The sequence below is a fragment of the Paenibacillus sp. YAE3 genome (assembly GCF_057546105.1).
Map to the genome: position 1 here is coordinate 1 of NZ_BAAIYF010000015.1, position 57,671 is coordinate 57,671.

Consider the following 57,671-nt stretch of genomic DNA (forward strand, 5'->3'; position numbering starts at 1 on the left):
GAGTTGCAAGCGTCTTGCCGCCTGCTTTATGCTCAATAGTTACCTCGTATTTATCCGTCGGTTTTTCAATTTCCGTATAGTTAAACGTAATCGTGACGTTGTGGTCAGGCATGATTCCCGTTACAACGCCGCCGTCAACCGCCAAGCCGCTGTCTGGGCTTACGGTAGCTCCGGCAAACTGATAGCCTTCAAACTCCTGACTCGCAAACGTTACCTCGGCTCCTTGAGCATAAGATTCCGTTTGGATTTCAAGCGTTTTGCCGCCTGCTTTATGCTCGATGGTTACCTCGTATTTATCCGCCGGTTTTTCAATTTCCGTATAGTTAAACGTAATGGTGATGTTGTGGTCAGGCATGATTCCCGTTACAACGCCGCCGTCAACCGCCAAGCCGCTGTCTGGGCTTACGGTAGCCCCGGCAAACTGATAGCCTTCAAACTCCTGACTCGCAAACGTTACCTCGGCTCCTTGAGCATAAGATTCCGTTTGGATTTCAAGCGTCTTGCCGCCCGCTTTATGCTCAATGGTTACCTCGTATTTATCCGTCGGTTTTTCAATTTCCGTATAGTTAAACGTAACGGTGATGTTGTGGTCAGGCATGATTCCCGTTACAACGCCACCGTCAACCGCCAAGCCGCTGTCTGGGCTTACGGTAGCCCCGGCAAACTGATAGCCTTCAAACTCCTGACTCGCAAACGTTACCTCGGCTCCTTGAGCATAAGATTCCGTTTGGATTTCAAGCGTCTTGCCGCCCGCTTTATGCTCAATGGTTACCTCGTATTTATCCGTCGGTTTTTCAATTTCCGTATAGTTAAACGTAACGGTGATGTTGTGGTCAGGCATGATTCCCGTTACAACGCCACCGTCAACCGCCAAGCCGCTGTCTGGGCTTACGGTAGCCCCGGCAAACTGGTAACCTTCGAACTCCTGACTCGCGAACGTTACCTCGTCTCCTTGAGCATATGATTCCGTGTGAGTTGCAAGCGTTGTGTCGCCCGCTTTATGCTCGATGGTCACTTGGTTCTTAATCGCTTCAAAGTTGATTGTAATCGTGACATCTCTATTGGGCATTATTCCTGTAACATTGCCATCCGTTACTGTGAAATCGCTGCTTTCCGTCTCGAAGTTTTTGAATGAATATTCCGGGAATGATTTCACCGGATGATTCACATTCGCACCTGGAATTACAGGTAACGACTCGGTATCAAGCGTTGTCTCACCTGCTTTGTAAACAATGTTTACGGCATGTGGCGCCTGCGTGTACCCGAACCAAATATCCTCCGATGGTTTGTTCGCATTCAGTGTAACTTTGATTGGTTGGGTTCCTTCCTTGGCTGCAAAACCGGATTGCGTTGGAGGCGATACAGTGTACTCCGTATTGAATTTTAACGCCGTGCTGCCGTTGTCCTCAAAGAGCAACGGGCTTTTTCCAACGACTGCGGCGTGTTCCCGGTCTGTTATGCTGCCGTCGTTATTAATCGGATCGCCTTGAGCATTAACCAGATAAGAATGGATCTTAATCGAACCTACTCCAGTATTTACAGTTGGAACATCGAATTCTTTGGTTCTTTGAACATGGTTCGCGTCGATGTATTCCAGCGTCGTTGTTCCATTTGTCGGGTAAAGCTTACCCGCTTCCGGACCTTTCGATTTAAGCTTAACTTTATAGGTTAGCGTTGCAGCCTCGCCTTCCGTGATGTTCCCGACATCCCAAATAAATTTCTTCGAGGTTGCATCCCAAGTCATTTCGCCTTGCGATATCGTATAGTCTACATCTCGAACAGGCTGGTTGCCGCTCTTTATCATTAAGTCGAACATATCTCCCATCGGATCGAAGACTTTAGCGTTCGTTGCAGCATAAGCGATCTGACCCACCAGCCCCGTATAAATCCTATTCAAATCATTTTCATTGGCATCGAAGTAGCCTTCATTGTTTACCTTTTTCAAAACATACTGGGCATTCTTATCCTTGCCTACATCAAGACCAATAGAATAAATGCGCATATTTTCATCTTTCGCAAACTTTGCCTCAGAGATGGTACCTTGTCCGTGGTTTGTTACACGGGTGCCGAATAACCACCAGTCCCCTATCCAATACCTGATATTATAATCCCCTCCGGAACCCAGAATGTTGTCGTAATTAAACTTTGTAATATAAAAACTTGGATCTCCGGAATTATTCTTTGTTACCTCTGTTCCTTCAAAACTGTACGTCGGCATACCATCGCTTAGAAGAATGATAACTTTTTTTTTCGCATGGCTTTTTTCCAGAAGCAAGCGAGCTTGACGAAGCCCGTCCTGAATGTTGGTACCACCATCTGCATTTATACTATTAATCGCTTTCGTTAGTGCATCCTTGCTGTCGCTTCCATGAAAAGTGGAGTCTACTGTTGCGCTCTTGGCAAACGAAACGACCGCGATCCTTGATGGCGAGCCATCAATTAGCAAATTGTCGATAAACTTTTTTGCCGCATTTTTTGCTTTCTGGATCTTTCCCCCGCTTTTATCGTTCTCGACAGGAGCCATACTCCCCGATCGGTCAATGACCAGGACAACGTCAGCGCCGCCAGTCTGAGTATTCTTACCTTCGACCTTTAATGTAATCTCCCATTCATCACTGACATTGGTCGCCTTTGCGGTTTTCGACAGATGAACAGCTCCGGGGTTAGGCCAATTCAATTCTGGCGGCATCGGCGCAGCAGAACCCACAGGTAACGTCCCTGGAAAAAATCCAACCAGCACGGTCACGACCAACACCCATGTGAATACGTTTCGCAATGTGCGTTTCATCTCGTCCTCCTTATTCCTTTGAATTGTTCCCGAAAAGCAAAAAGTCCGGCTGCATTAACGGATTGTTAATTGCAGCCGGACGATCATAAGTCATAAGGACTCTTAGACTCCAAGGCTTTGCGACCTAATCTTTCGACTAGTGTGCCAAATATAAGATTGTCGTTATTGCAGCAATGCCTAACGCGAAAATCCATTGCATCGATCTTTCGGATGTTAGGCCGTGGGAACCATTGACAAATATAAACCAAAATAAAATTGGCTGTCAATACCCATCATGTGAAATCTTTGGAATTTTCTTTAAACGTGATCCAGATCCCCGTCTTATCGTCCGATGGTTTGAAACGCGGGTAGCGGATGCACTCCGGATCGTCTTGTTCCAGGGCCAGCAGCCACTTGGCGTAGCTTTCCAAGCCTTCCGCAGCGACCTGGCGCAGCATCTTCTCTTCCGGATTTCCGGTTTCGTCATCCTGAAGCGGCCAAGGTTCCGGGTAAAAAAGCCCGTCCGTCACCAGCAGCAGTCCCGCCAAGCCGATCCGGTTGATTTTGCCGTATTCCAAAAAATCTTCCGCTTCCGGCAATCCGTTGATCACGGAGTAACCTTCAAGAGTGTTCATTTTCTCTTTATTTTGAAGCAGCCGGGGTTTGACCCTTTCCCACAATTCGGCTTTCGTACGTATGCCCTCTTCGATGCCCTGCTTCCAAACCGCCAGGGACGCTTCGCCGATCTGAGCGACCTGATCCCGCGTGAGGGTCCGAATCGAACCGTCCCGGTATAAGGCGATCACCATGCAATCCCCCGCCTGAACGTATTCGATGTGATGTTCATGAATGCGAATGGCAGCCATGGCGGCCGTCCACAGTTCGCTTTTGCGATCCGTCCGGATGCCGCTTGCCCGCATTTCCTCGCCCAACTTGAGGTTGGCTTCTTTGGCAAACGTTTCGAGACTGCGGGTTTCGTCTGCGGGGAGCCGCTCGAAATGCCGTTTGATCAGCTGCGAAGCCAGTCTGCCCCCGGTTTCGCCATGCGGTCCCCGGTAGGGGATCAGCGACGTCGCCCCGTCGACCACGCCAAAAATCCTTGCGTCCGGATGCCATATGACGGCGTCTTCATTCCACTCTCCTACGCCTTGAATCGAGATATGCCGAATGTCCATGGGAAATCCCTCCATCGTGTTGGTTCACTGACCGACTCTACAGCGAATCGAGCAATTTTCGGGTCTCTGCGAATCTGTTTCGTTATAGCCAATCGTCTCCGGACAAATCCGGTTAGACGAAGTTTGCAAAAAGACACCGGTACATGTCATGCCGATGCCTTTTTATACGGGTTGATTAGCGCGAGATCGAAGTCAAAATATCATTTTGGAAAAAGAGGTAATCGTCCGATCCGTAGCTATGCTCATACACCCACATATCGGTCGTTCCCCACGAATAGATATCCCGGCTGTTGTGGCTGTACGGCCCCCAAGAGAGATACACCATGTCCGCGGTCATGCCGATGCTGATCGTTCTGTTTTTAATTTTATTCCAAATCTCTTGCGAAAAATGGTATGTCGAATAAGGACTGGTCGTCAAAAACGACGAAGCGAACTCATACTCGGGCAAATTCGCTTTCAGCGTTCGGCCTTTATAAAAAAAGTAAACGTTAACGTACGAATCCAGCAAGGAATCCCTCTCGACGTTGGTGATTTTGACGGCAGCCAAATGCTCAACTTGCTCGTTTACGAGGTTGCCATATAGATCGTAAATCAGGCCGGGATCGAACAGCCATGCCGTCTTCCCGATATACTTGGCGTACGATTCGTACAGATCGTTGATCCCGACGTGAATGCGCACGTTTTGGAGGCTCACCGTAACCGTTTTGACGAAACGATCCCCGTAGTCCCGGTCGCCGTATTCAACGGACGTCTTCCCTTTCGTTGCGTCTTTGACCATTTGCAGCGGCACCATGAGCTTCCCGTTGATATTCTGCGCAGGCACGGCGTAGGAAGTCCCAACACCATTCACTTTGGCGTATTTGGAGTTTAGCTTTGATTGAACGGTCGTCCCTTTGTAAGAAATTTCGATTTCGTTTGTTTTGCTTACGGACAGCTGTCCCCCAGCAGCCTTCAGAAACTCGGCGGCCGGAATGAGGGAGCTTCCCTTCAAAATGACTCCTTGCCCTTGAAGCGTCCGTTCCTGAACGGCTTCGGCCTGTGCTGACGCACCGGCAAAAACAAACACCGTCAGCAGCGCCATCATGCTTAGAAAAATTCTTTTCAACCTTGATTCCCCCTATGTATGTTCCTGTGCGTATGCCCATTCAACGTACCACCTTTTTCAAAAGAGGTCCATCCAATTAATCCCATACGCGCTTTTTCGGGGGCCGTGCTTTGCAATCTCCCTGGTGATTCAGATTTTATTCAGAAGCATGTTGTACGCTTAAGGTAACGCAGACTTTCCCGGAAGGCAACAGAGCGTCAGACCGCCATAAACCGAACACAAACAAGTTTCCGATTGCGGAAGTCGGAAGGGCTTGTTGTGATTCGGAAGCATTCAAATGTCATCGCCTCGGCAGTGCTTCTCCCATCTCCCTCGGAATCATGTTTTTCCGCCGGAAAACCGACAGCAGCAGCCCTGCAGCGGCAAAATCGAAGACTTGCATCATACTGCTGTACCCTATGAAAGGCAGCACCTCGCTGACAATCGGGACGATGCCGAAGGACATGAGAATCGGCCAGAACATCCGGATGGCGAAGAGGCTCATGAATCCGGCGACGATTCTTCTTGCATATTCGTCATGGATGCGGTCCCTCATTTTCCAGACCCGGACCATAAACCAGAACGCCAGCCCAGCGATGAGGATGCCGAATCCCCAACCGAAACAATAAATCAGATAAGGGAACAAGGAGTCGGCGTACACATAAGGGAGCGTATCCAGCCGAGCGGCAAATCCATGCCCGAACCAGCCCGCCGAAAGAATCGCCGCCTTGGTTTGAAACAACTGATGGCTGCCCTCCCCCGCCGGATATAGAAACGCATGAAGACGATGGTATAATTGGCTGGCTCGGGTAAGGGCGAAAATGTATAAAGACAGCAGCGGAAGGGCCAGCAACAAAAATTGGGTGCCGCTCTTTTTTGTTTTCCAAGTCAGCAAGAAAAAAGCAGCGAGATAGATTAGGCCGTAAAACCAGGAAGATCCTAAGGAAAACAACACAACGGGAAACACTCCCCTGCCGACCAGCTGAACAAGGTGCTCCGCTCCGCGCCAATCCTTAGCCGGCTTCATACCCGCCAGCCCCAAGACGAGTATCGGAAGCGAAACGGCCATGATATTGACGCCAAACGGTCCAAACGCGAGAAACACTTTCCTTCCGTTGAGGTCGATCCCTGCACAAAGGGTAAGCAACATCAGAAGTAACATGCCGTAAAACAGCACGGCCGAATGCTTTTGTAGTTTGCGGTAATCGATAAAGTAGAAAACCATCAGGAAGGCCATGCCCATAAGAGTAAACAGCACTTTATTTTCGACAAGCCTCGTGCCGAATTTCGGGTACATTCCCGATTTGCTGGGCGGCAAACACTCCGAAAATGCCCAAAAGCGCCATCGCCGCTATAATAACAAACATCTTCCATTCCACGGCAGGCTTATGAGCCTGGTGTAGGTTGCGCCCAATCGCATCCGGGTCCCCCATCTGGCGGACCGCCTTCGCGGCAGCCTCTTCCTCGGGCATCCCTTCCTCAAGCAAAAGCTCCATTCGTTCCGCCACGTGGGATGTAAGCTCCTCGCGGATATCCGCATGCAGCTCCTTGGCGCGAACGTGTCTGCATACCCGGTTCAAAAATGCGGCAACGACCGCAAATTGTTCAAGCTGGTTCACGATGTTCCCTCCCCTATAACCCGATCCACCGCGGTCCGGAATTGTACCCACTCTTGCGTTTTTTCTTTCAGTTGGCCTCTGCCCCGGTCGGTAATGCGGTAATACTTGCGTTTGCGCCCGTCGTGCGTGCTCCAATAGGCATCCAGCCAACCTTCGGCCTCCAGGGAATGCAGGATGGGGTATAACGTTCCTTCCTTCATCGAAAATACCCCCTCCGAGCTTCGCTCGATCTCTTTGATCAGTTCGTAGCCGTACATTTCCTTCTTGTTCAACAACGTGAGCACTAAAATAGCGGTGCTGCCTTTAAGCAGCTCTTTATTGACTGCCATCCGACGATCTCCTTATACCTAGATTTACGATATATCGAATTACTATGTATATGAATATATGTAAATAAACCATGAAATGCAAGAAGAATTCCTAAATAAGCGATCTTCAATAAGCCCCCTATATAAAGGAAGGTTTTCGAAAATTGTATAGGTTTTGTATAGGTCCGGTTGTTAAACAATTTTTAAGGCATATTGCAGAAATTCAAAATTTATTGACGCAGCTGCTTGGGCAAAAGCGGATGAGGCGCAATTGATCGAAGCCGGAATTCTTCAAGGCAACGGGCCTGAAGTTCTGAGTCCGAAAGCGCCAATGACGCGTGCCGGAGTCACCGCGCTGATTGCCAGAATGCTGAAAACAACCGACATGATCGATAAATAATCGGCACTGCAAAAAACAACCATTGACCGGCTTTTCGGCAATGGTTGTTTTAATATCAGGATGTTTCAGCGTCTCCGATTCCGCGGTTCAGACCAAGTTCAGAAAATATTCAGACGGTTCTTGTATAATTCATTTGTTTACTCACTCTACTTGAATATACGCTCGTACGATAAATGGCAAACCCGCTTGAAAAACGGGGACGCAAAGCTACAGGGGCTAACGGTTTTGCCAGAGCAGCAAATGCCAATGCCAGCCAGCTGCCGAATACGACGGGAATCTCCGTCCTATTTAGCATGCCTGCTGCTTGACGGAGGTTTTTTCTTTTCCTGCATAACCGCAAGGAAGGCAATACGAATAAAGGTGGAATCAGGATGAGGGCTTTACTAGTCGACGATGAGCCATTAGCTCTGGAATATCTTAAAAAGAAACTTGAATACGATATCGGTGGCGTTAACGTCGTGGGCTTATGTTCAAATCCTTATCAGGTGGTTGGAGTTGCGGTCAAACAGCGACCCGACGTCGTCTTTCTCGACATCCATATGCCTGAAATGAACGGACTTGAGCTCGGCGAACAATTGCAGGCTGCCGTTCCGCACACTGAAATCGTCTTCGTGACGGGCTACGACCAATATGCCGTACGCGCTTTTGAGCTTTATGCGCTGGACTATATTATGAAACCTGTGCGCTTGGACCGCTTGCGCCTGACCGTTCAGCGTTTGCGCGAAAGGCTTCAGGAAGATCCCGAAGCGTCCGGCAATGCGAAAACGCCGCTTTTCCTGTGCTTCAATCAGCTTCGGGTCCAGCTTCCCGGGATGGAGCCGCAAACGTTGAAGTGGCGCACGAACAAAGCGCAGGAGCTGTTCGCTTATTTGCTTCACCACCGCGAGCGTACGGTCGATCGCGGCACGTTAATCGAGCTTTTATGGCCCGATTTTGAAGTGTCCCGGGCGACCCAGCAGCTGTACACGACAATCTATCATATCCGCCAAACCCTGTCCAAGGCCGGTCTGACGATGATCCGCATCATCAAAGGAGAACTTGAAGCCGGATACCGGCTCACCATCGGGGGAGCCCGAGTGGACGTCGAGGAATGGGAGCATCGGCTTAAGCGGTTAGAAACTATAGACCTCACGAACGCGGAGGAACACGAGCAGGTCCTGGATCAGTTCGAAGGGAATTATCTGGGGGAATACGAGTACCTGTGGGCCGAATACGAACGGGAACGAATCCGGCTCTTGTGGCTGCAGCACGCGGAGAACCTGGCCCGGTTTTATATGGACCGCGGGAAAACGAAAGCAGCGATTCACGTGAATCTGCGCATTCAGCGGCAGCTGCCCGACCGGGAAGAAACGTATCTGACCCTAATGACGCTTTACGACAGCCTGGGCGACACAAGCGGCGTCGAAGAGCAGTACTGGCTCCTTGCCACCAGAATGCGGGAGCTGGAGCTTGCTTTCCCTCCGAGAATCTTGGCGTGGTATGAACAATGGAAACAGCAGACGCGCTGATTGCGGCAATCCCCCGAACGTAACGTTCGGGGGCGGATTTCAAGCTGTTTTTCGTTTACAGCCGCGGATCGATCTCCCGTTCCTGGCCGACCTCGAACAGCAGATTGGCGGCGATTTCCTGATAGGCCTGATGCTGAGGGGAAATCTCCCCGAATTTGACTTCCAGCATCCGCACGCCAAGCCGATGTTCGTTCAAGGATGTCCGCAGCTTGCGCATAATGCTTTTTTGCTTCATCAGCTTGCGGTATTTGTGCGGGAACCGGTAATCGTAGCCGTATACGATCGTCAAATAGTCGGGATTGCGCACCTTCATGTAGGGTACCGTCCGGCCATTCCACGTCTCCGGCTTGATGACGACTCCTTCCATATGCTTTTCCGTGGTCAGCTTGCCAAAGTAGCTTTCGGCCCGGGCGTCGCTATCCGGATCGGACAAATCCAGCGTGATCGCTTCATCCTCCGAAAGGAAACGGTACATCTCCGAGGTGCTCCATGCCGGCAATTCCTCCCGCCCATCGTCGTATACGATTTTCAACACGGCAAACGGCTTATACTCCATTTCCGCATCTTCCGCATACAGCTCCAGCTGCTTCTTATAGACTTCGTACGCCCGGACATGTTCGGCAAGCGGCACGCTGCTCTCCCGGACGTCATGAAGGTGCTTATAGGTTTGATAAACGCTGGCGCCGTATTTTTCGCTTAAGACGATTTTGGCGGTATGGTATTGGTCCTGCTCGAACCCGCTGGCATCGTATTGTTCCGTCAGCTGTTGCAAAGCCGGCTCGAATCCGTTATGCCGCAAAAACGCCAGCTCCGTTTCCAGCGCTTTTTCGATCGGCTTGAACTGGCGTTCGATCAGCCCTTCTCCGAGCGCCTTCCACGGCAGCAATTCCCCGTCGAGCAGCAGCATGGCGATCCCGTGTTGCTTCATATATCCGCCGAGCCGGTCCAGAAGTTTCCGATAAATCTCCGTCAAGTCCGCCTGCTTCACCTTATAGCCGTTCCGGCTGACGGCAAAACATTGCTCCGGTTCCTGATGCAAATAGACGTTGCAGCGGGAGCCCATATATTTCGGCTGCAAAACAACCTGCCGGACGCCGTGTTCGCGGAAGTAATCCAGCCCTTTTTTCAGCGACTCCAGCTCGTTTCTTTCTGGATCCTTGTCCGCTGGGGACATCGTGCCGGAGATAAAGTTAATGCGATGGCGCGAACAGTAGTGAAGTCTGCGAATTTCTTCCTCGCCCAAATCCTGCACGGAAACCTTGCGCTCTTCCCGGAACAATACCGGCAGTTCTTCCGCCATCGCGGCCGTGCGCGATGAATGCGACTTCATGAACGGCTTGAACGTGATTATGACAGACGTCAGTCCATTTCCATGGACGGCCCCGGTATCGATATGGATTTTGTTTCGGATGCGGAAAGCGCATTTCGCGGCGATATGGCCGAAAATATGGTACGGATGCTTCCCGACCGCTTCCTCCTGCAAAAACGACAGCTGCCCTTCCAGCGGCGCTTCGCGATCGATCCGCAGATTTCGCTGATGGCGGACGGCATTTGCGTCCAGCTTGCCGATATATTTCTTTTTGCACGGGGCATGGGTCACGTAATAGGATGGGCCGTTCATGCCAAGAAAGCGGTAAAACGGCTTCGCCCTCGATACCAGGCACTCGAATTTGTCCCAAAGTTCCGGATCGGCCCGCAGCGTCCCGGCGGAATCGAAATACGTGCAAAGCAGCTCCGGATCCGCGCCGCTAATTTCGCCCCGCACATATTTGTACACGAAATTTTCGTGGTTCCCCATCACAAACAGGAAATGCTCCCGGTTATCATGCAAAAATTCCACGATTTCCTTCGTTTTTTTCCCTTTGTCGATCCAGTCACCGGCCAAGATGATTTTCGCGTCCCGCACCCGGTCCCCGGCGATCAGCTTGCCTGCCTCGATCCGGTACCCGTAGCTCAGCAGCAGCCCCTGCAGTTCATCCACGCGTTCATGGACGTCGCCGACGATGATATACTGCTGCTTTTGCGGCAGCACCGTGTCCAGATAGGCGTCAAGATCCTCGATCACCACGCTGTATTCCGGATTCCGTAGGCCCACCTCCGGCCGGTAAAAATCCTTCGCGCGCACTTTATGGATTTGGTCGTACCCCTCGCGGGCAAGCGCTCCGAGCACCTCCTTTTTCAGGCGGTTGATATGGTTCGTGATGAGCCGCTTCGAACGTTCCGAGGCGTAATAATCCTCCCGTTTCCGGTAATCGAACACGATGACTTCCAGATGGTAATGGTTGCGGCGGGCAATATCCTTGACCTTGGCGCGGAAATCCTCGGCCAGCCCGGTCGTATCGACGACGACGAACTCCGCGTTGACGGGAAACGTCGTCACCATGTTCAGCTTCTCGAACAACAGGTGAAACGCCTGCTCGCTTGCCTCCAGCATCACCTGGTCGTATTTATCGTAGTCATGCCCGAGCACCTCCTGCCGGATTTGGTCGGAAGACAGGTATTGAATATTCGCTTTGATGTTTTTATCCGCGTCTTCAAACCGCAGTCCCGGCATGAGGACTTCCTTGGCAAAGGTCGTTTTGCCGCATTCCGTCGAACCGACGAGCATGAAGATCGTATGCATTTTCGTCCGGATTTCCATGATTCATTAAACCTCCTTTTTCTTCAGGATGGCCCCCTGCGTCGTGCGGATGCCGTCCACCTCGTCCCCGATGTCCACGAATTCGCATGAAAGGCCCGCGTCCCTGATTACATCAAGCAGCCACAGCCGGAACGCCTCCCGCCCCATCTCCCATTTGTGGTCGTCGTGGCGGAAACCCGCAAGTCCGTAAAACCGGTTAAAGTCCTTGTTCGGCGTCGTGATTACAAAATGGCCGAAATCGACCTCTAGCCCAATTTGGCGGATCAGCTCCCCCGCCTCCCCTTCGCTCATGTGCTCGATCACTTCGGTCAAAATGACGTCCACCCGCTCGCCGCTGTATTCCGCGAGGAAATGGCCGATCGATCCAAAAGCCGCAATGTTGGCGATCTGCTTCGATTCCGCTCTGCGCGTCATTTTGTAAAGCGCCTCTTCGTCGACGTCGACCGCATAATACGTCCCGTCGATTTTGCCGGCGAACGGAAGAGCGTAAAAACCTTCGCCGCAGCCCACATCCAGAATGGATTTGTCGAAAGGCAGCACGCCCCCGATGAAATTCCGCCGCTGCAGCGCCGTCCCCCCGTACGCAAATTGAATGCTGTAGCGGTCCGTTTTTTCGAGCTCGGCTTTGTATCGGCCGAACCGTTCCTTGGACGACAAAAAGTTGCGAACGAACAGGCTCCGGATGTAAAACGGCGCGTCGATGACGTGCATGCTCCGGATGTACTTCTCCAGCACCTTTTCGGAGATATCGATGTATTCGTTGCCGAACATGGACAGGAACAAACATAATACGCTGACCACATGCAGAAGCTGATACAGGCTTTTTTGCGTCGTGACGGTTAACGAATAGCTTTTATGCGCCAGATGGTCGGTCGTAAACGTAAATTCCGGAAGATGTTTCGCAAAAAAATCGATATAACGCGTCAACTCGATATGGATCATCGGAATGTAAAAGGTATGTTCATAGCCTTCCGCATCCCGTTCGTCTTGCGTTTTCAGCGGGGCCGAAAAAAATTCCCCGATTGCGTTCAGCGGAAATAAAGGCGTATGATAGCGCGAAACGTTAAGATATTCGAAAGTCTCCTGCTGGTGCTGTTTATAGGAAATTTCATTGTCCGCGTCCTTGAAATAAACGTTATACGTGCTTTCGTCGGTATACCAGCCGTACGCGATTCCCTGACGGATGCTCCGCAGCATCATGCCGGAACCCGGATTTTTTTTGATGAGATACGAAAATTGCGGGTTGGTCGATTTCACTTGAACAATTGCCATCGGTAACTCCCTCCTGTGCTGTTATCATCGCGTATTTCCGGCCGCGCGAACATGGCGGAAGTATTACGACAGGAAAAAAGTTTGGCATTTTCCCCATCTCCATCCACTGATACAATGAAAGGAGCATTTTTTACGGAAGAAGGGAAAAACGGATGGCCAAAGAAAGCTTCGACAAAGAGATCCAGTTTCTGCGCATGCTCGTGCTGACGAGCGGGGCTTACAACAGGCAGCAGTTTGCCAAACGGCTCGGCATCTCCGTCAACACCTTCGACAAAACGCTCCGCCGATTAAAAGACATCGTGCATGCCACGTACCAACAGCTGCCGGAGGAGCAGGGCAAAGAGTTCGCCGAAGCGATCAGATACCGGTACGACGATTCGGCCGACCCGATGCTGCTGTTCCTGTTCCGGGCCAAGTCGCTTAAAGAGTCCGAAAGCCGGCGGTTGTCGCTGGTTCTCGCGGCGCTGAACGGCCGGCCGATGACCGCGTCGGAGCTGCTCGACTGCTGCATGGCCGATCTCCCCGCGGACCTTTCGTTACCGGACGAAAAAACGATACGCAAAGACTTGAAATACTTGGAGGAAGTCGGCGTCGTTCGAAGGGAAAACGGGGCAAGGCCTTATATATACCGCATCCGGAACGAACTGATCCATGAGCTGACGGATGAGGAGCTTCTCGATTTATACGATTTCGTGGACGTGATGGCCAATACGCAAATCCCATCCGTACAAGGATATTTGCTGCGCGACGGGCTCAAAAAACATCTCGTACGCAGCGGCGCGGAAAAAGAGGCGGTCGAACCCTTTTTGTACAAATACCATTACCATTCGCGAATCCTGGACGAAGCCCATTTGTTCGCCATTCTGGATGCGATCTGGGGCCGGCGCAAAATGAAGTTTTTGTACTTCTCGCCCAAATCGGACAAAAGCTACGGCTCGCAAAACACGAACCCGCTGTTCGAGCGCGAATCCCAAGGGAAACTGGAGACGACGCTGCCGCTGAAGGTGGTGTATGACCACCAATACGGAAGATGGTATGTGCTTGGTTACGGACGGGAAGGCATCCGAAAATACCGGATGGAAGGCATGACGCAGGTCGAAACCGGGGAGCCCGCGGCGCAGGCATGGTTCGAGGAAAAGCAGGCGGAGCTGATGGACCGGATTCGCTACAGCTGGCTGATCGACACGGGGCGGCCGGTGACGGTGCGGGCCAGATTTTTTAGTCCCGGCGGGTCGGAGCCGAATTTCATTAAAGAGCGTGTGCTCTTGCAAGGGCAGTGGGGAGAAATCGTCGAGGAACGCGAAGACTCCTTCATCTATGAGATCACGGTGAACGGCACGCAGGAAATCAAACCTTGGCTGCGGAGCTTCGGGTCGAGCTGCGAGGTGCTGGAGCCTGTGCAGCTGCGCCGGGAGTTGATCGCGGAATGGAAGGAGATTCGGGCCTACTATGAATCCGTTTGAAAAGATTTTTAACTACCAGATCATCTCCCGCCTGGACGATGCCGGCACGTTCATGGCAACCGCCCACGAGCGGGCCTGGCTCAAAACGGCGCTGGCGCATCCCGCAGCGGCCCAAGCGTTTACGGCCGGAACGTTGGCCAAACTGGAATCGATGTTGGATCCGGATGATTCCTTCGATCCCCATCCTCATCTGATCGAAAAAGCCCGCAGCCGGGAAAAGCAAGTCTACCATCCCCTGCTGGGGAAAATCCGCCGCCTGATCCTGAACCGCCATGGCATTCGGCTGTCGTACAGCGTCCGGGGCGATCGGATCTTTTCCGATCAATTGGGCGTGCCCTACAAGCTGGAGTATTCGATGGTCAAACGGGAATGGTATTTGCTGTGGCACCGCGTTCGGCATCACGCGCTCATGAAAACGAAACTGGACAAAATCTTGTTCATCGCCGAAGCGGACATCTCGCACGAACGAGTCGATCGGATGCTGGAACGGACCCGCCTTACCCTTGAGTCGCGCAAAACGCAGGTCCTTATCGAAATTCTTCCTATGTATAACCGCGAACTGTCCCGCATTTTATACGCATTTTCCTGTTTTGAGAAGGAAGTCGCCTATGACGCGGACCGGAACCTATATACCGTCAAGGTATGCCTCCTGGGGGAAGAAATCGAATATCTGCTTTCCAAGCTACGTTTTTTGGGAAAACGGGTCAGAGTTTTGGAAGGGGATTACGTCAAAAAGCGGATGGTGGAAGCTTCGACGAAGGCGCTGGAGCGGTATGGGAAAGCAAGTGAGAGAGAAGAAGTTTAAGTAGCAAAATATTGAAAGATAGGGGGAGCTAATACGTGTCCAAAGCAGAGAAACGTTTACGCGAGATTGAAAGCCAACTTGATGGGGCGATGTATAATTTGCCGATTTATAATATCAACAGAGATACAGCACTGCAATTAGTTGCTTCACTATATGAATCTTTAGAATTATCACTCCAATTGCAAGTGATACGAAGTCAAGATAACCCAGAGACGTTATCCGAAGCAGAAAAAAAATCAGAAGGTTTAAAAGGTGCTTTTGCCACAGCCATTCAGCATATAAATAAATTCTGCCCTGAAACCGAAGGGGAGGATGGGGCAGGGCAGCCCGCAATAGATCAATGTATTGAACTACTGAATACTTCTAGCCTATACCAATATGTGGAGGTTAATTATAAAGGGATCCGCCCCGGGATACTATCCCCCTCTCTCGAAGAAGACTCACCTGATCAGATTACGATTGCTTTTCGTCCCGTTGACGATAAAATCCAACGTTATGAAATCATGAATGAGATACTGATCGAGGAAAACTCGAGGTTATATCAAGATAGAATGTCAGCCATTAAACAAGCACTACATAGAAAGTATCCTAAACTAATGAACTGGCGTATGAAAGATGCATACTATTCAGCTATTGCGAATAGCCAAACAGACTTGTTATTTCATTTTCCAGATGAAATGGATTTGGCTGGATATAAAGTTAAGGATATCAAGCACGTATGGAGCAAACTTTTGTATAAAGCCTATATGGCATCACACGCCGCTCGTAAGGATTGTCTGCCGATCTTGGACAAGATCGGTGTTTTGCCGGAGCATATGCTGCCAAATCTTCTATACTTTATTCATGTTGACGAGTTCGATGGCGTAGACCGGCACGTTGTGGAGGCAATACTTGATGATCTTACTTTCGGCACCATGAAAGGCAAACAGAAGTATGGAAGTTTAATGACAGAACCCATTATTCAATTGACTGATGGAGCGCGATTCGTAAGTCCGACATTCATTAGCCATAATCTAGCAGGAAGAAATATAAATGCGACACTCAACCGAATATACGCTGGGACGGTAGATAAAGATACCGTGTCAAAAGAGGCCTATTTCGTGCATGAATTAGAAGAAGTATTAAAGCTGTTTCCTGCACTGAAGAGAGGCGGCCCAACTCAACTTCCCGGAGAGCTGCCGGATGTTGATTATGCAATTTACGATCCGATTTCCAAAACAATAGCAGCTCTAGAAATGAAATGGATTACAGAACCTGTTACAGCTCAGGAAATTGTATCTCGTGACGAAGATTTATACAAAGGACTCCATGTTCAAATACCTAATTATGAAGCGGGAATTACAGCAAATCTTCAATCTTTCATGAAGAAGACCTTTGGTGAAATCGATCCCGTCGATCATATCGATTATTTTGTATTAACAAAGATTTCGATTGGAAGCGGGAAAATCAACGACGGTTCCAACCGGATTATAAACATTCGCATGCTAAAAAAAGCGCTGTTCGATCATGGAGGCAATCTTTATGAAGCGACCCAATCCCTTAGGACGGGAGCTTATCTTCCTCAAGAACATGTTCATTATAAAATAATTGAAAACCGTTACCCATTTGCCGGGGTGAATTTTATAACCTGCGGAAAGGAAGTTCTCGAGCCATTTTCCCTCCAAACACCGGATGATCTTGAGTTTTTCCCTGGAAAGATAGAGTAGCCCAGGATACTCTGCGCTAGTTACATACGAGCTATCCTCCGTTCCGAAAATCCTGCGTTTCTTCCGAAGCGTAATGCAGCGTTCAAGGAAAGATCCCGAGTCGGCGGAGGTACTTCGGCATCTGATCCTCGAGCTGCATGCGGCCTTTCGTCCCATTCCTCCGACTTACCAGGAAGAGAGCTCCGTTCTTTTCCAGCTGTCTTTAGCAACGCAAACGTACACATATTGCTCGTCCCAAGCCATCTGCCCCTGGCTGCAAGGCTCGCTGGACGATGCGGGCGTATGCTTTTCGCGGATGCGGATCTTGTCCCCGTTCACATCGAGCTTTGTATCGGGGTCGTCCGTACCGATTCCGATGTTGCCGCTGCTGCGCTGCATGGTGAGCGCTGAGTCAGACGCTTCGCCGTCATCGCCGTAACGGACGAACTGCAGATCGGAGCCGGCGTTATCCCCCGCTTCCTGCGAACTGTCCGCGCGGACGGCCCATCTTGGCGTGGTCTCGTTATCGTTGCCGGCCACGCTGAACTGAAGGTCCCGGTTCGTGCCGGTTTCGCCGGCCACGCGCAGGATGCCGCTCATTACGTTGAAGTTGGACGAATGGGTGCGGATTTCGCTCACGTCGGTATCGTAAGGGATCTCCAACCGGGTGAACAGTTGGTTCGGGTATTGTCCGGTCGGCGACATCGTCGTCTCGAACGAAATATGTTTATGGTCATGCTGCTCCGGGTTGTTTGCTTTATCGTGGGAAATGATCGCCGTCTTGTCTATGCCGTTCTCATCGGCCCAGGCGATCGCCGGCTTGGCCCGGCCCGCCGTCCATTGCAGCCGGATCAGGTCGGACTGATGGCCCTCCTTCGCGATCCATTTCTCGTCGGTGGACAGAAGCAGCCGTTCATTGTGCGGGACACGGATTTCGCCGCTGTCGCCTACCGATTTCCCTAACGCCGCCGGCGTACCTGCTTCTTGCTTTGCCGTGAACCCTGTGCCCAGCAAGCTTACGCCTCCCAATAAGACCGTTACCATCATCACCTTCGACAATTTCATGCTTTCCCTCCGTTTTCCTTTTCGTTTCGTTTGTTCAATCGTTTGAAAAAGACTTTTAAAAAGACCTGGACTGATCGTATATAAACATCGCCCGGCGCACAACCCATTTCGCGGAATGTCCCGGAAAAACGATTCCTTTCGCCTAGCGTTTTGCCGCGATAGCCGCCGCAGCGGTTCCTACCAAAGTTGTGCCGTACTTTTGGCCCCCTGTTATTTAACAAGACGCCGAATATATATTTTCGAGCTCCGATGCGCGATGCTTTCATTTTTGGCGATTTTCAGATAACCTCTTATTATCGAGAAATGATATCGTCTTCCCCATAAGGAGGTCACCCGCCTTGAAAATCAGCGAACTTGCCAGCTTGAGCCAAGTCAGCATCCGGTCGATTCGGCATTATGAAAATAAGGGCCTGTTAAAGGCCGACAGGTTGGAAAACAACTACAGGGTTTTCGGCGAATCGGCCGTAGAACGGGTCAAAGCCATTCGGCTATATTTGCGTTTAGGACTCACGACCGAAGAAATCGGGACATTGTTTAAGACGGAGGTAGCCGATCCCGACGAATATGAATATTGCGAGGAAATGTTGGCGACCTATCACGAGAAGCTCAGCAACGTAAATGGTCAAATCGAAGCTCTGCAGCAATTGAAGGGGCTTTTGGAAAAACAGATCGCAAATACGGTACTCCGAAAAAAATAACCTATTCAGGACGTCAAAGGATCGTGAACACGCTCCGAAGACGTCCTTTTGAAATTTTGGGCGTTGACTTTACCACTAGCGTCATCCTTTACGATGGATGTGAATTCATTTCGAAAGGGGTTTTGACGTTGGAAACCGGACATCACAAAGGGGTAACCGTCATCGGTCTGGGGCCGATGGGTCAAGCGATGGCGGGCGCATTCCTTAAGCAAGGCTACGAGGTGACCGTATGGAACCGAACCTTAAGCAAAGCGGACGAATTGGCGGCACAAGGCGCGCTCAAGGCAACTACGCCCGAGGAGGCGTTGGCCGCGAACCCGCTGGCCATCCTCAGCCTGACCGATTATGACGCCATGTATGCCATCCTGGAGTCGGCGAAAGGGAGCTTAAACGGCAAAGTCATCGTAAACTTAAGCTCGGACACCCCGGCAAAAGCGAGACAAGCGTCAGCATGGCTGGCGGGTTATGGGGCCGTGCTTCTCGCCGGTGGCGTGCAGGTTCCGCCTTCCGGAATCGGCAACCCGGGCTCATCTACCTTCTATAGCGGCCCAACAAGCGTTTTTGAGGCTCATAAAGAAACGTTAAACGTGCTGACAAGCACCGATTACCGCGGCGAAGACCCCGGACTTGCCATGCTGTATTACCAAATGCAGATGGTCATCTTTTGGACGTCGATGCTCAGCTACCTGCAGGCGCTTGCCCTTGCCAACGCAAACGGAATCACTGCGGAGCAGTACCAGAATTACGCCCAAGAAAATATATCGTCTTTGCCCGGCTTCATTGAATTTTACACGCCGCGGCTGAACGCCGGAGAACATCCCGGGGACGTGGACCGGCTGGCCATGGGGGCCGCAAGCGTCGAACACGTCGTGCACACATTCGAAGACGCGGGGCTCGATCCTTCCTTGCCGGCCGCCGTCCTGGATCTCTTCCGTCGCGGCATGGAAAAAGGGCATGCTGCCGACAGCTTCACAAGTTTGATCGAAATCATGAAACAGCCGACTGCATAACACATGGGGCTCCTGATCTTCGATCGGGAGCTTCTTTTGTCGCTCAAGCCCACATCCTATTTCCAATAAGTTCTGGCATGCGTTAACGATCCTTTTACAAACCGGATGTATACTTGATGTACGGCACATAAAAACCATATTTATAAGGAATGCAAAAAAACATGGGAATTCATGCGTACTTCCAATCGCTGACGGATCTGGAGCGGATCATTCGCTGCCCGGGCAGATTCAAATTTCAGGAGCATAGCGTTTCCGAGCATTCCTGGAAGGTCGTCCAATATGCCAAAACATTGGCGGACATTGAAGAAAGCAACGGGGTAACGGTAGACTGGAAGAAGTTATACGAGATTACAAGCAGCCATGATTACGGTGAAATTTTTATCGGGGATATCAAAACGCCCGTAAAGCACCACTCGCTCGAATTGCGCGCCATGCTGCAGCAGGTTGAAGAAGGAATGGTCGCCCATTTCATTGACGAGCATATTCCCGCCGAGTTTCAGCCTATTTTTCGCAGACAGCTGCGCGAAGGCAAAGACGATTCCGTCGAAGGGCTCATTCTTGAGGTAGCGGATAAAATGGACCAAATCTATGAAGCCTTCGCCGAGCTGCAGCGGGGAAATACCGAAAAGGAATTTATTGTGATGTACCGCAGCGCCCTCATTAAAATCAAACAAATCAAACTGCATTGCGTCGATTATTTTCTGCGTGAAATTTTGCCCGACTTGGTCCGCGAGGGATCGCAATCCCCGATCGATATCGAACGGATTACGAATGAAGCGCTCCGATCATAACCCCGTTTTTCAAGGAGTTTCGCAGAGACCTTGGATTGTCTAATGCCGTTATAGCTACAAGGATGGTTCAGCCCCCTGACATGAGGGCTTTTTTGATTTGGCAAATGTGCATCCTGACTCACGCTTCCGGCGGAAGGCTTGCAACGGCCGTAAAAAATACGTCCAGCAATTCTTTGCCGAACTCGGCTTGGACGTATTCGGAAATGCGATCCAGTTCCTCCCTGCTGCCGTATTCCAGGCACGGACGCCCTTCGCACCACAACACCTTGCACGCAAAGGCCTTTTTTACGCGCTCGATCATATAATCCTGCTCGCAGCCGGCTGACATCGGTCTTCCCCCTCTTCCTTCACTCTGCTTCTTTTTTGGCAAAGCATCTCTCCTTATTATTCAAAATTTAAACTTCCGCTTCCTATGATATACATCACAATATATTAGAGAAAACACGAGTTTGATCAAGCTTTCACGCCGCAATCTATGAATTTGAATTCAGCTCCTGCGGTTGGTAGAATGTACCTTTGTAGACTATATTTTTATGTTAGGAGCGGAAATGATGACGACCCAACGGCAGGCAGCTATGCAGTCCATGATCGAGTGGCTGGCCGATGAACGCGAACTCGGAAAGGAACCGAGCAAAATCGAAATCGCGGGAGAATTTGATCTGCACGGCATGCATTACTACATATTCAAATATAAAAAGAGCCTGCTCGGAAAATGGCTGCTCGGCGTGTGCGGCGGTTATGAGCATGACCTGGATACCGAACATTGCGGCCATGTTTTCAGCGAAATGCAGCCTTATGATCCTGCCACCGCCCAACAGGAGGCCATAGTCATGGTAGAAATGATCCGCGAGTTCTGGATGAAGCAGGCGGCGGCGCTCGAGGAGGGGCAACAAGAGGCAAACTCTGAAGAGTCTCAGAACGACAAGGGCGGTCTTTTCAACGGATTCGTGCTGCTGGATTCCCACGAATGCGATATGGAGCAGATCAAACGGAATCTTTTGCAGGATTGGAATATTTCATGCACGGAGGCCGAAGAGACGGGCCGCGACAACGCAAAAGAAACCGGCGGCACGCTCGTGTTCGAGGCGGATGGCTGCATGGCGGCTTTAAGTTTTGTCGATGCTCCGATTCCGGACGGCGAAGCCGAACATAACGCCCGAGCGAACTACCTTTGGAAAGAAGCCGTGGAAAAGACCCAAACCCATGTGGCCCAAATCATCGTGGCCGTGTTTACCCGCTCCGGCTCCCCGCTTGATAGCGGCAAACTATACGCAAAGCTGGCTTCCAGCTGCTTGAAACTCCCGAACGCGGTCGGATTGTATTCTTCAGGCACCGTCTTTCACCCGGGGCTGTTCGTGGATTTTGCGGAATTGATGAAAACGGACGATGACATGTTCCCGCTGCTGAACCTGGTGCATTTTGGCCTTGTCCGAACGGAAAACGGCATCAGCGGCTACACTTTCGGCTTAAGAGCTTTCGGCAAAGACGAAATCGAGGTGCTGGACACCCAAGCCTCCCCTTCCGAGCTGCGCGATTTCCTGATCGACATCAGCGGTTACGTCATCGAACACAACGTGACTTTAAAAGACGGGGAAACGATCGGCTTCAGCGCGGAACATAAGCTGCCCATCGTCCGTTCGGAGGGCGTATACGTCGAAGGAAGCAGTCTTAAAATCAAATTTTGAACGTATTTCTCTAAAAAAAGACAGCGCATCCTGCTTACAGGGTGCGCTGTTGCGGTTTGCCGGGGCGCTGACGCGTGCAACTCCGGACCCGAGGGAATTGTCCATGTTGGCGGCAAAAGTTCTATATGCCCCTTCGCATCCCCGACAAGAATTGAATCCCCGCGATATAAAGCGGAAATATCAACGTTTCGCCAAGCACGATCAAACCCACCACCGGCAGCGGCATGTCCTGCGGGTCCGTGATGGGATACATCGCCGTAAAGGCGCGGATCAAGACGCAAAAATAAGGAAACCAAAGAACGGTCGTAACATATCGCCATTTGCGCTGCCCTGTCCACCGCTTGCTTATGACAAAGAGCAGAACCGTGGAACAGACAAAAAGCGCGATATTCGCTGCATCGACCAGCTTCCCGGCATGCTCCCAACCCGTAAGCCGTTCGATCCGGTACACATTCGTCATCAATTCCGTATGGACAAAAAGCACAAATGCATATATCAAGCTGACGCCGTTCAGTTTAAGGATATAAGCCATAGAGAACCTCCCTTTCGAAGCTGCCTCATACGGTTATTAACGGCCTACCAACTTCCGCCCCGCTTGACCTCTTCAATAATGGCGCGTATGCCTTCGTCGATCCGCTCCGGGCGGGCCCGGGAGATACTGATCCGAATAAATTTTTCGCGCTCCCGGAAATCCGACAGGTAATGCCTTTTACCGGACACGACCCGAATGCCCCGCTCCTCGAGCCGCGCAATGAGGCGTTCCAAATTGACCGAAGGCTGCACCTTCAGCTGGATATAAATCCCTGAATCGACGTTGGAAGCTTCGACGAGCCCCTCCCGGTTATGCCTTCGAATGGCTTCGTTCGCGGCCCGGATCCGCGAGGCGTACTGGCTGCAGATATGACGTTTGTGGCGCTCATACATGCCGTTTTTGATATAAATATCCAGCGCCGCTTGGGAAAGCAGCGAAGTGTCCGGATACCTTTTGTACCGGTGAAATGTTTCCACAAGATGCAGAGGCAAGACGGCAGCCCCCAAGCGAAGGCCGGGAAAAATGATTTTCGAAAAACTCTTCAAATAAATGGCATGCCCTTTCCGGCTGTAGGCAAAAATCGGATCAAAACAGCGCTCCTCCCCGAGATCCGCCATATAATCGTCTTCCACGACGTATACATCGTATTTGTCCGCCAGCCTGGCGATCGCTTCCCGCTCCCGAACCGTATACGACGTGCCCAACGGGTTGTGGTAACGGGACATGGTGTAAAAAAATTTGATTCCCCCGCTTTGAAACATCTCCTCCAATTCAGCGAGATCGATGCCGTCTGCGGTACGAGCAATTCCCCGGACCGGCAGGCCTTCCGTTTCAAGAAAACGCAAATAGATGTCATAACTCGGCTGCTCCACCAAAATAACCTCTTTTCCGTTCGGAAACGGCATTTTCGCAAGCATTTCCAGCGTCTGCTGGACGCCGGAGGCGATAAAAATCTGTTCGGCTTTGGCAAACACCTGATCTACGGCCAAATGGTTCACCAGCGTACGGCGAAGACTCTCCATCCCTTGGTGGCTGCCATAGGTAAACAGATCATGTTTGTATGTATCAATCGCCTTGTTCAGGCAATGCTGGAAATCCAGGTACGGGAACAAGTCGATATCCGGCAATGCCGAGGCCAAATCCAGGACGCCGTCGTCCCGACCGTCCCCTTCTTTCGCCGGTTTGTCCACGACATAGAATCCGCTTTGCGGGGCGGCGTAAATGGCGTGGCGTTTTTCAAGTTCGGCGTAGGCGCGGGTCACCGTACTGACGCTGCACCCGTAATGCGCGGCCGCGGAACGGACGGAAGGGAGTTTTTGGCCCGGAGCAAACTGCCCCAGCTCGATTTTCTGTTCGATATCTGCCAAAATGGCAGCATATTTTTTCACGCCGATCCACTCCTCTATTTAGCATAGGACATGCTTTGGTACATAGTATACCTGAATATTGAACTGTACCGATACAGTTGCTTTAAAACGGCATGGTGGGTTCGCCCGATTTATCGTACTTTTGAGATACCGGGTGTTGTATCAATGAAAGGAACGACAAAAGGAGCTGGCTTTATGAATATAGACGCATATTTGGAACGATTAGGCATCGATGGTCCCCGCCGGGCATCCTTGGATTTTCTCCGGCTGCTTCAGCACGGGCATGTCACGCGCATTCCGTTCGAGAATTTGGATATCGTCGGCGGAGTCCCTCTTTCCCTGGAAGCCGACAAGCAGTTCGACAAAATCGTGTCGCGCAAAAGGGGCGGCGTCTGTTACGAGTTAAACGGCTTGTTTCACGAACTGCTGCGCGAGCTTGGTTTTTCCGTATCGCGGACGGCGGCTACCGTCAAAACGGAGGATGGATGGTTCGTGACAGGCTCCCATGCCATCAACATGGTACGGGTCGACGGCTCCGATTATTTGGTCGACGTCGGCTTCGGCGGGAGAACCCCCAGACAGCCGGTGCCGTTAACCGGCGAAGAGGTGCATGATGCGGACGGCGGCTCCTACCGGATTCGTCCCTGGAGTGACCAGGAGGGTAAGCTTGTCCTTGAGAGACGCGAAGGATCGGACTTGGATGCCTTATATAAATTCGATCCGACCGAAACGAAGCAGTTGAAAGATTTTTACGATGTTTTTATGATGACCCAATACGGCGAGGAATCCAGATTCAACAAAGTGCCGGTGGCGATGATCCTGACCGAAGAAGGGCGCATCACGCTGCATGATCATTCGTTGACGGTCGTTCAAAACGAACTGAAAACCAAAGAATCGATCAGGCCCGGAGACTTCGAAAGGGTTCTTGCCGATATTTTTAACATCAATCTCCCGCCCGTCAAGTGAAGCCATAAATAAATCAAAAAACTTCGGCATATCCCGCTTTTACGCATCATCCTCCCGTTTCCAGCGAATACTAACGGCGAAATGATCAATTTTTCGTTAGGAGACTGGAAACGATGAACAGTGATGAAAAGCCAAAGCATAAATGGCCGCTGATCGGCAAACGCTCGGGGCCCAAGCTGCATAAAGACGACATTACGATCGTCGATGCACAAATGGCGAAAAAGGCCGTGATTGCAACGGCTCTCGGAAACGCGATGGAGTGGTTCGATTTCGGGATCTATTCCTATCTTGCGGTTGTCATCGGGAAAGTGTTTTTTCCGGAAATGAGCGGTTCGGTGCAGCTCGTCTATACGTTTGCCACTTTTTCCATCGCGTTTATCGTGAGGCCTTTCGGCGGATTGTTTTTCGGGCGTCTCGGGGACCGTTGGGGCCGCAAAAAGGTGCTCACCATCACGCTTTTGATGATGGCCATCTCGACGCTTTGCATCGGCCTCATCCCGAGTTACGCTTCCATCGGAACGACGGCTTCGGTGCTGCTTTTGCTTGCCCGGCTGGTACAGGGATTCTCCACCGGAGGGGAATATTCGGGAGCGATGACCTTTATCGCCGAATCGACGCCCGACAAAAAAAGAGGCTTTTTATCCAGCGGACTGGAAGTGGGCACCTTGGTCGGTTATATTGCCGGCTCCGGTTTGGTCACGCTGCTGACCTATCTCCTCGGTTCCGAGCAAATGCTTGCTTGGGGCTGGAGAATCCCGTTTTTCATCGCGGCGCCGATCGGTTTGGTCGGACTGTATCTCCGCGGCCATTTGGAGGAAACGCCGGCTTTTGAAGCAATGGAGCAGGCCAAGGATGAGGATAAACCGAAGACGCCGCTCAGGGAACTATTTTCGAGGCATTGGAAAGTCATCCTGATTTGTACCGTGCTCGTCTTTTTCTTTAACGTCGTCGATTACATGGTGCTTTCTTATATGCCGTCTCACCTGACCGCCGTATTGGGCTACGGGGAAGCGGAAGGGCTGCTCCTGATCCTGATCGTCATGTTCATCATGATTCCGATCGTGCTGGCCATGGGTTATTTCAGCGACCGGATCGGGAACAAAAGGATCATGCAAATCGGCCTGGCGGGACTGCTCGTCCTGTCTTACCCGGCTTTCCTGTGGATCAGCAGCGGCAAGCTCGGGCTCGTATTTCTCGGACTGCTGATCCTTGCGGTATTCCTCACCTGCTTCGAGGGGACGATGCCTTCCGTGCTGCCCGCGCTGTTTTTTACCGATGTCCGGTACGGCCTGCTGGCGATCACGTACAATATCTCGGCGTCCTTGTTCGGCGGCACGACCCCCCTTGTGATGGCCTGGCTGATCAATTTGACCCAAAACAATCTCGTTCCGGCTTATTTTTTGATCGCCACGTCGATCATCGGACTGGTCGTCGTCACGTTTTGGTTTACCGACACGTCGGGCAAATCGCTGCGCGGCTCCCCGCCGGCCGTCGAGGAGAAGCACGAAATCAAGGAGCTGCTGAAAGAACCGGAAGAAGCGCTGTGGTGGCATGAAGAACATGCGATGATCCAAGAGTCCGCATCGGACCCGGAGCAAAAGAAATAGCTCGCGAAGCCCGGGACAAAACAGCAGGTTAGCCCGCAAGAGCCTTGAAAAACATTGTAGCCGCCAGACTCCATGACGCGGTAACATACTGAATGCAAAAGAAGATCACAGCCCTTCGCGGCCCTCCAATGAGTGTTTTTGCTTCTGAGCTGAGGGATGAATCTTGCAAGTGAGCCGGGTCCCGCACTCTGGGAGCGGGGCCTCGCCGTATAGGGGAGGCCGGAGAGCACCACAGAGTTGCTATTCTTCGTTAGGGGTAGAACGTGTCGTAGATAAGCATCGATAGAATGACGTCGGTAAACAAGCATTTTAGCGGATAAGGGTAGGCAGACAAGCGTCGCCGGGCAGTTCATGGAGAAATTCATCATCCTCTGAAATGTCTACGGAGGCACAAACAGGGTTAGATCACTGTGTGTAAGCTGTTCTCAAATTCTAACGGTTGTGACAGCGCCTATGTGGCTTCAAATGGTTCTCTGTAAGTTCTAACGGTTACCAATGGAGTTATTTGCAAGATTACCATCTGAAGTTCCACCTTAATGCCCAAATAACGTCAACCAGAACCGTTAAAATATCATAACCTACATTTTCCCGGCATTAACCTCTGTGGCAATCGTTAGAAATTTACTTCCCTACTATGACTTGCCTCCTCACCCCTCGCGTCCAATTGTACCCTCGATTCCCTACGTCTCCTCACATTCAATTGCTCTCCATGGTTCCTTATATCTCTTTGCGTTCAATGGTCTTTTTACTGGACTGTCAATAGTAAATCAGACAACTTTTTTAAGGGGCTTTGCTTTGGCTTTTTAGCAAGTGCAAAGAAAAAAAGAGAAACCCAGCGTCTCCAAGGCGTGGGTTTCTCGACAGCCTGACAGCCCTTTGCGGCTGTGTTTTTTTTGAAATCGCGCTAAACTATTAATGGCCTCATTCCCCCTAAAAGAGCATGGTCCATCCCTATAGGTTCTTTTTTCAGATCCCAAGGAAAGGATTGACACATCGATAAATCGCGATATAATTATGCGTATGGAACTGATCAATATTATCAAAGCATTGTCCAATGAGTCCCGTATTCAAATTTTGCAATGGTTAAAGGAACCTGAGCAGCATTTTACGCCCCATGAAGGGATTGATATGAGAAAAATCGGGGTATGCGTCGGCCAGGTAACCGACAAGTTAAATATGACCCAATCCACCGCTTCCCAATACTTGACGATTCTTCATCGAGCAGGGTTGATCAAGAGCGAACGAATCGGCAAGTACACCTATTACAAAAGGGATGAGGAGAAGATTCGCGAAGCGATGACTAAATTAAGGGGGGAGATCGAATAAGGCTAACTTCAGCTTCCGATAGGAAAATAAGGACCCGATGGACGGCTGCCGTCGCCCTGAATTCGCCGCGCCCTGCCGGTTGCGGGCGACGAAGCCCCTTTTATTGCGTCCAATGAACAAAAGCATGCCGGAACAAATGCTGTCAGCCACGGAGCGCGATACGTTCGTGCCCGATGGGTATTGGCTTATTTATCGGGGAATTGGCGGATGGAGGCCACGTGATCAGGTCCGATAGATATTTCGGTTTTATTTTTGAACATCATATCGACATATAATAATATGTAGTTTTGATGTGTTGTCGGCCACGGCACGTTGCAGTTTATGTCTGAGCAGGGAAAAACGGTTTATTTTTGAATATCAAATCGAAATATACTTATATATCGATTTGAGGATGCTTATTATGAAGGAACTTGAATAAAGGAGAACAAATTCATGAAGGGCACTTGGAAAATATACTTATTAGCACTCGTCAGTTTTTTGGTTGGGACATCCGAATATATTATTTCGGGTATTTTGGATAAGATCTCGGTATCCTTAGACATCTCGATTACTTCCGCAGGACAATTGGTGACGATTTTTTCTTTCATTTATGCTGTCTGCACTCCCGTGATCATGGCTTTGACGGCCAAGATGGAACGTCAGAAGCTGCTGGTCATCGCCATGGGCGTTTTCGTCATCGCCAATGTGCTGGCATTCATACTGCCAGGGTACGGACTATTTGTGGCCGCGCGGGCTTTGATGGCCTTGGGCGCAGGGACCGTCGTCGTGACGGCTCTGGATATAGCCGCTAAAATTGCGCCTGAAGGAAAGCAGGCTAGTTCGATCGCAAATGTGGTCATGGGTTTCACCGTGTCGATGATCGTTGGCGTTCCTCTGGGGCGCATGGCAGCCGCCGCGTACGGATGGAGATCCATATTTGGTTTTCTTGTTTTAGCGGGGCTGCTGGCAATGATCGTGTTGTATTTTGCCATTCCGCGCGTGAAAGGCGACGCTCCTGTGCCATTGACCAAGCAGCTGGGGTTGCTTAAAAACCGCCGAACGGTTCTCGGACTGACGATCACTTTCTTTTGGCTTGGCGGTTACTCGGTAGCCTATACCTATCTTTCGCCTTATCTCCTTACGGTGGCGGGCGTGCATGAAAACGCGCTGAGCGGCATTTTGCTGGCCTTTGGCATCGCCAGCTTAATCGGTTCTAAATTCGGGGGATACAGTACGGACAAATGGGGAGTGACTCCCACCTTGACCGGGGGCATGCTGCTGCATATTGCCGCCCTGATTTTACTTACGGTTACCGTCGCGTTTACGAATTCATGGTTGCCGATTGTCGCTATCCTTATGTTATGGTCTTTCACCGCCTGGTCCACCGGCCCCACACAGCAATTTAACTTGGTTCGGATCGAACCTGAATATTCGGGCATTATGCTAAGTCTAAACCAGTCCACGATGCAATTGTCAATGGCGGCGGGTGCCGGCATCGGAGGCATCGTAGTCGATCAAATTTCCTTGTCGCAGATTACATGGATTGGCGCGGCTGGCGTCGTGATTGCCCTTTTGGCATCGTTCTTGTTGAATGGGCAAATGAAAGAAAAAGCCCTTGCATCTAACGCTGATTAACCGCCAAATGTTGAAAGGTCGGGGCGTAAAGCCACGACCTTTCATTTTTTCTGCTGTGTTTGCGCTAAACCCGCCGCAAGCTTCTCGTGTACGTAAGAAAAACGATAAAGGCAGCCCTAGAGTTATACTCCAGAACTGCCCTTCTCTCTTTCGGATTGATCCCTCGGACAACTTGATCCTGGTTTCGGCACCATACAGTACCGTTCGTGTGCCTTATCCATTTTCAAGGACATGGAACAAAGCTGCCGCAACTTCTTTTTGGGACTCGGGAATGGTATGCACCCACTCATGGAGGGCCGAACGTACGCTGCTTTCCGTCAAAATCTGAGTATCCATGATCCGCTTAAGCTGCGGTGGAAGAGCGATCCCTTCCTGTTCGCTGATGTCAACCGCCATGCCAACGATGGTGGCAAGCTCGCAAGGACGATGGTCCGCAATGCTGCATTCCATGGTCAAGCCATATGCGATTTCATTGTCTGGTAGACTCATATGATTTACCTCCCCAAGCTTGGAGTACATCCCGGCGAAAGCTTGAATTCAATTCCGCCGCTTCCTTCTGCGCGATTTGTAATGTTTCCGGATCGGGGTTCACGTTGATTCTCCGCGAAATGAGAGCAAACCGAGCGCCTGCATTTTCAAGATCATCCGGTGTGGTGATGCCGTTCAACAGTTGATGGCGTGCCTCGCGGATCTCCGGCAATACGAGTTTTATTTCAGCGCGCATCTTGGGCTCCAGAGACTGTATGTTTTCCGGTGCGAATCGAATCCGTTCCAAGCCATTCACCAGTTCCTCGGAACGTTCCAGCCGCATTTGCACCTCAGGATGTTCTATACCGTCTACCCTGGCGAAACGGATGGCCTCTTTGAGCGATGCTGCAATCGCCGTCAACTCCGGAACAGGTTCGGCCAGTTTTTTCTGCAAACTGGAAATGGCTTTTGCATACTTGGATAATACTTCACGGTCTTTCTCCGGTGTTGCTGCTAACTTCTCCGGTGTCAAATCGTACTCCATCAGTGCGGAGATCTCTTCACGGGCCGTTTCTGCATCCCCCTCTTTGAGGGCCGCGGAAACTGCTGACAAGTGCGCCCTTGTACATGGGATACAACCGACCGATACGTGCATATCAGGCGCATATTGACTGTACGGCGCTGTCCCCTTTTCAATTACAGCCGCTCCGGAAACATAGGTTTCGTTGTTCTTAACATGACTCATAAACATCCTCCTCAAAGTTTGAATTTAGCCGCTCTTACCGCATACCTCAACTGGCGTGTTCCGAATACAAAAAGCCCCGTCCGATTTTTGCATACGAAAAATAGACGGAGGCTTCCGTCGTATTCGGCAACTGGCTGGCATCGTGGTTGCAGTAGAGCATCCACCTTAGCCCCTGTAGCTTTGCGTCGCCACCTTTCGATGGGTTTGCTATTATCGTACGAAGTATGAAGTTGTTAAGTCTTTGATATCTTTAAAATCAATTTGTTTTGTTACATATCATTATAAAATTCGACCCCGTCAAAAAAAATACCCAAAATTGGGTATGCTTCCGGATTGCAACAGCTGCCGGCTTTTGGGTTAGAATGGGCCATTTTCCGCGATAAAAAAAGCCACAGCCTTCGCGGCTGCGGCTTTGGCATTACGCCGATCCGTTCGTTTTGCTTGGGGTGCCCTGATCCGTTGAAACCGGGTAGGCGTATACGACATACCGGTCGGGAGCGGCACCTACGTAACGAAAAGGATAACACGTCGAAACGACGAGAACTTCTTTTCCCATCGGTCGAATGACGGAGGTGTCGTCTTTATCGACGATTTTTGTGCTCGCTATTTCGTATTCGAAGGAACCGTAAGGCATTTTGACGATGAAACGATCGCCGATCCCAAGCTCGCCGAACTTGCGGAACACCGTATCGCGGTGCCCGGATAACAATATTTGCTCGCCGTCGGACGGTAACACGGTACCGCTATAATGCCCAACGCCTTTTTCCAGCATCTCTTCATCCGTGCCTTCAATGATTGGCAATTCCGCCTTGATCTTTGGTATCTCCAGCAATCCAATCACGTCATTATCGGCGGGATGGAACTGTTCCCGCGTTACAGTGGGATTAGGGGCGGCTTTGGCTGCGGGCGATGGCTTCGTTACCGGAAGCTCGTCGGATTTTGAGCCGACCAAAGCCTCTGCCTGGGCCAGCGCCTTTTTTAATTGGATCTGATGTTCAACGTATTGGTAAACGGCAATGGATACAATAAGGATCCCAAGGGCCATCAATACGGCTCCCGCTTTCTTCCTCAAATTATTCCCCCCTGCCTTTTCATATAGAAGAAAACACCTTTCGCGCAGAAAAGTGTTTTCTTCATATCAGATATAACGATTATACCTTACGTTTTCTCCATAACAAAAGCAATCCTGCCAGCAAAATAACCATGCCGATGAACCCTAGGTTGTAAACGTTCGTTGCCGTATTCGGCAGCTTGCTGCCGGATTGTTCTCCCGGCGAAGGAGCTTTGCCAGACTCCCCGGCAACGGCTCCGTTATCTTCCAACGGAGATCCTGAGCCGTCGCCCGCATCCGGAGCCGTTCCGGTTCCAGGACTTGTTGGCGTCGTACCTGGTCCTGGATTCGACGGCGTTCCGCTTCCCGGATTCGTTGGCGTCGTGCCGGTTCCCGGTTTGGTCGGCTCAGGGGTAGTTCCTGGAACCGTTGTTCCCGGTTCAGTACCCGTTCCCTTCACGTCGACCGTCACCACCGACGTCGTCGTGCCGCCGCGGCCGTCGCTTACGATCACCGTAAAGCTGTCGCTGCCGGTATAATCACGGTCCGGTACATAGGTCCACGTTCCGTCCGGATTCACGGTAACGCTGCCGTGCTTCGGTTCGCTTCCTTTCGTATACGTCAGCTTGTCGCCGTCCACGTCCGTACCTTCTATCTTACCGGTTGCCGGCGTGTTGATCGTCGTTTCCGCATTATAGGAAGGCACGCTTGGTACTTGATTTGGTTTTCCTGGGTCCGTGCCCGGATTCGGCGTAGTGCCCGGGCTTGTTCCCGGATCGGTTCCCGGGGTTGTTCCCGGATCCGTACCTGGGTTCGTGCCAGGGTTCGTCGCAGGTTCCTTCACGTCGACCGTGATCGTCACCGTGGTTTTTCCACCTTTGCTATCCTCCACGATCACCGTAAAGCTGTCTCCTCCTACATAGCCAGGCTCTGGCGTATAGGTCCATGTTCCATCCGGATTGACCGTCACGGTACCATGTTCCGGATCTTTGCCTTTGGTATACGTCAATGGATCGCCATCCGGATCGGTGCCATAAACCGTATCCGTTACGGATTTGCCTTTTTCCGTCGTTACCGTTTCATCCGAAGCGGTTGGCGGACGGTTCGCTGGCGGAGTCGGCTTGTCCGGTTCCGTCACACCGACGGTAATCTTCGACTCCGTTTTGCCTCCTCTGCCGTCATCCACGATCACTGTAAAGCTGTCTTCGCCTACATAACCCGGCGTCGGTACATAGATCCACGATCCATCCGGATTCACCGTGACTGTGCCGTGCTGCGGATCGCTTCCTTTGGTGAAGGTCAGCGGATCGCCATCCGGATCTGTTCCATCTACTCTGCCGGTGGCCGGCGTATCATTCGTTGTCGTTACGTTGTCATCCTTCGTCACCGGCTTTTGGTTCGGCTTGTCCGTTACGTTTACCGTGATGGTCGAAGTCGTAACCCCTCCGTTACCATCGCTTACGATGACCGTAAAGATATCCGGGCCGACATATCCCGGATCCGGTTTATACTCCCATGTCCCATCTGAATTCACGGTCACCGTGCCGTGCTTCGGATCAGTTTCGATGGCGAACGTCAACGTATCTCCTACATCGGGATCGGTTGCATACACCGTGCCTGTTACCGACTTGTCCTTCTCTGTCGTTACGTTGTAATTATCGGTTACCGGCGGGTAGTTTGGCGGATCCTCTACGTGAATCGTCACCGTCGAGGTGGTGGTTCCGCCTTTGCCGTCGTTGACTATAACCGTGAAGCTATCTTCACCGACGAAATCCTGATTAGGGGTGTATGTCCACGATCCGTCCGGATTGACGGTCACCGTACCGTTTGCCGGACCGCTTCCCTCTTTGAACGTCAGCGGATCGCCGTTTGCGTCCACGCCATATACGCTTCCGGTCACCGTCGTGTTCTTCCATGTCGTTTCTTCGAAATCCGGCGAAATCGGCGGACGGTTAACATCGACCGTAACGCCGTTGGAATTCCGGGTTTCATGATTCCCTGACAGCAAATTGTCGTATTCTACGGTCGCCTGATTGGCTACTGTAGTCGTTTTGTACTTCGAGAGCACTTTAACTTTGAATTGGACGGTCGTTCCTCCAGGCAGAACATCGATGTTCGGGATTCTGCCTGCCTGGCTTTCGTTCGCTCCGTTTCCTAAACGAACGACCACCCGATTATCGTTTGCCAGAAACTCTCCTTGGTCATCGCCGCTTTTATCGCTCAGCTTCCCGGCATTCGGGCCCGATACAATCTCCAAAGATCCAGGAACGTATTCAGTTCCGTCAGGAATATTATCCGTAAATACGGTGTTGGCCGATTCGTCGCCGCCATCGTTTTTAAAGTTGACCGAATACGTTAAGGTATCTCCCTCTTTTACGTTATCTGCCGGGGATACTGACTTGGTTACAACCCCGCAAGGGGCGGTGCCCAGAAAGATATCATCGAGGAAGTTGCCTGCTCCTATAACTCCGGTAGAAGTACTCACAGCCTCGAAACCGAAGCGAGTTACCGTTTGACCAGCGGGAACCGTATAGCTTCCTGTATAGGTTCCCCAAGCAGTGTTTCCATCGCTCATTTGTCTTTGAACTAGGGTATCGTAAGGGCTAGCCGTTGCTGCACCGATGCGAAGCTGCATGGTGTCAACCCCCCACCGGCCCATATGGGATAGACGCCAATAGATGGTTTGTCCAGGCGTTGTCTTCACATCCTGGTATAACATCCCATTTTCAAAAGCATTGAGTTCTGCCCATCTCTTTCCATCAGGCGGTGCTGGCCAGCTCTGAACATTTGAAGGGATTTTCTGTTCCCAGTTCCAAAGCTCAATGATAGGTTGCCCTTTAGCATCATCCGTTGTTTTCCAACCAGGCACATCGCGTTCATAATAATAAAGCCCCGATCCATCAACAGCAGTTCCTCTGGGAGCACCTTGCTCAAAGCTGCCGTTAGTTAACGCCACTCTTGGTCCACATACGCCAGGTGGTTTACTTGGTTCGGTGACATCAACGGTTATCGTCGTTTCCGTTTTGCCGCCTTTGCCGTCATCCATGATCACAGTGAAGCTATCCGGGCCGATATAGTCTTGGTTCGGCGTGTAAGTCCACGTTCCGTCCGGATTCACCGTCACCGTGCCGTTTTTTGGATCCGTGCCTTTGGTATAGGTCAACGTGTCATTATTCGGATCGGTGCCCTGAACGACGTCGGTCTTCGGTTTATTTTTTTCCGTAGTGACCTTCATATCCGACGCTGTCGGCGGCTGGTTTTGGTAGTAATCATTTTGCGGATCGAGCGTCTCGATCGGCGCGTACTCGGTTTTGAAATACCAGCTGTAGATATCATGCGTTTCATTATTCGGGTATCCCGTAGAGGCGGTAAAACCGGCATAATAAGGTTGTCCGGCAAAAATAGCGCCAAGATCCACATTATTTACATCCAGTACCACTTTTGAGCTTGCCCGATCCGGGGCAGTGCCCAGGCGAACCTGAACATTTTTGTTTAAACCGTCATAATCGATCCATGTATAATACGTAGTCCCGTTAGATAGAACAAAGTTGGTGCCATTGTCCCTATTATACTGGTCCAAATCCGTATATCTGCCAGAACCAACCTGGTTCGTCACCGACCCATTTTCCGCGAGTCCAATGTAATTGGCTGAAGGATCGTTATAAACCGTGTTTAGAAAAGTATCGTATTTAACCGCAAAACTCGGTTGAATCCCGTAATATCCCAACCCGCCTCCGTTGGCTTTTTGAGTGCCTGTACCTGTCTGGAGCGTGAAGGTCAATCCGTCACTTGCGCCTGCGTTGCCTGTACTCATTTTAAATGAGAAAGCCGTGCTGAATGAATAGTTGTCTTTAGGGTAAAGCGTATTTTTGTTAAAAATCGCTCCATACTTTTCTGTAAGATCCGGCGTCAATCGCACAAAATTCGTTCCCTGGGGAACTTCGGCAGTGCCGTCGATGGCAAATGACTGGTCGAAAGTATCTTGGGGAAACCCGTCGTATTTATACGTTAGCCATTTACCATCTGCTGCAGCTGCTTCAGCATTTTGACCGTTTAACGGTAGCATCGGGCTGCACGCGATGATCAAAGCAGCCATTGCATTGATTATCGATTTTCTTTTCATTGTTCTCCTCCCTTCTTCCAGCAGGAAGGCTTTGAAGCCGTTCCAGGGCTGTAAGCAAGTTTTATGACCGTCGATAATCCATACTCATCCATATCGCAAAAACTGGGGGCGGATTGTTTTGGCACGATTTGAAGTGTATGTAGTAGAGAGAGACATTCACAATATACTGGCTCTCGTCGCCTCGTTCATTCCCCTCCTTCTACGACGAACGTTTCGTAGTTCTCTCCAATGGCTCTCCCCTCCTTGCAGGCTCTCTTATCTATAGACAGGGCTTCTTACCCCAGCTATCAAAATAGTTAAAATTTTAAATATTCAAAAAAGAAAATCCCCGTCCAAAAGCAAACCAGACGGAGATTTCCGTCGTATTCGGCAGCTGGCTGGCAGTAGCATTTGCATATTGTCTGCAAATCCCTTAGCCCCTGTAGCTTTGCGTCCCCATTTTTCAATGGGTTTGCCATTAGTCGTACGAGACTCTATGTAGTTGAAATTTTTAACATTTACTTAAAAATATAATATATATGCATTGTAAGTTAGGGTCTAAAGTCTCATTTTGCAATATTTTCTTCGTTTTTGTCGTTTCTAGGAAGCGTGTTCGAATCACATGAGCATAAAAACGGCTGTCGAGATCTTCTCGACAGCCTGAACCCTTTTCGTATTAAAAAGTGTAATTTCTTTACGCCTTACGTCGTCTCCATAAAAGCAGTCCTGCCAGCAGTACAACCATGCCGATGAACCCTAGGTTGTAAACGTTCGTCGACGTATTCGGCAGCTTGCTGCCGGATTGTTCTCCCGGCGAAGGAGCTTTGCCAGACTCCCCGGCAACGGTTCCGTTGTCTTCCAACGGAGATCCAGATCCGTCGCCCGCATCCGGAGCCGTTCCGGTTCCAGGTCTTGTTGGCGTCGTACCTGGTCCTGGATTCGACGGCGTTCCGCTTCCCGGATTCGTTGGCGTCGTGCCGGTTCCCGGTTTGGTCGGATCAGGGGTAGTTCCTGGAACCGTTGTTCCCGGTTCAGTACCGGTTCCCTTCACGTCGACCGCCACCACGGACGTCGTCGTGCCGCCACGTCCGTCGCTTACGATCACCGTAAAGCTGTCGCTGCCGGTATAATCACGGTCCGGTACATAGGTCCACGTTCCGTCCGGATTCACGGTAACGCTGCCGTGCTTCGGATCGCTTCCTTTCGTATACGTCAGCTTGTCGCCGTCCGCGTCCGTACCTTCTATTTTTCCGGTTGCCGGCGTGTTGATCGTCGTCTCCGCATTATAGGAAGGAACGCTTGGTACTTGATTTGGTTTTCCTGGGTCCGTGCCCGGATTCGGCGTAGTGCCCGGACTTGTTCCCGGATCGGTTCCCGGGCTTGTTCCTGGATCCGTACCTGGGTTCGTGCCAGGGTTCGTCGCAGGTTCCTTCACGTCAACCGTGATCGTAACCTCCGTCTGACCGCCTTTACCGTCCTCCACGACCACCGTAAAGCTGTCTCCGCCTACATAGCCAGGCTCTGGCGTATAGGTCCATGTGCCATCCGGATTCACCGTCACCGTACCATGTTCCGGATCTTTGCCTTTGGTATACGTTAATGAATCGCCATCCGGATCGGTGCCGTAAACGGTATCCGTTACGGATTTGCCTTTTTCCGTCGTTACCGTTTCATCCGAAGCGGTTGGCGGACGGTTCGTTGGCGGAGTCGGCTTGTCCGTTACGTTAACCGTAATGGTCGAGGTCGTGTATCCGCCTTGGCCATCGCTTACGATGACCGTAAAGATATCCGGGCCGCTATATCCCGAGTCCGGTATATACTCCCACGTTCCGTCCGGACTCACCGTCACGGTCCCATGCTTTGGATCGCTTCCTTTGGTGAATGTAAGCGGGTCACCGTCAGGATCGGTTGCATACACGCTGCGGGACACCGTCGTACCCTGCTCCGTCGTTACGGTATCATTGCGGCTCTCTGGCGGCAGATTTGGCGGCTCCGTTACGTTCACGGTCACCTTTGAGGTGGAGGTTCCGCCCTTGCCGTCGCTCACCGTAACCTCAAAGCTATCCGTTCCAGTAAAATCGAGATCTGGAACGTACGTCCATGTTCCATCCGGATTCACCGTCACTGTACCGTGGGAAGGGTCGCTTCCTTTGGTAAAGGTCAGCGGGTCACCATCAGGATCTACTCCATACACGCTTCCAGTCACCGGCGTGTTTTTCCAAGTCGTTTCTTTAGGATCCGATGCGATTGGCGGCCGGTTGGCCGGTGGGTATACGCTCACTTCCACGCCCGGATTACTTGGAGTATTGATATTGTCGCCAGTCACTTCGGCCACGTTGCGAATGCTTTGGCCAGCTTGGCCTGGTTGGATCATTGCTTTGAATTGGACCGTGTGCCAATTGGTGTCCGAAATAACTCCGAACTGACCGACAACCTGACCTGCAGCATAATGTCCTTGGTCATCGCCTTCGGCATCCGTCACCGCTGTGCCGTCTACGCGAAGCGTGCCCGGAACATATTCCAGACCTGCCGGGATCGCGTCGGAGATCACCAGATTCGTGACCTGACTATCTGCTGCCGCGTTTCGGGTTTGAATCGTATATAATAGCGTGTCTCCCACTTCCGGATGGGCCGTATCCATGTTTCCAGCCGCTTTTTCCTGAAGTGCAAACTTTTTATCGGATTCAAGTACGGGAACCCGCGGATAAATGTTGATCGTCGTCGTCGGCTTGTCCGGAACGTCGATATTGTCCCCACCAACCGCTGCCGTATTTGCAATGTCCTTGCCTGCCTGGCCCGGCAGCACTGTCACTTGAAACGTAACGGTGTGCGATGCGGTATCTTTAATGATACCAAACTGACCGACTACCTTGCCTGAGGCATAATGCCCTTTGTCGTCCCCTTCAGCATCAGTGACAGACACGCCGTCCACCTTTAAGCTGCCCGGGACATACTGTAGCCCTGATGGAATTATATCCGAGATAACAAGGTTACTAATGAAGCTGTTAGCCACTTTGTTCCGGCTCTCTATCGTGTATAAAAGCGTATCTCCTACTTCCGGGTGGACCGTATCCGTGTTACCTGTCGCTTTTTGTTGAATGGCTGCCTTTTTCTGAGATTCAAGTTCAGGAGGATTAGGATCGAACTTCGGCGTAACCTCCGATGCTAGATCATAAATCAATCCCCCCGTCATTTCTCCGATGTAAGTGGTGCTCAAAGTATCACGGTTAAGTATATAGAATCTCGGATTACTCTGACCACTAACAATGAATATATTGCCGTTAGGTAAAAAGCTCATTCCTCTGAACCCGGCGGCTTCGACAGGGGAAGATATGGCGACACTGCGAACCATGGTAGACGTTCTTGGGTCCAACTGAACTAATGAGTTTCCTGCGTAAAACCATAGATAACCATTACTATCAAAAACCAAATCGCCCCCCATATCCCGGTATGACGGGAAACTATAATTCGTTACTTCATTTGATTGCTTTTGTCCCGTAGTTAAATCGTAGCTTCCTATATAAACCTTACCGTTAAGTCCATATACATAATAATATTTCCCTTCAAAAATGACAGAACTTCCGGCTATACCCTCTACTTGTGATACAGGCTGGGCTGTTCCGTTTTCATTAATTTTATAAATTTTGGAAATATTATCGATGTAAGAATAAGTAGCTGCATAAAAAGCTTTCTCATTCATTGCTACTGCCAATCCGTTTAAGCCAGTATTTTCGGCAACACCTGTTATAGTAACACTAGCCTTGGGATTAGCAGTTGGATTATTGCCATCAAATTGATAGAGTGTCATCCCCTGAATACCATACGAATCAATTTTATTAATCGTTAATATCCCTGCTGCATGAATTGCACCTGGCGATAAAGGGAGTCCCACGCTAAGGATAAGCAAAAGTACAGAAAACTGAATAAAGAGACGCTTTAATAAATTGGTTCGCTTCGTAGAGCGGTCATTGTGCAATTGTCTCCCCCCAAATCATACTTAATTCGAAAGCTTTGATCGTTGACAGGGCGATCATTCCTTCGCCGCCAATATTTCCGATTTCAACAAATTACCTTATAGAACTCTTTCCCCTCCTCTTTCCGTCGTCTTCTTTATAGGCAGGGCTCGAACCCCCAGCTATCAAAATCGTAAAAATTTTAAATATTCAAAAAAGAAAATCCCCGTCCAAAAGCAAACCAGACGGAGATTTCCGTCGTATTCGGCAGCTGGCTGGCAGTCGTATTTGCGTTTTTACGGCAAATCCCTTAGCCCCTGTAGCTTTGCGTCCCCATTTTTCAATGGGTTTGCCATTAATCGTACGAGATTCTATGTAGTTGAAATTTTTAACATTTACTTAAAAATATAATAGATGCGAATCGCAAGTTAGGGTCTAAAGTCTCATTTTGCAATATTTTCTTCGTTTTTGTCGTTTCTACTCACCACTCCATTCGAAAAAACGGTCTGCTTTTGGAGAAATAAAGAGAACCGGTCATTTGGCCGGCTCTCCGATCTTTATCGAAAACATCCTTTACGAATAGCAACCCGCCTGGTTCAGCAGCGATCAGCCCGGAAAAGACAACGCATTCTCGGCGTACGGATCAAAGCGGTTAATCGACATCGTCAGCCCGTTATAGAAGGTATATACATCCCCCGTATACTTATCGATCCAAAAATCATACATCACAGGGATGACATAATATCTGTCGTTTTCCGATTCAACGTTCAAATGCGTGATCACATCCCGAAAGATGGCCTTGTCATCTCCCCTGCCCGGTTTCTCGTTTGCGGCAAGCGGAACAAATGGGCCGAATTTTGATTCATACGCGATAACTAATTCCTTTTTGGCTTTTTCGATGGCCGCTTCTTTGGAAAGTATCTTGGCATCACTTGGATACCGGCTGATCATCACATGCGGCAGTCTAGGGACCATATGCGGCTGCGACAAGTCTTTGCCATTAAAATAATCCACTTTGGCGCGCAAAACCTCGGCCACAAATCTCGCGGGCACGTAGGCGCTGCCGTGTATGATTCTTGGCGCGATAACCATATCGACTTTGTTGCCGTTCACCTTGGCATGCGTGGAGTTCATGAATAATTCGATCGTTTGGTCGCCATCGGCGATCGTGACTTTTTGGGCTTTGGAATCCCACTTGATCTGAGCCCCCAAATGTTCGGACACGATTCGGACCGGCAGCAGCGTCCTGTTATTTTCCGTCACCACATTCGCATTTTTTATGATGGAGCCGTTGATAAATAATCCTACAAAATCTTTGCCGATGGACTCTTTACCGGAATCAGCGTACCGGATATAAAACTGGGCGTCAGTTCCTTTTTCATACGGATAAATGGAGATTCCGGAGACATTCGTTTGGGGCACGGCTCCATCAGCCGATGCATACGCAGAACAAGCCGACCATAACACGAGCGAAAACAGCATGGATAAAACCAGACGTTTGAGCACCACCATCCACCTCTTTTTCCTATTTTGATGAGGTGACTCCCCTCACACGAGCATGACTAGAAGTGAACTGCCCCGGCTGATTAGCCCTATTGGAAAGTCATTATTCTCTAGTGACGGTTTTGCTGCCCTTTTGGTTACGGACCGGAGCAAGCATGGCTGTACCTTTTTCGCCGTCCCCGTCGTCATCGGAAGCATCAGAGCCGCTGCTTGTTCGCCATACGCCAAGCGTCGAGCTGTTTTTGGACCTCGGCTCTCACCTTGTCAATCCCGGCCTGCTTCAGCTCCTGGTTGAACTTCGGCAGTTCGGTACCGACATCCACGCTGCCCGTCATCAGGCTCGGGTAATATTTTTGCCATACCATCTCGATGTTCTGCATCTGGATCGGCATCATGGATAGATCGGGCGTAAACCCCAGCATGCTGGATTTAACGACTCTTGCGTTAGAAGAACGGAACTGATCCCATTTATTCAGAGGGTCCGGAAAGTCGCCGCCCATCGTCTTCAAAATAAACCAGTTGCCCTGAGTATACGTGACCCCCGTGTAACCGGGCGATTCATCCGGGATGGCATTCCCGCTAGCGTCCTTCGGAGGAATAGGCACGACTTGGCCATTCTCGTCCAAGCTATAATGCACGCCCTCTATCCCATAATTGAACAAGTTGCGGACTTCGGGGTCCGTATTGAGCAAATTTAAAAATTTAATGGACTCTACAGGGTGCTTGGTTTCCGCGCTGACCGCCATAATGCCGCCCCGCAAAGATTCCGTCGTGACGAGCTCCGGCGTTACGGCGTTCGCCACCACCTTGTAGCCGCGGTCCTTGCTCCAGCTATTTACCGCAAGAGGGCCGCCGTCGGAGGCTTTCCAGAACAGCTTCGAACCTCTTTTCAGCTTTTGATTCTCACGTAAAGCAGCGTCTTCGTTGATGTAGCCCGCCTTATAATAGCGCCGCAGCGTATTCAGCACTTGCCGTGCTTCTTTCGTTTCGAATATATTCACCACGGGAGCGTTTGGATCTAAGGACTTCACCATCAAAGGGAGCTTCTTGTCTATGACGTATTCGTAGCCGTCCAAGGCAAAGAAGTTCTGCGAGTCCTTGTCCAGCTCCATAGGCAAATAATCCGGTTCCTTTTGTTTGATCATTCGCAGCAAAGGTTCAAGCGATTCCAGCGTGTTGTATTTTGTAATATCGATATCGTACTTCTTCACCAGTTCATCCGGATACGTCCACTGTTGGCGCACCGCGAGTTCTTTATTGGTAGGGATGCCGTAAATGCCGCCGTCGTCCATACGCACCCCTTGCCAAAAAACGGGATCGATGACCTCGTACATTTCCTTGCCTGCGGTAGAGAGATAGTCATCCAGCCGCAGCCATGCGCCACGCTTGGCATAACCCGTGAAATCCTGGGCAAAAGCGACATCAAAAGGGGTTCCCGCCGATATCATCGTGTTCAACCGGTCTTCATACTCTTGCCAGCCTACCTTGACATAAGTGATGGTAACGCCGATCTTTTTGGCCAGGATCTCATTGATTTTATCGTTCACCAGCTTCAGATCCTTGTCCGGCTCGCCGATCGTGTAGTAGATGAGATTCACCGTGGCGCCGCCGGGCTTCCCCTCATCTTCGCCGGAAGACGAGGAACACCCCGCCCCCGACAGCGCTAACATGACGGTTAATGCAACATATAGGATGATACGACCCCAAAAAGAGGGTTGCTGCATACAAAGGCCTCCCTTGCCGCGTTAAACCTAGCTCTTTTTTCTCATTTCCGAAGGCGACTTGCCGAAATAACTTTGAAAATGGGTGTAAAAATAATTCAGATTGGGGTATCCCACGGAAAGCGCGATGCTGGAAATTTTCTCGCTGGTCGTTAAAATGAGTTCCCGCGCGTGAAGCATTCGATAGGCCATCAAATATTCCGAAAACTTCATATGCGCTTCCTTCAAAAACAGCTGCCCAAGGTACGTACTGTTCATCCGAAAACGCTCCGCCACTGATTTCAGGGTGATGTTCTGGGCATATTCCGCCTTCACCATCATCAAGATGCGGTTGGTCAGCTTGGATAATTGATCATACGGAATTCCCAGAATCGGGTCGGTGTTCGGGTCCTCGCCGCTTGCGCCGTCCAGGGTGCCGTGCAAATCTTCTACGATGATTTTTTCAATCACCTGCTGCAGCTTGGAACGCTCGACGGGCTTGAGCAAATAATCCTTCACCCCGCAGCGGATCGCCTCCTGGGCGTATTCGAATTCGCTGTAGCCGCTCATCATGATATATTTGGTAGGCATTCGCAGCTCATTCAGCTTCTTTATGATTTCGTAGCCGCGATCCGTGCCGATGCATACATCGAAGATCGCGATATCGGGCAGCAGCTCCACCGCTTTGGACAACGCATCGTCTTTGGTTTCGCACGTCTCAACCCGGTGAATACCGTAGCTTGCCCAATCCAAAGTCCGTTTCATGCCCTCCAGAATTTGAGGTTCGTCATCCACGATAAGAAGTTTGTACATGCCTGTTCACTCCTTTGCGATCATTACGGTAATCTTAACCCCAGCCTCCTCGTTGTTCCCGATTTCCATGGAAAAGCCCTCTCCATAGAAAAAATGCAGCCGGGTATACACGTTGCGCAAACCTATGCTCCGGACCGGGGCATCGTCACGGCTTGAAAGATTCACCCTCACTTCGTCCAAACGCTCCCTGGAGATTCCTTTTCCGTTGTCGACAAATTCGAGCACGAAGCGCTGATCCGTTTCCCAGCCGTTGACGACCAGCAAATTAAATTCGTTGCCCGGATCGAAGCCATGAACGAAAAAATTCTCCGCCAGAGGCTGCATCCAAAATTTCACGGTAGATACGTTCCAAAGCGCCTCATCCACATTCAGCTGATAATAAAACCGCCCCGGGTATTTCAGCTCCATGATTTTCAAATATTTTTGCAAAAGTTCCAGCTCGCTGATGATGGATATGATGTTTTCTTTCTTCACGATATCCCGATATAAAGCGCCTAAGGTCGCGATGGCATCGGCGGTGTCGACGTCGCGGTTCACCAAAGCGGTAGAGCGAATAGCCTCTAACGTGTTGTACAGGAAGTGGGGATTGATCTGATGTTGAAGCGCCTTCATTTCGGTCTCCTGCTGTTTGAGCTTCAGCAAATATTCGGTGCGGATATGTTTATCAAGCTGAAGAACCATGTCATCCAGTTCCCGGGCAATCATGCCGTATTCGTTCCGCCTGTAACGGGCCGGAGAATTCGACGTAAAGTCCGCGGTTTTCACGCGTTTGATGGAATAGATAATGCGCTGAAGGAATCGCGCGTCGTCGCGCAGATTGTAAACAATAATAAGCAATACGCTGATCATCGCCATCAATATAATGAATAACACCGCCGCAATAATGCCGGTATTTTGACGCATAAGCATCGGCAGATCGACAAGAACGACGAAGCGGAAATCGAACTTGGTGGAAGAAAAGATCATAAAATATGTGCTTTTCAACCCGCCTAATGAAAGATAGCCGCTGGTTCGTCCGTCATCCGCCGCTTGAAGAACCAGTTTCCCGGCATGACGGTTCCCGCCTAAGATCATGTACACCTCGCCGGAAGCGCTTACGGCTGCGGCCGTGTCCAATTTGTAACTGTTTATTTTTTTGAACAGCTGCTCGCTGCTGATCAAGAAACGGAACTCCCCGATCTGGCGGGAAATCTGGTTCGGGTCGGATAACTTTTTGCGGTATACGAATCCCTTTTGGATCGTCTCGCGAAAGGTTTCATCCGTGTTCGGCAGGCGGAACGCGAAGCTGTCATTGCCGCTGCTGTCAAAGCGAACCGCATTTCCCCGCGACGCGGTATGAAGGCTGATTTGCGTAATGTCTCCCTGCCCCGAGCTGTACAAAAAAGCTTTCATATCGTCCGGAAAGGAGACGAGCGGTTCGTTAAATTGGCTGTTTTTCAGCCTGTTCGTCAGATACCCCTCCGCGCTATTGCCCAAAAAGTACCTGGCATCTGTCATCAGCCGATTGTTGGAGTATATTCGCTGCATGTATGCCTCGATGCGATCCGCATCATACTGAAGCTCGTTTTCGATGCGGGCAAAGGCGCTGACGGCCTCGGTTCGGGCGTTTTCGATCCATTGATACAGCAGTATCGCACAAGTCAGAATGCCAAGCGCCAAACCTAAAGTTACCACAAATACCGTATACGCAATGAATTTGCCGCGGTATATCTTAATCTGCAGAAAAGAACCCATGCGACGCCTCCTTTGCATCAGGTTGTTAACGGAGGATTTTGCAAAATCCTGAACGATGAGCATTCCATTTCACGAAAGCAATTTCATTATATCTTGTTTTCCTATAGCAGGAGGATGCAAAATTCGATCCATTTCGACATTGGGATTTTGGCAAATAAGGAAGCCCGAACGGGCGAGTGCTCCTTCCGTTCGGGCTTCCAAGTCGGGCGTTGGCTTTTATGACTCACTTAAAGAAAGCATCAATCTGCTCTTGGGCGGCTTTCATGAGGGTATCCATGCCTGCGGCTTTCAGTTCGGACACGATCTTCGGCACCATTTTTTCCGGATCGGATGCGCCCGTGAGCAATTCATAACGGTATTTGTCCCACACCGCCTTGGTATTCGCCACCTCTGTAGAGAGATTGGTAATATCCATGGAAAAGCCCAGCAGCGAAGACGCAAACGCTTGTTCATTCAGCTTTTTAACCTGTTCCCATTGGTCTTTAGGCGCATCCTTCTGTGTTGCCATGTTAAAGAATGTACCTTGCGTGTAGGCAGCGAGCGGCCATGTATCTGTCGTGCGCTCGACAACTTTCTCGCCATCCAATTTCTTGTAATCCACATCCTCTTCGCCAAAAGCGAGCATGTTGCGCAGCTTCGGATCGGTATTGACCAGTTCCAGGTATTTCAGAGCTTCTTTTTTATATTTCGAGTTGGCGGAAATAGCGTTCAAAGAACCTTGGATCGTCGTTGTCGTGTAGATCGGCCCGTAATTCTGTACCATATCGTACTTTTCAACGCCATTGTTCACTTGCCAACTCACTTCTGCACCAGGGAACCCTTGAGCGCTCAAGAATGGTTTGCCTTTATCCGGTTCAGGCTTGGTTGGCGCGTCCGGATTGATAATGCCGTCTTGATACCATTTATGCAGCATTTTCAAATTCTCCATCACGTCCGGCTGTTCGAGAACAGATACGACCTTACGCGAAGCATCGTCCGCCTTTACGCCGATAGGAGCGAGTCCAAGGGCCATATCGTCGTATTCGTTAAAGAATCCGTTTAAGCCTTCGCTTTGCGTCATCGGCAGCGGATAGAAGCTTTTGCCTTCTCCTGCTTTCATGTCATGGAAAGGTTTATCGAGATCCTTCAGGGTTTTCATGTTTGGCACATCAATGCCGTATTTCTCAACATACTTATGATCGAATACCCAATACTGGGTTAGGGACGAGTCCTTGTACGTAGGTACGGAGTAAATTTTGCCGCCGACTTTTGAGCCATCCCATACCTTCTCGGGAATAAGCTTATACAGATCCGGCGTTTCGCTTTGCACGAGATCCGTGAGATCGGCAAAGGCGCCCATGGCAACTTGCTGATTGTACTTGGAACCGTTCGTGAACATGATATCGAAAGGCTCGCCCGTATTTACGATCGTGTTGATCTTCGTATCCCATTCGCCCCAGCTGGCCACTTTGATATCCACTTTGACGCCGATTTTCTCGGCTGTGTATTCATTCATCGCTGCGACAGCCTTGTCAAAGTTGTTCGGAACCTGGCCGCCGATCGTCCACCATACCAAAGTAGGCACATCAGTGGAAGATGAAGAAGTTTTGGAAGCATCGGAAGCCTTCGGATCGGAAGCGGATGTATCCGACTTCGAGCCGCAAGCTGCAAGCGCTGACAGCAGAAGCGTCAGAACGCAAGCGGTAGAAAGGAGCTTCAAAGGCTTTTTCATAAGTATTTCCCCCTTATAAATGTTGTTCTTTCGCCGATTTGAAGCCTTTTGAATAAAAAAGGTCATCCTCAGAACGGCGTTGTTTATAAAGAAAACGTCTTTTCGACGCATTCTCTCGGCTGACAGACCGCCTTTAGCGGAACTTTCCCCAAATGCTTAGCCTTCGGGCGACGCCTTATCCCTTGACGGCGCCAATCGTCAGGCCGGAAATGAAATACCGCTGGAAGAACGGGTAAGCAAAGGCTACAGGGAGTACGATAATGATTGCCACCGCCATCCGCGCGGATTCTTTCGGCATCGTTGCCGCAAGCATCGCGTAGCTGACGCCCATACTGGCGGCATTTTTCGCAAGAGCATCCACGTTGCTCATCAAGTTATTCAGCAGCGCCTGCAAGGAATACAGATCCTGGTTGTTGATGTACAGCATCGATTGGAACCAGTCATTCCAGTAAGCAAAGCACAGGAACAGTCCGATGGTTGCGATAACCGGCAATGAAATCGGCAGAACGATCGAGAAGAAAATACGCAGCTGGCCCGCGCCGTCGATTTCCGCGGATTCGATCAGGCCATCCGGAATCGTGCTCTTAAAGAACGTTTTGCAAATAATGACGTTGAAGGACGAAACCGCCAGCGGTAAAATCAGCGCCCAAACCGTATCCTTAAGTCCAAGCAAATTAGCGTTAATGTAATAGCTGGAAACCAAACCTCCATTGAAGATCATCGGAATAAATACGATCCAGGTCAGCAGCCCTTTGAGCTTGTAATTCGGCCGGGAGATGACGTAACCCATAGAGGCGGTCAGCAGCACGCCCAGTACCGTGCCCACAATCGTGACCAATGCCGATATGCCGAGCGCACGCAGAATCATCGTCCCTTGCTGTGCTATATAACTGTAAGCATCGCCGGATAGCGCGGTTGGAATGATGTGATATCCCGTCTGACGGATGGAGTCCTCGCTGGATAAGGATATGGAAAGCACAACCAGCATCGGCACCACGCATACTAACGCGAGCAAAATAAATATGAGATTGAAAATGATGTTGACGCCTTTGCTCGGGCGGTTGAATTTATCCAAACCGCTTTCATAAACCGTTCTTGCTGCCATAAACGCACCCCCTACATCATCGCGCTATCCGGATCTATTCTGCGAACGATCCAGTTTGCGGTTAGAATCGTGATACAACCCAGTACGGATTGCACGAATGCGGCCGCGGAAGCCATGCCGACAGTTGCCGTTTTGAGTTGCTTATATACCAATACATCAATGGTGGTGGTCACGTTAAACAAGGAGTTCGAATCCCGCGGTACCTGGAAGAACAATCCGAAATCCGTGTAGAAGATGCGGCCCACGGCCAAAATAAACATCATGACGATAACCAGTTTCATCAATGGCAGGGTAATGAACCGTGTCTGCTGCCAGATGGAAGCGCCATCAATGACAGCTGCCTCATAGTAGGTTTTATCAATGCCGGTGATTGTCGCCAAGTAAACGACCATACCGTAACCTACGCTTTTCCAAACATGCATGAAGATCAAAAGGTAAGGCCAGTATTTCGACTCCATATACCAGTTGATCGGCTCGCCGCCCATATTAACCAGCATTTGATTGACAATCCCTTTGTCAAAGCTCAAAAAGGCCCAGCCTACCGCCGAAACGACGACCCATGACAGAAAGTAGGGCAAAAACATCATGGTTTGATACACTTTGCCGGCTCTCCGATTGTGCAGCATGCCGACCATCAGTGCTAAAGCAACGGGGATGACAATGCCAAGGACGATAAAAATGATATTGTATCCCAGCGTATTTCGAATAATGATCCAGGCATCGTTGGATTTGAACAAAAATTCAAAGTTCTTGAACCCCGCCCATGGACTGTTAATGACATTACTTAGAAATCCGCCGCTTATTTTAAAGTTTTTAAAGGCGATAATGATGCCGAACATGGGTAAGAAGCAGAAAAGAATGTACCATATGGTCGTCGGCAGCGCCAAAAGCGTGAGCTCGGCATCTTGCTTGCGCCATCGCGTTCGTAAGCGCTTACCCTTTGTCTTAGTGCTCATGTCTGTCACCTCTTCCGTCATCCTATATTGCTTGTTGTAAGTCAATTTTATAGGAAATAGAGCGCTTTCATCCAGATAACAAACATGATAAAGTAGTCAACAAACGTTAGGTTTTGCAAGGTCAATGGACAAAAAAAGACAACCACCATCGACCAGGAAATCGGTCGACAATGGTTGTCTCACGGATATTGAATTATTTATCGATCAGATCGGTCACCTTCAGCATTCTTGCGATCAGCGCCGTCACCTCTGCGCGCGTCATCGGTGCTTTCGGACTGAGAACCTCAGGTCCGTTCCCTTGGATAATGCCTGCAGCGATCAATTGTGCCACATCGCCTTTGGCCCATGCGGATACATCTGCCGCATCTTTAAAGCCGGCCAGCACGGAAGCAGCTTGTCCTTCGGTAAACCCGGCCTTTGGATCAATCAAGCGGTATGCGCGGGCAATCATCGAAAATCCTTGTTCTCTTGTCATTTCCTGATTGCCGTAGAATTTGCCGTCGTTGAATCCGCGAACGATCCCGAATTCATTCGCAAGCGCAACGGAAGCGCGATACCATGCGGAATCGGCGACGTCAGGGAAAACGTTTTGCGGTGCATCCTGACGCATCAAGCCTAGACCCATGACGACGATGTCTGCGAATTCGGAACGCGTCACATTGCGGTTTGGAGAGAACGTATTATTGCCGTTGCCTTTCAGATCAAGTCTTGCCGCGATATTGTTTACGTCCGCTCTTCCCCAATGGTACTGGACATCGTCGAAATTTTTCGGATTCCAGATCACGGAGTAGGAGCCGCTGCTGCGCAAATCATTGATCAAAGCGTAATAACGATTATCGATTTTCGTCACGACCGTCGGCACATGGTACACGCTGCCGTCCGGATTGACGATCACGCCCGTCGTGATCCGGTTCGGATCGATGCCTTCCGGAAGCGCGATATATTTCGGAGCATACCCGTTCAGTTGCCCGGATCTTACCGTTTTTCCGTCCTTCGTAAAGGTTAGGTCAAGATCGACCGGCGTCACGAGCAGCTCATAACCTGCCGATGCTGCTTTGTTCTTAGCATTTTGAATCAATTCGTTCGAAGAACGTGCGATATCGATTTGTACGGCAATATCGTTAAGTGCAGCGTTGCCCAGTTGCTTGGACACGCCATTCAAATCCATTTTGCCGCCAGGAACAGGGTAGATCGCCAGCGGATTGCTGATGTTCAGACTTGCACCTTTGTCAGTCAATTTTTTCAGAGTATCGGCCGTCAGTCCATCCACCTTTAAGTCGCCTTCATTTGGCGAGTGGATCGCCAGCTTCTGATCTTTGCCTTGGGACAACACTTCGTTTAATTTGTTTGGATCCACCTTAACCGACGTTACTGCACGGTCGCCCGAAGTCGAAGTCGTGCCGGTTGCAAATGGATTGTTTGTACCGTTTAAAGTAACCTCAAGATTTCCTTTTGGAGGGAGCGGCGTAGGTGTAGGTGTCGGCACGGGTGTTGTCGTACTTCCGCCACCGTTGCTCCCATTGTTGCCTCCGCCGTTATCTCCCGGTACGCCGCTGGTGTCGTCGCCCGAGTTCTTCGTTACGTTAACGGTATACACGGACTCTTTGCCATTAGCCGTTACTTTGATAACGATCTTGTTTGGTCCTTCATTTAAAGGAAGGATATCGCTTGCCGCGCCGTTTGTCGCATCTATCGCAGGTCCGTCATTCACCGAGATTTCAATCTTGGCGTTCGGATCAAGCCCGGCGATGGAACCAAGCGCAGGAATGACATATACGTCATACGTTACGTTTGTAACGGTGTAATTATAGGTGCTGCTTTCAAACGCCGGAGACAATTCGACCGGCTTTTGATTCTCGGTGAAAAGCTGCAAGCCGGCCAGCGCCGCGTTGTTCGCCGTGTTTACCGTAAATGTTTTGGATTCCGTATGAGGTTTTCCATTTTTGATTGCCGTGACTTCAACGGTATATTCCCCATCCGGCAAATCGGTTTCCGGCATAAAGCTCCATGTTCCATCTGGATTCATGGTAACTTTCGGAGTGCCTACGATTTGACCGTCTTTATTTTTGAGCTCTACCGTAATTTCAGCGCCCGGATCCGCCGTTCCTTTAAATTCAGGTTTCGGGTCGGTAACCGTTTGGCCGCTTGGCTCATCGATGGTCAGATTCGTTTCGGGAATCGTTACAGTTAAGTCTTTTGTCTTCGTTGCCGTTTGGTTGCCTTTGGTAGCGGTCACCTCAAAGGTGTAGCTGCCATCGGCCAAATCGATGCCAGGCTCAAACGTCCAGCTTCCGTTCGCATCGATGGTTGCGGTTCCACCGGCACCAGAAATCTCTACGCCATTTGCATCTTTCACAACGATCGTCACCGTCGAGCCTGCTTCTGCTTCCCCTTTAATCGCCGGCTTCGACACGGTTGCGGTATCGCCCGCCGGTTCGGTTATTTTCAGTGCAGCTTCAAACTCGCTTTCAACGTTCATTTCAAAGCGGTCTACGGGAACGCCGTCGGTACCACTCAAGTTGCCTTGTCCCTTATAGGATACCTTCACGTCATTCATAGACGTGGCAAGGTCAGGCAAGGCAAAAATCAGGTTTTTAGCATTATTCGGGTCAACCGCAAAACTGTCGGCTGTGACTTCCTGACCGTCGACCGTAATTGTGAAATCGGTCAAGTCCGTCAACGTGATATCCCGGCTGAAAGTGAGCACAATGTTGTTTTTGCCCGTATCCGTTTGCTTCAGTACGGCGCTTTCCGGAACGGGTACCCAAGCCGCAATCGTGAAGTAAGCGTTTTGGTCCAGCGTGCTGGTATTCAGTTTTATCGTACCGTTTTGAATCGGATAAAACGAATCGTTGGCGTCAAAATGATCGTCGCTACTTACGACAAGCTGCAGCGGCCAAGTTTTAGCCTCCTGAACTTCGTCGATTTTCAGCGTGATGTCCGTGTCTTGCCAGTTGGTTTTCTGCACTTGATAAACGCGATCCATTCGTTTCCAAGGACCGTCATAGATAAAGTCGGTGCCTTTCCCGTTATCGCCGAACATGAAGAAAGATCTATCATTCGCGATTGTGCTGGTATTCTCTTGATTGGATGCGGCAATGGAACCGCCCAGCGTCATCGTGATATTCGCGCCGATGTCCTGAGATCGGGATTGCTTTTGATCCAATACGCCCTGTACATCGCGTCCGATTCCGGTTATACGATGGCCATATCCGTTATCCGCGGACTTCCATATTTCCGTGCCCTGGCTATCAAGGTAAACGACGGGTTCGCCAGCAGCGCTCTTCAACGTAAGACCGTACTTTAAAGCCAGGTAACTGTTGATTTTGGTTCGTTCTTCGTTTGTCAGAGTTTTGTTATAAAGAATTACTTCCGATACCGAACCACCGTTCAATACGGAAAAATGACTTGCTCCAATGTAATACTTTTTGCTGTTTTGAGCAGCCTTGCTGGACCACTTCGGTACGTTGGAATTTTTATAGGATAATTGTTTCCCATCAAGGGAAAGCGCCCACTCCCCGGATGAACCTTTAACATTCAACAAATGGCCTGCCTTAAGATCATAGACATTTTTATCGATTGGTGTAATATCAACCGGTTCTGAAGTAAAAGCTGCATTCTTGATCCGGGTTCCATTGTTGGCTCCATATTGGTCTTTATCATCCGGATTATTCTTGGCGTCCCATGCTTCACCCGCACTTCCGCCAAACTCCCAAGGAGAGCCTGTATAATTGCTTGTCTGAACAGAAAAAACTTCTCTCGCTGTATCATTTAGGCTAAATTCATCCGTGTTGTACCACGAATTCTGGATCAACATTCCCGGATTAAAATTAATCGCCGAAGATTGGTAAGAAGCTTGAGCATTACTAGTTGTCACCCACTCCCTAGTTAACGGAGCCAAATCTTGTAATTTGGTTATTTTATTATTGCTGTCTTTTATTGCGCTTTTACTGTTACCAACGTCGACCCAGGAAACCAAACCGCTTCCTACGCCGCCGGGCCCGACAGGGTCTTGGGTAGCCGCCTCTGCCTGCGGGGTCCACGACGCAGGAAAACCGCCGACTGCCAATACGCCTGCAAGCAGCATGGTAAACCGTTTCTTCCAGTGATTCTTGCTGCTTCTAGCAACCATACTCTTTCATCCTCCTCTTTTGAAATGCAAAAAACCTCCGTTTTAAAAGCATGCATGCGCTAAAGGACGGAGGAATCACCGTCGTATTCGGCAACTGGCTGGCATTGCATTCTGCCTTTTAAGCAAAATACGTTAGCCCCTTTAGCTTTGCGTCCCCGCCTTTCAACGGGTTTGCTCTGATCGTACGAGTCTTCTATGAACTTTTGGGGAGATAGTCGCCCTTCTGCTGTCTGACTCTGGAGACCGAACGGAACAACGTGTAAGATTATACTTTTTCATTCTGAATAATTTCTGAATATAGGATGTCCGAAAAATAACTCCAATTTTAAAATTTTCAAGGATTTGGGCTGCGCGATACTCCGGCATAGGGCATAAACTAAAATCGAGACTTAGAAGTACTTTACATATTTACTGCCAAATATTCTTGATGCCTCCTTATCCCCCCTTTCTTAAGACGGTCATCATGTACTATATTTAGATTATAAAAAATACTACAAATCAAAAAAATACCGCATTTTGGGTATAAAAGGGCTTAGAATTTCGTAGAAATCGGTATATGGATCCGAGATCTACACGAAAAACCATACATCCCGAATTGGCCTAGTATTTGAGTTAAAACGTGATCCGTTCCGCAAGACCTATCTAGTTATATGAACTTTCCAATAAATTCACTTCTATAATTCACGCCGGTTTTTCAGATGTTTTTACGTAGCCGTGATTAAAAGATCTTACTTTTTCATTTCTGCCTTCTTCACTCGTCGATAAAAAGTCGGCTTCGCCTCTTTTCCCCCTTCAATGTCTGGTTATACTCATTCAAAAGCTCATCCAACTCCTCGGACTTTAGCAGAACTTCTTTGGTCATCGTACCTATCTTCTGGGCTAATTCATTGAGCTCCGAACGCACCGCCTCAATTTTTATTTGCAGTTCGTTGATTTGTAGCATCAATATTCACCTCATGATTTCATTTTCGGGTAAGGATACCGGCGGTTGGACGCCGACGGCCGTAGCGCCAGCAGAACAACGGTTTCGGCTGGCACAGACTCTACTTCCTTTTGTTTTTTGGTTTGCAAATAGAGCATTTTTTTGTTATTGCCTGCCGTGTAGCTTACTTCTCCAATAGCAAGCTCGGCCTGACAAAGGCTTAGTAGGCCTTGCTCGCGTTACTATACGAAAGGCGGAAAGAAAATCCCTTGAAATCAAAAGAACCGGCTGTTTGGCCGGTTCTCTCTTCTACGTCCATTTGGTTTTCTCGACACTCTAAGGGCCTTTTAATTGTAGTTTTTGGGTTTGCTATTATCGTACGAAGCGTGATTTTTGTCGAATGATGAAATAACCTTAACTTTGATTGTAATTATAAAAAACGCACCAATTAAAAAAAATACCCAAAATTGGGTACTTTTCGTTTCGAACGTGGTTATATAAACTTTTTAAGAAACGCTCCTTTATGATGGACTCTCGTTTTAGCATAGATCTTCTTAATAAACGTCCGAACCGTATTTTGACTAATCCCGCAAATGTCCGCAATCTCGGGAACGTTTTTATTTTCCAGCCACCCAAATGCGATTTCCTTTTCCCGATTCGTTAAATCATACTGATCAAACAGGGCATAGACCTGCTCCTGATAAACCATTGGATTTTTAGGGGACAATTTTTCTTGAACACTCTTCGCCAGGCGCTCAATCAGCGGCAAGGCAAATGTCACTTCGTGAAAAGAGTGAAAACTGAGGCCAAGGTAGCCTATAACAACCTTTTTTATTCGAATTGGGGTACAAACGCATGCCAGCTCCCAAAACAAATTATTGCTATGTTCGGTCCCAATAACGACGGAAAGGGACTGTAATTTGATGGATAATGAAATGGCGCTCATTCCTGCGTCTTGGTTGGCAACGGAGTTGCCCTTTTGGATATGATTCCTTTTAAAAAAGGATTTTAACGAATCGGTTCCGAGGTAATCCAAAACATTCCCGTCAGGGTCAGCAATGATAAATAAATAAGGGATAGACAGCAAATCGCTTATATTCCGGATTTCCTCTTGCAGCAAAGAAAGGATCTCTCTCTGTTCAACCAGCCTGTCGCCTGCTTCGGATCTATGATCGACATGAGGAAATGGATGGTTTGCCTCCAAGAATGTTTTTGATTCCATATCCGACACATGCTTCCACGAACGTCTGCTATCGATCATTTTGTCCCCTTCTTTCGAATTTATTTTGCCATCAATAATAAGATCGATCTCTCCTCGTTATCGCCGCCGCTTCATTTCGTAAAGAAATAAAAAATCCCCCGCCTTGCATGAAAAATACATAGCAAAATAGACGGAGGTCTCCGTCGTATTCGGCAACTGGCTGGCATCGCGGTCCGAAGTTGATCCGCATTAGCCCCTTTAGCTTTGCGTCGCCACTTTTCAGTGGGTTTGCTATTATCGTACGATAACTATTCAGTTAAGACAGCTTTTACGTTTTGAAAGTCCATCCTACGCTTGCGTCAATTCGAAATTTTCCGCCGCAGAAAGAAAGGTGCTGCTACAGATAAAGCCCAGAAAGTTTAATTTAAGTTTTGTGCAATTCCCTCCTCTTTAAAGTATGTTAAAGGACGCAAAAAGCCTCCGTCAGCTTTAAAGGGATAGATAAATAGACGGAGGCTTCCGTCGTATTCGGCAACTGGCTGGCATCGCGATCCGAAGTTGATCCGCATTAGCCCCTATAGCTTTGCGTCGCCACTTTTCAGTGGGTTTGCTATTGTCGTACGAAACGAACTATGTAATTGACATACGCAATATCACATTTTGTAATATTTTGATTTAATTAAACTATAACTACTTCATTTTAGCATGAATATAGGCCCAACGGATCAATTTATTGGAAGAGATTGTTTTATTTTGTCGTCAGATTGCAAAGCCATCCATGGTGAGCCCGAGCCCCTTCCAGAGCATCCCTCTCTTTTCAAATTTATAAAATTAGCGTGCATTTTCAAATATTCCCCAAAACAATCCGAAAGACCTATTCCTATTTTCTGGTTATTTTTAGTAAATTGAATTCAAGCGACAAATTCATACCTCGTACGACAATGGCAAACTTACTGAAAAGTAGGGACGCAAAGCTATAGGGGCTAAAATGGATCGGATGATGCCATCATGCCAGCCAGCTACCGAATACGACGGGGGACCTCCGTCTATTCACTGACTTGATCATAGATAGGGGGTTTTTTGTGTTGTTTGATCATTTAGGTATACTCCGTTTCGTTCGATAAACAAGAGGGATTTGATATTCAGGTTTTATTTGTCGCCTATAACGGAACATTGCATGTTTTACATTTAGAGGATTATAGAACTTGATGTGTGTATAATAAAAATTTCTTCGGAGGTATTTTAACATGAGTACACTCAAGCAAAAAGATGAAGTTATCCGCATCAAGGAAGGGAAATCAACCGAAAATCGGGCTCTACAAGATAAAATTATCAACTTGCTGCAGGTGAAGCCTTCGATTGACCCCAAGAGCGAAGTGCGCAATCGCATCCAATTCTTGAAGGATTACCTGCTTCACACAAATAAAAATGGATTCGTGCTGGGCATTTCCGGGGGGCAGGATTCGAGTTTGACGGGTCGCCTGTGTCAAATCGCTGTTGAAGAACTTCGCCGGGAAACGGGCAGAGACGACTACGTGTTCATTGCTTTGCGGCTCCCTTATGGCGTCCAACTGGATGAAATTGATGCCCAACGGTCTCTCGATTTTATCCAACCTGATAATGTATTGGTCGTGAACATCAAGCCTGCGGTGGACGCTGCCGTACGGTCGTTTGAGCAAGCGACAGGGCAGAAAATGTCCGACTTCAACAAAGGAAATCAAAAAGCTCAGGAGCGGATGACCGTTCATTATCGTTTGGCTCATCATTTCAATGTGCTTGTGGTAGGCACGTGCCATGCAGCAGAAGCGTTGACCGGTTATTTTACCAAGTATGGAGATGGAGGCGCGGATTTGACTCCGCTGACCGGATTGACGAAGCAGCAAGGTCGTGAATTGCTCAAGCTTTTGGGCGCAGACGAGCGAATCTACACCAAGCCGCCAACGGCGGATTTGCTCGATGAAAAGCCGGGACTGTTGGAAGAGGACGAACTTGGTCTCTCGTTTAACATGATGGATGCTTACTTAACGGGTCATGCCATTCCGGACGATATTGCCGAGCGGATTGAACGCCGGTTCGAGATGAACGAACACAAGCATTACCTGCCAGTCAAACCGCTTGATACTTGGTGGAGGTAGTCAAACGCAGAAATTGGTCTTACTGTGACATCCCAAAATGCCAAGAGGGTGA

Annotated in this window: 41 protein-coding genes and 9 riboswitches; of the genes, 14 read left to right on the forward strand and 27 right to left on the reverse strand. The window is 49.8% G+C overall.

The window, feature by feature from the left end; genetic code table 11:
- The 6 genes from AC27KL_RS23645 to AC27KL_RS23670 form a co-directional block, all read right to left on the reverse strand.
- A partial coding sequence (locus AC27KL_RS23645) for a vWA domain-containing protein (protein ID WP_487171297.1) occupies window positions 1-2,788 on the reverse strand: 2,788 nt, incomplete at its 3' end.
- 67 nt (window positions 2,789-2,855) lie between these two features.
- A riboswitch (cyclic di-GMP riboswitch) is annotated at window positions 2,856-2,944 on the reverse strand.
- Between the two features lie 116 nt (window positions 2,945-3,060).
- Window positions 3,061-3,942, reverse strand: coding sequence for a protein phosphatase 2C domain-containing protein (locus AC27KL_RS23650; RefSeq protein ID WP_487171298.1), 882 nt, complete (start codon window positions 3,940-3,942; stop codon window positions 3,061-3,063).
- A gap of 175 nt (window positions 3,943-4,117) precedes the next feature.
- On the reverse strand, window positions 4,118-5,047 hold the full coding sequence (locus AC27KL_RS23655; RefSeq protein WP_487171299.1) for a stalk domain-containing protein: 930 nt from the start codon (window positions 5,045-5,047) through the stop codon (window positions 4,118-4,120).
- A 280-nt stretch (window positions 5,048-5,327) separates the two neighbouring features.
- The gene (locus AC27KL_RS23660) at window positions 5,328-6,323 is read right to left on the reverse strand and encodes an FtsW/RodA/SpoVE family cell cycle protein (protein ID WP_487171300.1); all 996 of its coding nucleotides are present in this window, start codon (window positions 6,321-6,323) and stop codon (window positions 5,328-5,330) included.
- Complete coding sequence (locus tag AC27KL_RS23665; protein WP_487171301.1) at window positions 6,286-6,645, reverse strand: permease prefix domain 1-containing protein; 360 nt, start codon at window positions 6,643-6,645, stop codon at window positions 6,286-6,288. Before AC27KL_RS23665 ends, AC27KL_RS23660 begins: the two co-directional genes overlap by 38 nt.
- Window positions 6,642-6,974 (reverse strand): PadR family transcriptional regulator, encoded by a 333-nt coding sequence (locus tag AC27KL_RS23670; RefSeq protein ID WP_212950562.1) that lies wholly within the window; start codon window positions 6,972-6,974, stop codon window positions 6,642-6,644. The genes AC27KL_RS23665 and AC27KL_RS23670 overlap by 4 nt, the downstream gene beginning before the upstream one ends.
- A gap of 250 nt (window positions 6,975-7,224) precedes the next feature.
- Here AC27KL_RS23670 and AC27KL_RS23675 point away from each other — a divergent pair, with 250 nt between their 5' ends.
- Both AC27KL_RS23675 and AC27KL_RS23680 read left to right on the forward strand, forming a co-directional pair.
- Window positions 7,225-7,353, forward strand: a complete 129-nt coding sequence (locus AC27KL_RS23675) for an S-layer homology domain-containing protein (RefSeq protein WP_339322955.1) — start codon at window positions 7,225-7,227, stop codon at window positions 7,351-7,353.
- A 165-nt stretch (window positions 7,354-7,518) separates the two neighbouring features.
- Window positions 7,519-7,618, forward strand: a riboswitch (cyclic di-GMP riboswitch).
- 106 nt (window positions 7,619-7,724) lie between these two features.
- Window positions 7,725-8,861 (forward strand): response regulator, encoded by a 1,137-nt coding sequence (locus AC27KL_RS23680; RefSeq protein WP_487171302.1) that lies wholly within the window; start codon window positions 7,725-7,727, stop codon window positions 8,859-8,861.
- A 55-nt stretch (window positions 8,862-8,916) separates the two neighbouring features.
- Here AC27KL_RS23680 and AC27KL_RS23685 read toward each other — a convergent pair whose 3' ends face one another.
- Both AC27KL_RS23685 and AC27KL_RS23690 read right to left on the reverse strand, forming a co-directional pair.
- The gene (locus AC27KL_RS23685) at window positions 8,917-11,502 is read right to left on the reverse strand and encodes a metallophosphoesterase (RefSeq protein WP_487171303.1); all 2,586 of its coding nucleotides are present in this window, start codon (window positions 11,500-11,502) and stop codon (window positions 8,917-8,919) included.
- A gap of 6 nt (window positions 11,503-11,508) precedes the next feature.
- The gene (locus AC27KL_RS23690) at window positions 11,509-12,774 is read right to left on the reverse strand and encodes a methyltransferase domain-containing protein (RefSeq protein ID WP_487171304.1); all 1,266 of its coding nucleotides are present in this window, start codon (window positions 12,772-12,774) and stop codon (window positions 11,509-11,511) included.
- A gap of 152 nt (window positions 12,775-12,926) precedes the next feature.
- Here AC27KL_RS23690 and AC27KL_RS23695 point away from each other — a divergent pair, with 152 nt between their 5' ends.
- The 3 genes from AC27KL_RS23695 to AC27KL_RS23705 are packed head-to-tail and all read left to right on the forward strand — an operon-like array spanning window position 12,927 to window position 16,748.
- Window positions 12,927-14,237, forward strand: coding sequence for a helix-turn-helix transcriptional regulator (locus AC27KL_RS23695; RefSeq protein WP_487171305.1), 1,311 nt, complete (start codon window positions 12,927-12,929; stop codon window positions 14,235-14,237).
- A complete protein-coding gene (locus tag AC27KL_RS23700) occupies window positions 14,224-15,042 on the forward strand; it encodes a WYL domain-containing protein (RefSeq protein WP_339322950.1) in 819 nt (272 codons plus the stop codon). Before AC27KL_RS23695 ends, AC27KL_RS23700 begins: the two co-directional genes overlap by 14 nt.
- A gap of 35 nt (window positions 15,043-15,077) precedes the next feature.
- The gene (locus AC27KL_RS23705) at window positions 15,078-16,748 is read left to right on the forward strand and encodes a hypothetical protein (RefSeq protein WP_487171306.1); all 1,671 of its coding nucleotides are present in this window, start codon (window positions 15,078-15,080) and stop codon (window positions 16,746-16,748) included.
- Between the two features lie 165 nt (window positions 16,749-16,913).
- On the opposite strand, the gene AC27KL_RS23710 is transcribed toward AC27KL_RS23705, so the two are convergent.
- Window positions 16,914-17,792, reverse strand: coding sequence for a hypothetical protein (locus AC27KL_RS23710; protein WP_487171307.1), 879 nt, complete (start codon window positions 17,790-17,792; stop codon window positions 16,914-16,916).
- Between the two features lie 338 nt (window positions 17,793-18,130).
- Between AC27KL_RS23710 and AC27KL_RS23715 the strand changes: the two genes are divergently transcribed.
- From AC27KL_RS23715 to AC27KL_RS23725, 3 genes are all read left to right on the forward strand, one after another.
- A complete protein-coding gene (locus AC27KL_RS23715) occupies window positions 18,131-18,490 on the forward strand; it encodes a MerR family transcriptional regulator (RefSeq protein WP_487171308.1) in 360 nt (119 codons plus the stop codon).
- A gap of 122 nt (window positions 18,491-18,612) precedes the next feature.
- A complete protein-coding gene (locus AC27KL_RS23720; RefSeq protein WP_487171309.1) occupies window positions 18,613-19,500 on the forward strand; it encodes an NAD(P)-dependent oxidoreductase in 888 nt (295 codons plus the stop codon).
- A 161-nt stretch (window positions 19,501-19,661) separates the two neighbouring features.
- Window positions 19,662-20,291, forward strand: a complete 630-nt coding sequence (locus AC27KL_RS23725; protein WP_339322947.1) for an HD domain-containing protein — start codon at window positions 19,662-19,664, stop codon at window positions 20,289-20,291.
- 118 nt (window positions 20,292-20,409) lie between these two features.
- Here the strand turns inward: AC27KL_RS23725 and AC27KL_RS23730 are convergent, their stop codons facing one another.
- The gene (locus AC27KL_RS23730; protein WP_339322946.1) at window positions 20,410-20,619 is read right to left on the reverse strand and encodes a hypothetical protein; all 210 of its coding nucleotides are present in this window, start codon (window positions 20,617-20,619) and stop codon (window positions 20,410-20,412) included.
- 223 nt (window positions 20,620-20,842) lie between these two features.
- Here AC27KL_RS23730 and AC27KL_RS23735 point away from each other — a divergent pair, with 223 nt between their 5' ends.
- Complete coding sequence (locus tag AC27KL_RS23735) at window positions 20,843-21,976, forward strand: DUF4261 domain-containing protein (protein ID WP_487171310.1); 1,134 nt, start codon at window positions 20,843-20,845, stop codon at window positions 21,974-21,976.
- Between the two features lie 121 nt (window positions 21,977-22,097).
- Here the strand turns inward: AC27KL_RS23735 and AC27KL_RS23740 are convergent, their stop codons facing one another.
- Both AC27KL_RS23740 and AC27KL_RS23745 read right to left on the reverse strand, forming a co-directional pair.
- Window positions 22,098-22,508, reverse strand: a complete 411-nt coding sequence (locus tag AC27KL_RS23740; RefSeq protein WP_487171311.1) for a hypothetical protein — start codon at window positions 22,506-22,508, stop codon at window positions 22,098-22,100.
- A gap of 44 nt (window positions 22,509-22,552) precedes the next feature.
- Window positions 22,553-23,896 carry an aminotransferase-like domain-containing protein gene (locus AC27KL_RS23745; protein WP_487171312.1) on the reverse strand — a complete coding sequence of 448 codons (1,344 nt, stop codon included), beginning with the start codon at window positions 23,894-23,896 and terminating at the stop codon, window positions 22,553-22,555.
- 174 nt (window positions 23,897-24,070) lie between these two features.
- On the opposite strand from AC27KL_RS23745, the gene AC27KL_RS23750 reads away from it, so the two are divergent.
- The 4 genes from AC27KL_RS23750 to AC27KL_RS23765 all read left to right on the forward strand — a co-directional run bounded on the left by AC27KL_RS23750 (window position 24,071) and on the right by AC27KL_RS23765 (window position 29,388).
- A complete protein-coding gene (locus AC27KL_RS23750) occupies window positions 24,071-24,841 on the forward strand; it encodes an arylamine N-acetyltransferase family protein (RefSeq protein WP_487171313.1) in 771 nt (256 codons plus the stop codon).
- A 113-nt stretch (window positions 24,842-24,954) separates the two neighbouring features.
- Window positions 24,955-26,448, forward strand: coding sequence for an MFS transporter (locus tag AC27KL_RS23755; protein ID WP_487171314.1), 1,494 nt, complete (start codon window positions 24,955-24,957; stop codon window positions 26,446-26,448).
- A 1,020-nt stretch (window positions 26,449-27,468) separates the two neighbouring features.
- A complete protein-coding gene (locus AC27KL_RS23760) occupies window positions 27,469-27,774 on the forward strand; it encodes an ArsR/SmtB family transcription factor (protein ID WP_339322941.1) in 306 nt (101 codons plus the stop codon).
- Between the two features lie 432 nt (window positions 27,775-28,206).
- Window positions 28,207-29,388, forward strand: a complete 1,182-nt coding sequence (locus AC27KL_RS23765) for an MFS transporter (protein WP_487171315.1) — start codon at window positions 28,207-28,209, stop codon at window positions 29,386-29,388.
- 213 nt (window positions 29,389-29,601) lie between these two features.
- Here AC27KL_RS23765 and AC27KL_RS23770 read toward each other — a convergent pair whose 3' ends face one another.
- The 15 genes from AC27KL_RS23770 to AC27KL_RS23840 all read right to left on the reverse strand — a co-directional run bounded on the left by AC27KL_RS23770 (window position 29,602) and on the right by AC27KL_RS23840 (window position 55,544).
- A complete protein-coding gene (locus tag AC27KL_RS23770; RefSeq protein WP_339322939.1) occupies window positions 29,602-29,877 on the reverse strand; it encodes a hypothetical protein in 276 nt (91 codons plus the stop codon).
- Window positions 29,858-30,601, reverse strand: coding sequence for a hypothetical protein (locus AC27KL_RS23775; RefSeq protein ID WP_487171316.1), 744 nt, complete (start codon window positions 30,599-30,601; stop codon window positions 29,858-29,860). The genes AC27KL_RS23770 and AC27KL_RS23775 overlap by 20 nt, the downstream gene beginning before the upstream one ends.
- A 122-nt stretch (window positions 30,602-30,723) precedes the next feature.
- A riboswitch (cyclic di-GMP riboswitch) is annotated at window positions 30,724-30,820 on the reverse strand.
- A 199-nt stretch (window positions 30,821-31,019) separates the two neighbouring features.
- Entirely contained in the window at window positions 31,020-31,673 is a 654-nt protein-coding gene (locus AC27KL_RS23780) for a class D sortase (protein ID WP_487171317.1), read from the reverse strand.
- Window positions 31,674-31,752: 79 nt separating this feature from the next.
- Window positions 31,753-35,775 (reverse strand): Ig-like domain-containing protein, encoded by a 4,023-nt coding sequence (locus AC27KL_RS23785; RefSeq protein WP_487171318.1) that lies wholly within the window; start codon window positions 35,773-35,775, stop codon window positions 31,753-31,755.
- Window positions 35,776-36,140: 365 nt separating this feature from the next.
- Window positions 36,141-36,241, reverse strand: a riboswitch (cyclic di-GMP riboswitch).
- A gap of 207 nt (window positions 36,242-36,448) precedes the next feature.
- Window positions 36,449-39,562 carry an Ig-like domain-containing protein gene (locus AC27KL_RS23790; RefSeq protein WP_487171374.1) on the reverse strand — a complete coding sequence of 1,038 codons (3,114 nt, stop codon included), beginning with the start codon at window positions 39,560-39,562 and terminating at the stop codon, window positions 36,449-36,451.
- Window positions 39,563-39,970: 408 nt separating this feature from the next.
- Window positions 39,971-40,071, reverse strand: a riboswitch (cyclic di-GMP riboswitch).
- A 242-nt stretch (window positions 40,072-40,313) separates the two neighbouring features.
- Entirely contained in the window at window positions 40,314-41,219 is a 906-nt protein-coding gene (locus AC27KL_RS23795) for a copper amine oxidase N-terminal domain-containing protein (RefSeq protein WP_487171319.1), read from the reverse strand.
- 188 nt (window positions 41,220-41,407) lie between these two features.
- Window positions 41,408-42,934 carry an ABC transporter substrate-binding protein gene (locus AC27KL_RS23800; RefSeq protein WP_487171320.1) on the reverse strand — a complete coding sequence of 509 codons (1,527 nt, stop codon included), beginning with the start codon at window positions 42,932-42,934 and terminating at the stop codon, window positions 41,408-41,410.
- 27 nt (window positions 42,935-42,961) lie between these two features.
- Window positions 42,962-43,723, reverse strand: coding sequence for a response regulator transcription factor (locus tag AC27KL_RS23805; protein ID WP_339322933.1), 762 nt, complete (start codon window positions 43,721-43,723; stop codon window positions 42,962-42,964).
- Window positions 43,724-43,729: 6 nt separating this feature from the next.
- Window positions 43,730-45,457: a sensor histidine kinase gene (locus AC27KL_RS23810; RefSeq protein ID WP_487171321.1), complete on the reverse strand. Its 1,728-nt coding sequence runs from the start codon at window positions 45,455-45,457 to the stop codon at window positions 43,730-43,732.
- A 223-nt stretch (window positions 45,458-45,680) separates the two neighbouring features.
- Window positions 45,681-47,168, reverse strand: coding sequence for an ABC transporter substrate-binding protein (locus AC27KL_RS23815; RefSeq protein ID WP_487171322.1), 1,488 nt, complete (start codon window positions 47,166-47,168; stop codon window positions 45,681-45,683).
- Between the two features lie 175 nt (window positions 47,169-47,343).
- The gene (locus AC27KL_RS23820) at window positions 47,344-48,273 is read right to left on the reverse strand and encodes a carbohydrate ABC transporter permease (protein WP_487171323.1); all 930 of its coding nucleotides are present in this window, start codon (window positions 48,271-48,273) and stop codon (window positions 47,344-47,346) included.
- Window positions 48,274-48,284: 11 nt separating this feature from the next.
- Entirely contained in the window at window positions 48,285-49,229 is a 945-nt protein-coding gene (locus tag AC27KL_RS23825; RefSeq protein WP_487171375.1) for an ABC transporter permease, read from the reverse strand.
- Window positions 49,230-49,422: 193 nt separating this feature from the next.
- Window positions 49,423-53,361: a DUF8202 domain-containing protein gene (locus AC27KL_RS23830; RefSeq protein ID WP_487171324.1), complete on the reverse strand. Its 3,939-nt coding sequence runs from the start codon at window positions 53,359-53,361 to the stop codon at window positions 49,423-49,425.
- Window positions 53,362-53,447: 86 nt separating this feature from the next.
- A riboswitch (cyclic di-GMP riboswitch) is annotated at window positions 53,448-53,547 on the reverse strand.
- Window positions 53,548-54,112: 565 nt separating this feature from the next.
- Complete coding sequence (locus tag AC27KL_RS23835; protein WP_487171325.1) at window positions 54,113-54,304, reverse strand: Spo0E family sporulation regulatory protein-aspartic acid phosphatase; 192 nt, start codon at window positions 54,302-54,304, stop codon at window positions 54,113-54,115.
- Window positions 54,305-54,776: 472 nt separating this feature from the next.
- Complete coding sequence (locus tag AC27KL_RS23840) at window positions 54,777-55,544, reverse strand: helix-turn-helix transcriptional regulator (RefSeq protein WP_487171326.1); 768 nt, start codon at window positions 55,542-55,544, stop codon at window positions 54,777-54,779.
- A gap of 148 nt (window positions 55,545-55,692) precedes the next feature.
- A riboswitch (cyclic di-GMP riboswitch) is annotated at window positions 55,693-55,787 on the reverse strand.
- Window positions 55,788-56,011: 224 nt separating this feature from the next.
- A riboswitch (cyclic di-GMP riboswitch) is annotated at window positions 56,012-56,106 on the reverse strand.
- A gap of 311 nt (window positions 56,107-56,417) precedes the next feature.
- A riboswitch (cyclic di-GMP riboswitch) is annotated at window positions 56,418-56,511 on the forward strand.
- 220 nt (window positions 56,512-56,731) lie between these two features.
- Here AC27KL_RS23840 and nadE point away from each other — a divergent pair.
- Complete coding sequence (gene nadE / locus AC27KL_RS23845) at window positions 56,732-57,619, forward strand: ammonia-dependent NAD(+) synthetase (protein WP_487171327.1); 888 nt, start codon at window positions 56,732-56,734, stop codon at window positions 57,617-57,619.
- The last annotated feature ends 52 nt before the right edge of the window (window positions 57,620-57,671 follow it).

Excerpts from the sequence above, each read along its gene's own strand:
- AC27KL_RS23650 (WP_487171298.1), bottom strand. The coding sequence starts at position 3,942 with ATGGACATTCGGCATATCTCGATTCAAGGCGTAGGAGAGTGGAATGAA.
- AC27KL_RS23660 (WP_487171300.1), bottom strand. The coding sequence starts at position 6,323 with ATGTACCCGAAATTCGGCACGAGGCTTGTCGAAAATAAAGTGCTGTTT.
- AC27KL_RS23670 (WP_212950562.1), bottom strand. The coding sequence starts at position 6,974 with ATGGCAGTCAATAAAGAGCTGCTTAAAGGCAGCACCGCTATTTTAGTG.
- AC27KL_RS23680 (WP_487171302.1), top strand. The coding sequence starts at position 7,725 with ATGAGGGCTTTACTAGTCGACGATGAGCCATTAGCTCTGGAATATCTT.
- AC27KL_RS23685 (WP_487171303.1), bottom strand. The coding sequence starts at position 11,502 with ATGGAAATCCGGACGAAAATGCATACGATCTTCATGCTCGTCGGTTCG.
- AC27KL_RS23690 (WP_487171304.1), bottom strand. The coding sequence starts at position 12,774 with ATGGCAATTGTTCAAGTGAAATCGACCAACCCGCAATTTTCGTATCTC.
- AC27KL_RS23695 (WP_487171305.1), top strand. The coding sequence starts at position 12,927 with ATGGCCAAAGAAAGCTTCGACAAAGAGATCCAGTTTCTGCGCATGCTC.
- AC27KL_RS23700 (WP_339322950.1), top strand. The coding sequence starts at position 14,224 with ATGAATCCGTTTGAAAAGATTTTTAACTACCAGATCATCTCCCGCCTG.
- AC27KL_RS23710 (WP_487171307.1), bottom strand. The coding sequence starts at position 17,792 with ATGAAATTGTCGAAGGTGATGATGGTAACGGTCTTATTGGGAGGCGTA.
- AC27KL_RS23725 (WP_339322947.1), top strand. The coding sequence starts at position 19,662 with ATGGGAATTCATGCGTACTTCCAATCGCTGACGGATCTGGAGCGGATC.
- AC27KL_RS23730 (WP_339322946.1), bottom strand. The coding sequence starts at position 20,619 with ATGTCAGCCGGCTGCGAGCAGGATTATATGATCGAGCGCGTAAAAAAG.
- AC27KL_RS23735 (WP_487171310.1), top strand. The coding sequence starts at position 20,843 with ATGACGACCCAACGGCAGGCAGCTATGCAGTCCATGATCGAGTGGCTG.
- AC27KL_RS23740 (WP_487171311.1), bottom strand. The coding sequence starts at position 22,508 with ATGGCTTATATCCTTAAACTGAACGGCGTCAGCTTGATATATGCATTT.
- AC27KL_RS23750 (WP_487171313.1), top strand. The coding sequence starts at position 24,071 with ATGAATATAGACGCATATTTGGAACGATTAGGCATCGATGGTCCCCGC.
- AC27KL_RS23755 (WP_487171314.1), top strand. The coding sequence starts at position 24,955 with ATGAACAGTGATGAAAAGCCAAAGCATAAATGGCCGCTGATCGGCAAA.
- AC27KL_RS23760 (WP_339322941.1), top strand. The coding sequence starts at position 27,469 with ATGGAACTGATCAATATTATCAAAGCATTGTCCAATGAGTCCCGTATT.
- AC27KL_RS23765 (WP_487171315.1), top strand. The coding sequence starts at position 28,207 with ATGAAGGGCACTTGGAAAATATACTTATTAGCACTCGTCAGTTTTTTG.
- AC27KL_RS23770 (WP_339322939.1), bottom strand. The coding sequence starts at position 29,877 with ATGAGTCTACCAGACAATGAAATCGCATATGGCTTGACCATGGAATGC.
- AC27KL_RS23775 (WP_487171316.1), bottom strand. The coding sequence starts at position 30,601 with ATGAGTCATGTTAAGAACAACGAAACCTATGTTTCCGGAGCGGCTGTA.
- AC27KL_RS23785 (WP_487171318.1), bottom strand. The coding sequence starts at position 35,775 with ATGAAAAGAAAATCGATAATCAATGCAATGGCTGCTTTGATCATCGCG.
- AC27KL_RS23790 (WP_487171374.1), bottom strand. The coding sequence starts at position 39,562 with ATGACACTCTATCAATTTGATGGCAATAATCCAACTGCTAATCCCAAG.
- AC27KL_RS23795 (WP_487171319.1), bottom strand. The coding sequence starts at position 41,219 with ATGGTGGTGCTCAAACGTCTGGTTTTATCCATGCTGTTTTCGCTCGTG.
- AC27KL_RS23800 (WP_487171320.1), bottom strand. The coding sequence starts at position 42,934 with ATGCAGCAACCCTCTTTTTGGGGTCGTATCATCCTATATGTTGCATTA.
- AC27KL_RS23805 (WP_339322933.1), bottom strand. The coding sequence starts at position 43,723 with ATGTACAAACTTCTTATCGTGGATGACGAACCTCAAATTCTGGAGGGC.
- AC27KL_RS23810 (WP_487171321.1), bottom strand. The coding sequence starts at position 45,457 with ATGGGTTCTTTTCTGCAGATTAAGATATACCGCGGCAAATTCATTGCG.
- AC27KL_RS23815 (WP_487171322.1), bottom strand. The coding sequence starts at position 47,168 with ATGAAAAAGCCTTTGAAGCTCCTTTCTACCGCTTGCGTTCTGACGCTT.
- AC27KL_RS23820 (WP_487171323.1), bottom strand. The coding sequence starts at position 48,273 with ATGGCAGCAAGAACGGTTTATGAAAGCGGTTTGGATAAATTCAACCGC.
- AC27KL_RS23825 (WP_487171375.1), bottom strand. The coding sequence starts at position 49,229 with ATGAGCACTAAGACAAAGGGTAAGCGCTTACGAACGCGATGGCGCAAG.
- AC27KL_RS23830 (WP_487171324.1), bottom strand. The coding sequence starts at position 53,361 with ATGGTTGCTAGAAGCAGCAAGAATCACTGGAAGAAACGGTTTACCATG.
- AC27KL_RS23835 (WP_487171325.1), bottom strand. The coding sequence starts at position 54,304 with ATGCTACAAATCAACGAACTGCAAATAAAAATTGAGGCGGTGCGTTCG.
- AC27KL_RS23840 (WP_487171326.1), bottom strand. The coding sequence starts at position 55,544 with ATGATCGATAGCAGACGTTCGTGGAAGCATGTGTCGGATATGGAATCA.
- nadE (WP_487171327.1), top strand. The coding sequence starts at position 56,732 with ATGAGTACACTCAAGCAAAAAGATGAAGTTATCCGCATCAAGGAAGGG.